This is a genomic window from Arthrobacter sp. TE12232 (assembly GCF_054062615.1).
This window is the reverse complement of record NZ_JBSSFK010000001.1, coordinates 2,516,117-2,573,787: the sequence shown is the minus strand read 5'-3', so window position 1 is coordinate 2,573,787 and position 57,671 is coordinate 2,516,117. Positions and strand designations below refer to the sequence as shown.

Sequence of the window (57,671 nt, the reverse complement as noted above, 5' to 3'; positions counted from 1 at the left end):
CCATGGCCACGTCCGATCCCAGGAAGGACAGGGTGACGACGGCGGTACTCGCCTTCGCATGAACCCCGACATTGGCCAGGCTCGCTTGTGCGGCGCGGAGCAGGGCGGTCTGCAGCGCTGCGGGAAGGTCCACAGGCGCACCCTCGACGTCGAGGCGGCAGGACAGGCCCGCGCCGCGGGCGGCGGCTTCCGCTTCAGTCTTTTCACACAGCCGAAGGAGACTGGCCACGAGGGAACCGTCCTCAAGATCGGGGGATTGGAGGGCCCGGACGAAGTTGCGGGCCTCTGCAAGGTTGGCAGCGGCCGTGTCCTGGACTATACGGAGCCTTTCCCGGGCCACGGCGGGTTCGCCGTCGTCCAGCGCCTTCTCGGCCGCGCGCCCCATCAGCACGATGCTCGACAGGCCCTGGGCGAGGGTGTCATGGATTTCGCGGGCGAGCCGGCCGCGCTCGGCGAGGGTGCCGGCATCGTGCTGGGTCCGGGCAAGTTCGGCGCGCGTGCGGCGGAGCTCCTCCGCCGCCTGCCGCTGGTTATCCGCCTCCAGAAACAGCGCCCGGTAGGCCAGGCCCGTGACCACAGCGAAGGCTGCGCCGAACGCCGGCCCGAGCACCATGGGCAGCTGCAGCGCCATGCCGGCCGGCTCCGCACCGGCCTGCTCCGAAGGTGCGATACCGCCGTTGTGGAACCAGAGCGCCGCAATGACCAGAAGGGTGCTTAGGGCGATCGCCGGCAGCGCCAGCCGCCGCCGGAGCACGTGCAGCTGCAGGAAGAACAGCGGAAAAGCCAGCCAGACGAAGTCGGCGCTGGTCCAGATCAGCAGAAGCCACAGGACGCTGACACCGCCCAGCCACCAGCCGGAATAGGGCCTCGGATCGAACCGGGCACGCCCGGCGGCATGCCGCTTCTCCAGGATGGTACCCACGAGATAGAAAGCGGCGAGCAACAGGGCCAGCAGCAGGGTGATCCAGCCCGGGCCCGTAATTCCGCCGGCCACCGGCCGGACCAGCGCCACCAGGAGCAGCACAGCGAAACCGACGTGAAGGCTCACCCGCAGAACGCGCAGAATGACGGCCGCCCCGGTGGACTCGGTCTGACCGCTGTGACGTGTGCCGTCGTGGACCGTGTTGCCGGCGTCGCCCTCCATGCTTCCAGCCTAGTGCCGGGCGGGCGGCCCGCCTGCGGAAATCGGCGCGGCGACGGCGGAATCAACCATTTGGTTGATCGCAGAGCCGTCCTCACGGTGTGGCCGGTCCAGCCGGGCGGCCGATGTCCGGGAGCCGGGCGAAGGGAAGGCTGGAAGAAACGCCTCCTTCGTCACGAAAAAAGGACAACCATGTATCTCGCCATCCGCGATATCCGCTTCGCCAAGGGGCGGTTTGCCCTCATGGGGGCGGTCGTCGCCCTCATCACGCTCCTGCTCGTCATGCTCTCCGGGCTCACCGCCGGACTCGGCAACCAGTCGACGTCGGCCCTCGCCGCTCTCCCGGCCGACCAGCTGGTCTTCGGCGCCCCGGCCGGGAGCGCGCCCAAGGCCTCGTTCACCGAATCCGAAGTCACGCGCGCCCAACAGGCCGAGTGGGCGGCACGCGACGGCGTCGCCCGCGCCGACGCCGTGGGAATCAGCCAAAGCCGATTCCAGGCGCTGGGCGCAGGAGGCGTACCGGCACGCACAGCCAGTGTCGCGGTCTTCGGCACCGAGCCGGGCACCGGCCTGGCGCCCGGCGAACTGACGGAGGGAAGTGTCGCCGTCGGAGCCGTCCTGGCGCAGGAACTGGACCTCAGCGTCGGCAGCCGCGCCTCGGTGGGCGGCACCGAGCTCGTCGTGACGGCCGTCGTTCCGGAGCAATGGTATTCGCACACCGGCGTCGTCTGGACCACGTTGGCCGACTGGCAGAAGCTCGCCCACGTCCCCGACCGGGGCGCCGCAACGGTGCTCGCCGTGACGTTTGGCCCAGGAAACTCCGCCGCCGGCGCCGGCGTGGATCTTGACGCCGCCAACGCGGCGGCGGGAACCGTCAGCACCACCGTGGACGGATCCTTCCAGGCCCTCGGCTCCTACAAGAGCGAGAACGGCTCGCTCCTGCTCATGCAGGCGTTCCTGTACGGCATCTCTGCCCTCGTGATTGTCGCCTTCCTGACGGTCTGGACGGTCCAGCGCACCCGGGATATCGCCGTCCTGAAAGCGCTGGGCGGGTCCGCCCGCTACATCCTCCGGGATGCCATGGCCCAGGCGGCTCTGGTACTGCTGGCCGGCGCCGCGGCGGGAGGCCTGGCCGGGATGGCCGGCGGGGTCCTCGCATCCCGGGCCGCCCCGTTCCTCCTCACGCCGTGGACAACGCTGCTGCCGATCGCCGGAATCGTGCTCCTGGGCCTGGCCGGGGCTGCCCTCGCCGTCCGCAGCGTTGCGCGTGTGGATCCGCTCATCGCCCTCGGCGGCAGCTGACCTGCCCACGCCCCGGCCCGTTATATTCCCAGAAAGGCATATCTGATGCATTCCACCCTGAACAACCCTGTCCGGAACAATACCGCCCTGAACCTTGTCAACGTCACACTGGAGTATCCGGACGGAGACGGCACCCTCAAGGCCCTGGATGATGTGAGCCTCAAGGTTCACGCGGGGGAGTTTGTCTCCTTGATTGGCCCGTCGGGGTCCGGCAAGTCGTCCCTGCTGGCCGTCGCCGCCACCCTGGTCCGGCCCTCCGCCGGCCTGGTGGTGATCGACGGACAGGATGCGGGCGGGCTCTCCGACGCCGGACGGACGGCACTGCGCCGGGACAAGATCGGCATCATCTTCCAGCAGCCCAATCTCCTGCCCTCCCTCACCGCGGTGGAACAACTGGTGATCACCCAGCGTCTCCGCGGAGGGGCCGCCCGCGCGGGGGCCGACCGCGCCGCGGGACTCCTGGAACGCGTCGGTCTCGGACAGGCCCTCGCGAAGCGGCCCCACCAGCTATCCGGCGGGCAGCGCCAGCGCGTCAACATTGCCCGGGCGCTCATGGGAAGCCCTGCGGTGTTGCTCGTAGACGAGCCGACGGCGGCCCTGGACCACGACCGCAGCGAGGCGATTGTCAGGCTGCTGCGGGAGGTTACGGACGAGTTCGGCGTGGCGACCGTCATGGTCACCCACGACACCGACTTCGTGCCGTTCACGGATGCCGTGGCAAGCATGCGCGACGGACGGCTTTCGGCCCCGCGCCCGGCGGCGGAAAACACGGCGACGAGTGGGGACGACGCCGCGGCCGTGGAGGTGCCGCACTTGGGATAGCGCCTCGTGTGGGCCGGGTTAACCGGGTTGGGGCTAGGGGACCCGGTGGCCGAGGTCCGGGACGCCTAGCCCGAACATGTCCTTCAGCGCATGGCTCGCCGCGTGGAAGCCGGGCATCCCTGTGACCCCGGGGCCCGGCGGGGTGGAAGACGAGCACAGGTACAGGCCGGGCAGCGGTGTCCGCCAGGGAACGCGGCTGAGCACGGGCCGGCGCAACATGCCGCGAAGGTCCATGCGGCCGGCACTGAAGTCCCCGCCGACGTAGTTCTCGTCATACGCTGCCAGCCCGGCGGCGGTCGTCACCTTGAACTGAATAACCAAGTCGCGGAATCCGGGCGCGAAGCGCTCCAGCTGCGCCATCACAGCCTCGCTCATGTCCACCGTGGAGCCCGACGGAACGTGGCAATAGGTCCAGAGGATGTGCCGGCCAGCCGGAGCGCGGCCGGCATCGAAGCGTGAGGGCTGGGAGACCAGCACGTACGGCCGGTCAGGATGCCGGCCGGACGCAACCTGGTTCTCCGCGTCGGCAGTCTCCGCCCGGGTGCCCCCCACATGGACCGTCCCGGCATCGGCAAGGCCGCCAGCCGCCCACGGAACCGGCCCGGAGAGAATGAAGTCCACCTTGCAGGCCGCGTTCCCGAAGCGGAAGGCCTTCAGGGCACGCCGGTAGCCCGCCGGGAACATGTCCCCGGCCAGGCCCAGCAGCGCGGGGGGCGCCACATCCAGCAGGGTGGCCCGGGCCGGGGGCAGCTCGGCGAGCGAACTGATCCGCTGCCCGGTCTCGATAACTCCGCCGTGGGCTTCGATGTCGGCGGTCAGCGCCCGGGCAATCGCGGCCGATCCGCCGTGCGGAACGGGCCAGCCGCCGACGTGCCCCAGGGCACCCAGCATCAGGCCGGCGCCGGCGGCGGTCACCGAGGGCAGCGGTGCCACGGCGTGCGCGGCGGCGCCGCTGAGCAGGGCCGGGGCCAGGTCCTCCCGGAACCTCGCATTCCACAGCCGCGACCCCTGTTCGAGCGTCCGGAAGCCGAATGCGGCGGCTGCCGCGGGGTGCCGCGGAATCCGCAGCAGCTGGTTCAGGGTCAGATCGGCCACTCCCTCCACCCCGCGCACGAGCGGGGCCATGAGGCGGCGGTAGGCGGCGCCGTCTCGGCCGAGTTCAGTAGCCGTGCGCTCCAGGGAGCGGTATGCCAGCGCCGCGCGGCCGCCGTCGAGCGGGGACCCGTAGGAGACGTCCGGTACCGCGAGGGTCACCCGCCGGGACAGCTCGAACCGGCGGAAGAACGGCGAGGCCAGGACCATCGGATGCACGGCCGAACAGACGTCATGGAAGTGGCCCGGTTCCATGAGTTCGGCGGTGCGCAGTCCGCCGCCGGGGGTGGGCGCGGCCTCGAACACCCGGACCTTGAGCCCGGCCCGCGCCATGGTCACCGCCGCTGCCAGCCCGTTAGGGCCGGCACCGACGACGGCGACGTCAGTCACCTGCTGCAGCCTTCTGCCACGGCAGCAGGGACGCCGCGGGTCGGCGGAGATCCAGCCGCAGCCAGTCCGGGGCGCCGTTGAAGGGGCCGCCGTGGGGATCATCCACGCGAAGCCGCCGGATGACATCCGAGGACGGATCCCAGATGTCCCAAGCGACACGAACCATCAGGTAGCCGGTGGCAAGCATGTGGGCAACCACCGCCAGGACGTAGTACGGCATATCGATGTTGTGCTGTGTGGAGCCGCCGCTGGTGGCCTGCCCGAGGTACATCCAGATGGCGCCCCAGTGCAGTGCTTCGATGGCCTGCCAGATCAGGAAGTCCCGCCAGCGGGGCCGTGCGAGGGCGATCAGCGGGATCAGCCACAAAACGAACTGGGGCGAGTAGACCTTATTCGTAAGGATGAAGGCCGCCACGATCAGGAATGCAAGTTGCGCGATCCGCGGCCGCCGCGGTGCTGTCAGGGCGAGTACCGCGATCAGGACGCAGGCCACGAGGAACAGGTCCAATGCGAGGGAGTTGATGGCTTCGGCCTGAAGCTGGTTCCAGCCCAGGCGGCCGGCCACCAGGTTGAAGGCAAACCACGGTGAGCTGTAGCCGGCCGGACGCTCCTGCGTGAATTGGTAGAAGTATTTCCAGCCGTCCGGATTCGCGGCGGCCACGGGAACGTTGACCACCAGCCAGGCTGCGATCGCGGCACCGGCAGTAATCACGAGCGCCCGGATGCGCCCGGTCCGCAGTGCAAGCAGCAGGACGGCGCCGAGAATCAACACCGGGTAGAGCTTGGTGGCCGTGCCCAGGCCGATGAAGACTCCGGCGAGGATCAGCTTGTTGCGGGAAAAGAAATACATGCCAAGGGCCAGCAGGCACACTGCCCACATGTCCCAGTTGATGACGCCCGCCAGGACTATGCCGGGGGCCAGGGCAACCATCGCCGCGTCCCAAGACCGCCGCCGGTTCGTCCGTGCCGTGGCCAGGACCGTGATGATCCAGACGGCGGCGATCAGGGTGGCGTTGACGTCGAAGTACCCCAGTACCCTCGGGTTCCCCGTACCGGCGCCGGGCACCAGGAGCGCCGTGGCGCCTGCGATGAGTCCCATCAGCACGGGGTACTCAAAGAGAGCCCCCTGGGTGATGAACGGGAAAGCGCCGTCGCCAAGGCCCCGATTGCGGAACAGCTCCGGAAAATCCGAGTAGCACGTGGCGTAGAACTGTCCGGGGGTTTCCCAGCCGTTGGTGCGGCAGTAGTTCTTGAGGACAATGCCGGTCATGGCGGCGATGACGGTGAGGATCACGAGCACGCGGTCCACCGTGAAGAATCCGGGCGAAACGATCCCGGGCGCCGAGCGGTGCCCCAACGGGCCGCCTACCAGTTCCGTGAAGTTTCGGAGAAAAGGGTCGCTGCGGCTCGGGATGACCAATCGGACCCGTTTGCGGTGTTCCGGCGCCTTTGTCTCCTGCATGACCTTGAGCTTACCGGGGGCCGTTGCCGCTCGCCGCGCTCCGGCCCGGCCGGCACGTCGGTTCACTGCCAGAGCCGCGCCGGAGGCGCCCGCGGAGGGGCTTAAATGAGGGAGCCCGTGCGTCGCCGCACGGGCTCCCCGGGGTTCGGTTCCGATGTCAGCCATCAGCTCCTCCTTCGCTGCAGACAGTCCTGCCGGTCCGTGATTTCATCCCGGCGATTTCATCCCTGTACGGGACCGCGGCGGAAGCGTCCGGTCTTCATCGGGGGGTCAGCGGAAGAGGCCGGCCTGGTGAATGGCGAGGAAGACGTCGTCGCGCTTCTGGTCAAGGAGTTGCCCGTTGAAGCGTGTTGACTCCTTGCGGGTCGGCTTCCTGGTCAGAAACAGGGCCTTGTAGAGCTTGGTCATCATGGTGGTCACCTCCTCTCGAGGCTTGATCGGTGCGGCCGCGCGGCGGGTGCGGCGGACTGGGGCGGTGGTTGCTGTGGTCACGGAGACCCTTCGGTCGGGGAACCGCCGGCCGGCCGGGGCGCAACGGAAATGGCCGGGCCAAACGGACGGGCGGCAGTTATTGGGCACAACAAATAAAGCCATATGTGCATTGAATTCGAATAGCACCGTCCGGACACAACAATTAAGCGTGAAATTCCGGAGCTTTAATTTGAGTCGGAATTCCCCGGGTGCGGAGAGATATTCGATGGAGAATGGCCCTGGACGCGGTGGTGCCGCAACCCCAACAAGAAGCTGGGTTCCGAACTATGGGGGCGCTGCGCAACCGCGTGGTTCCGCCTGTTCAGGCTGAGGTCAAAAGGCTTCCCCTCAGGGAAGCCCGCTGCCGCCGTCCCCAGGCTGCGTTACCGGGGAGGGATGGGCGGTTAGGAGACGGTCAGTCCAAAATTTGGGCGCGGTACAGCGAACGAGGCCGGGGTGGCGGTGGTGGAGTACATCCATCCGCTAGTCAAAGTAATCATCATTTCCCAACCTCCTTTTCTGTCCTGCCGTGGCTCCGGCTGACTGGCCGGGCGACGTGCGCCGTGACCCTGGCAAGTCGCTCTGGGGTCATGAATAAAAATACACTACGAATACGGCAGTTGCCTACCGAATTCATAAAGTTTTTTGAAGTTTATTTTGTTAAGTGAATTTAGAGGCCCCAGCGCACGATTGCCGGCGTCTTCTTATCCCATCCCAGCGTGCACACTTTGGCGGTCCCCAACACGAAATGCCGTCCCTCGTGGGGGTCCAGTCCGAGCCAGCGGGCGGTCAGGATGCGGGAGAAGTGTCCGTGCGCGACGATCAGCACGTTATCCAGGCCCGATTCCAGCACGCGGGCCACGATCTTGTCGGCGCGGGCGGCGACGTCGTCAAGCGCCTCTCCGTTGGGGACGCCGTGCGTCCAGATCAGGTAGTCGGGGTTGTCCTTGCGGATGAGGTCCGAGCTGATGCCCTCGTAGTCGCCGTAGTCCCATTCGACCGCCAGCGGCTCCAGCTGGGCGTCGGGGTAGCCGGCGAGTTCGGCGGTCCGGCGCGCCCGGCGCAGCGGCGAGGTAAGCACGAGGTCAAAGTCGACAGTCTCGAGCACCCTGCGCGCCTCCACGGCCTGCTGCTCGCCTTCCACCGTGAGGGGCATGTCGGTGAGCCCGGTGTACTGACCGCTTTTGGACCACTCGGTTTCCCCGTGCCGCAGGATCCACAGTTGGGGGCGGGGGCCGTTGGAAGGTGCAATCACTTAGGACTCCTCGGTGGTGGAAGGTTCGGCGCCGGCGGGCGCCGCCTCGGGCTGGGCCGCCCACCATTCCCGCAAGCGGGATTCGGCGACGGCGGGATTGAGCGGACCGTGCTCCATGCGTTCTTCCAGCAGGAATTTGTAGGCGCGTCCCACGACCGGGCCGGGCCTGAGCCCGAGCAGGGCCATGATCTGGCCGCCGTCCAGGTCCGGGCGGACGGCGTCGAGGGATTCCTGTTCCCGCAGCGCCGCAATCCGGTCCTCGAGGTCGTCGTAGGCGAAGGACAGCCGGTCCGCCTTGCGCTGGTTCCGGGTGGTGACGTCGGAGCGGGTGAGCCGGTGCAGGCGTTCCAGCAGGGGCCCGGCGTCGGTGACATAGCGGCGGACGGCGGAATCGCTCCAGCCGGCCTCGCCGTAGCCGTAGAAGCGCATGTGCAGCTCGACGAGCCTGGCGACGGCCTTGATGGTGTCGTTGTCGAAGCGGAGCGCCTTCATGCGCTTGGCGGTCAGCTTGGCGCCCACCATGTCGTGGTGGCGGAAGCTCACGGCGCCGCCCGGTTCAAAACGGCGCGTGGCCGGTTTTCCGACGTCGTGCATGAGAGCGGCGAACCGCAGCACAAAATCCGGGCCGGGAACCGGGCCGTCTGTCCCCGTCTCCAAGGCTGCGGCCTGTTCCAGCACCTGGAGCGAGTGCTGGTAGACGTCCTTGTGGCGGTGGTGTTCGTCCGATTCAAGGCGCAGGGCCGAGACTTCGGGCAGCACGAGGTCGGCGAGTCCGGTGTCCACCAGCAGGTCCACGCCGGCCCGCGGGTGTGCCGCGCAAATGAGCTTGGTCAGTTCATCACGCACACGCTCGGCCGAGATGATGCTGATCCGCTCCGCCATCCGGGCCATCGCCTCGCGGACGTCCGGGTGCACCGAGACTCCGAGCTGGGCCGCGAACCTGGCGGCGCGCATCATGCGCAAGGGGTCGTCGGAGAAGGACGTTTCCGGCGGTCCCGGTGTGTTGAGGACGGAGGCGTGCAGGTCGCGGACGCCGCCGAACGGATCCACGAGCTCCAGCATGGGCAGCCGCAGCGCCATGGCGTTGATCGTGAAGTCCCGCCGCAGCAGGTCATCCGTGAGCGACGTTCCGAAGGCCACCACGGGCTTCCGGGATTCAGGATCGTAGGCGTCGGCCCGGTAGGTGGTGATTTCAATCTGGAAATCGCCCTTGCGCATTCCGATGGTGCCGAAGGCGCGCCCGATCTCCCAGTAGTTGTCTGCCCATTTCTTGATCAGGGCGACGGTCTGGTCCGGCGTGGCGTCGGTAGTGAAGTCCAGGTCGGGGGAGATCCGGCCGAGAAACAGGTCACGGACGGGCCCTCCCACGAGCGACAGCTCGTGGCCGGCGTCGACGAAGCGCTGCCCAAGCTCCAGAACCACCGGACCCACCTGGAAGGCAACGGTGTGGGAGTCAGTCTTGTGATGTGCGTGCGCCATAGTTACTTAAGCTTGTCAGAAATCCGCGCCAGCACCACACCGGAGCCTTCCGGGATCCGCCTGGTTCGTCACGATTGCGGACGAACCACCGCAAGCCCAGTTTTCCAGCAGTCCATTTTCCGGCCATGTTTAGGTCATCAACAGCGGGCAAGAGTCGTTAGAGTGGACATCATGGCCCATCCCGTACCGAGCGCTCCCGGCAGGAGGACAAACGCACCGTTGCCGTCGGCAATAGGTGCCAATGTCGCGCCCGTCCAGCACTCGGGCCAGGCTTCCCTTCCCACCGTGGAGGAAATCTCCGCCGGCGGCGTCGTTGTGGACATGTCCGACGCCGAACTCCGGGTCGCGATTATCGCCCGCCTCAACCGCGGCGGCCGGCTCGAGTGGTGCCTGCCGAAAGGGCACCCGGAAGGCAAGGAAAGCAACGAGGAAGCTGCCGTCCGCGAGATCGCCGAGGAAACCGGGATCGAAGGGAAAATTCTGGCGCCGCTGGGTAGCATCGACTACTGGTTCACCGTGAGCGGGCACCGTGTCCACAAGACTGTGCACCACTACCTCCTGCGCGCCACGGGCGGGGAACTGACCATAGAAAACGATCCGGACAAGGAAGCGGTGGACGTCGCCTGGGTTCCCATCCAGGAACTGGCGCGCAAGCTGTCCTTCCCTAATGAGCGCCGCATCGCGGATCTGGCCAAGGAAGTCCTCCCGGCGGACCGCTGAGGTCCCGGAGCGGCCGGTCACGGCCCCGGATAGCGACTAATGCCCCGCGCGGGTGAGACGATGAAGACGATGTCATCAGCCAAACCCGCCCCCGTTCCCTCCGGCCCCGCCGATTCCAAAGCTGTCCAGTCCGGAGAAGCCCGTTCCAGCGCCATCATGGCCGCGGGAACGCTCGTTTCGCGTTTTCTGGGCTTCGCCAAGACGTGGATGCTGGCGGCCGCCCTGGGTCTGGGTTCCACCGTCAATGACACCTTCATCAACGCCAACAATCTCCCCAACCTGATCTTCCTGCTGGTGGCGGGCGGGGTCTTCAACGCTGTTCTGGTGCCGCAGATCATCAAGGCCAGCAAGGCGCCGGACAAGGGAGCGGACTATATCAGCCGGCTGCTGACCCTGGCGGTGCTGGTGCTGCTGGTCCTCACGCTGGCGATCACGCTGCTGGCGCCGTCGGTCATTCAACTGACCACCCAGGGCTACTCGCCGCAGCAGAAGGCCCTCGCGGTGTCATTCGCGTTCTGGTGCCTCCCGCAGATCTTCTTTTACGGCCTGTACGCCCTGCTCACCCAGGTCCTCAACGCGCACGGCGCCTTCGGGCCCGCGATGTGGGCGCCGATCGTTAACAACATCGTGGCGATCGCCGGGCTGGGCATGTTCATCGCCATCATGGGGGCGAACGCCGTCAACCCCCACACGGTCGACAACTGGGGGTCCTCCCAGACCTTGCTGGTAGCCGGGTTCTCCACTATCGGCGTCGTCGCGCAGACCGCCATCCTGCTCATTCCCGTGTTCCGGCTGCGCCTGGGCCTGCGGCCGCGCTTTGGCTGGCGCGGGGTCGGGCTGGGCCATGCCGCGAAGCTGAGCGTCTGGACCCTGGCGACGGCCGCCGTCGGGCAGTTGGCGTTCCTTTACGTCATGCGCATCGCAACGATTCCGGGCGGGGAACGGCTCCGCCTGGCACAGGCCGGGGACCCCGCGGCGGAAAGCATCCCGGGCAACGCCGTGCTGGAGGTGGCCAGCCAGCTGTATCTGCTGCCGCACTCCATCATTGCGCTGTCCCTTGCCACGGTGTTGTTCAACCGGATGACCCGGGCGTCGCAGGACGGCGACCGGGCTGCGCTGCGCAGCGCGCTCTCCCACGGGCTGCGGACCATGGCCGTGGCAACCGTCTTCGGCGCGCTGGCGCTCTTCGCGTTGGCCGGGCCGCTGGGCATGTTCTTCTCCGGCGGGGTGCGTCAGGACGGCGTCATGCTGGCCCAAACGCTCACCATACTGGCTCTCAGCACCCCCTTCATGAGCGCCAACTTCATGATGTCGCGGGTCTTCTACGCCAACGAGGACGCCCGGACACCCTTCTTCATCCAGCTGGTCCTGGCGCTGGTCAACGTGGTGGCCGCGTTCGTGATCCAGTTCCTGCCGTTTGATCAGATCATCTTCGCCATCGCCATCCTCTATACCGGCGGCAATATCCTCTCGGTGATCGTCAGCGCGATCTTCCTGCGCCGGCTCCTGGGCCATCTGGACGGCCCCCGCATCGCCAGCTCCTACATCCGCATGGGCTACGCGGCCCTGGGGTCCGCCCTGGCCGGAGCCGTGGCCCTGTGGCTGCTGGGCAGTTACAACCCGGACGGCTTCGCCTGGAGCGACCGGATCGCCGCTCTGGTGACGATCGTCGTCGTCGGCCCCGTCATGCTGGCCGTATACTTCCTGTTGCTGAAAATGTTCCGTGTGACCGAGCTCCAGGACCTCCTGCAGCCGCTCCTTGGACGGCTCCGGCGCCGGGCAGCCCCGGCAGAGCAGGGCACCGAGCCCCGCGCCCAAGGGGCGGCGGAGGTGCGGAGGGTGCCGGAGCGGGCCACCGTCTCGGTGGACACCGGCCTGATTCCGCGAATTTCCGGCGAGTTCGATGCCGCGTCCTTCCGGGCCGGTCCCGACATCCCGGATGAAGATACGTTCCCCTACAGCCGCCAAGCCGGTCCGGAAGGCGGCTACCTGCCGGCCGAAGACCTGCCCAGCACCGCGCAAGGCGGTTTGGGCCGGGGCGACGTTCCCCTGCCGGGGCGCCGGACCTATCAGGGACCGGCCGGTCACAACCCCTATTTCCCGTTCAACCGGAAAAAGAAAAAATGAGCCCGGCTCCGTTTCAAACCGCCGTGCTCACGCGGCCCGGACAGAGCATCGGCTAGGATCGAAGACTAACAAGGGGAGTTGCGGACCAGCGGTCAACCGGCTTGCCGGAGGGCACAGGGTCGCTCACAGAGTGACCACGTCGGCAGGTCCCGGACAGTCTAGGAGGAGCCCGTGTCCCACCCGATCGATGTCGGATCAGTACTCGGTGGCCGCTACAAGGTCACTGCCACTGTACTGACCTCACATGACCAGGATCTGGTGCTGGACGGTGTGGACCAGGTGCTCAACCGTCCCGTGAGCATCCTCGTCGCCGGGCCGGGCAACGCCGAGCAGGTGGCCCAGAGCGCCCGCGAAGTGGCCACGGGCGAACGGCCGGGCAGCGTTCAGATCCTTGACCTCGGCGTCAGCGATGCCACCACGTATCTGATCACCAACCACACCTCCGCGGCGGATCTGCTGGACCTTGTGGTGTCCTCCAACCCGCCGTACATCGAGCCCTTCTTCACCGATACCCTGGGCAGCGAGATCTTCGGGCAGGCACGCTCCCACGAACCCGAAACGTATGACGGACTCTACGACGACGAGGAAGTCGACGCCGGGTACATCAATTACGGGCACACCCAGCCGGTCGCAGGACACCAGCCGGCGCCCCCGGCCGCCCCGGCCGCCGGAATGCCGTCCCGCCCCGCGTCCGCACCCTCGTCCGGCGCTGCAGCAGCGGCAGCCGCCGGAGCCGCGGCCGCGGCCGCCAGGGCTCCCAAGGCCCCAAAGACTGCGCCGCAGGAGACTGCTGCACACCACGCCAAAGAAACAACGGCGCCCCAGCCCGTCCAGGAGAGCGCAGCTCCCCGCCCTGCCGAGCCGGCAGCGCCGCAGCCCCCAACTGCCGCGGCTCCCAAGGTCTCCTTGTGGTCCGACGACGACTACGCCGGTACCGATCAGCAGGGCAACGGAATTCAGCAAGGCGTCGAAGACCACCAAGACAGCGGTGACCACCGCGGCGCCGCCGCAGCCGCCTCCGCCGGACTGGCCGGAACCGGATTCAACAGCGCGGACCGCGCTCCTGGCAACTTCCCCGCCTCCGCCCGGTCCGCCGTGGACGAGGACGAGTACGTGGAGTACGACGACGAGCCCCGCCGGGAGCCTCGCTCCATGCGGTGGCTGGTTGGCGGCCTACTGGCTGTCGTCCTGGTGGTGGTCCTCATCTTTGCGGTCACCAATCTCGGCAGCCTTTTCAAGAGCAGCCCCCAGTCGAACGCCGGGTCCTCCTCCTCGTCGTCGACCAGCGCGCCGGAACAGTCAACGGGACAACCTTCGTCGACCGCCAGCGAGGCGCCCGCGGCCGGGCCGCCCGTCATTCAGGACGTGACGCGACTGGGCAACTTCGACTTCGCCGGCAACTACGACTCCGACCTCGTGAAAACCTTCGACGGGAACGGCGCGAGTTACTGGTCCGACATGGAATTCGCCACGGAGGACTGGGGTGGCCTTGCCTCCGAAGTTCCGCTCGTCGTCAAGCTGAAGGGCCCTTCCAAGGTCTCTTCCGTCACTCTGAGCCAGCTTGGTGCGTCCGGCGGCAACATCAGCGTCTACACCAACGACCGTCCTTCCCTGGATGGCGCGAAGCAGGTCGGCAGCAACAGCTTCACCTCGCCGGACCTGACGATGCCGCTGCCGGAACCGGTCACGGCGCAATACGTGATCGTGTCCATCAAGACGCTTCCCAAGCTCGCCGCTCCCAAGACCCGTTATGGCTACGGTCTCCGCCTGGCCGAGATCAAGGTGCAGTAACGGACACCGTGCACTAGCGGGTGCAGTGCGCTAGCGGACGCAGTGCACTAGGGGACACCGTTCGCTAGGGCACACCGTGCAGTAGCGGGCCTGTCATCCGGGCGCCTTCTCCGGCCTCGACCTCGCCAAACCGGTACCCTGAGTAGTGGCGTCGCTCCGTGACGCCCATGTCGGCCGGAATATTCAATGCCCGGCAATAGTTGTGCCATGTGGCCGGCCATCGAGGCGGGCGCATCGACAAAGGAAGAGGTTCACCGTTCAGTGAGCAACGCAGAAAACACTGCCTCCGAAGTACGTGATGTCATCATCGTCGGCTCCGGCCCGGCGGGCTACACCGCAGCGGTGTACACGGCGCGCGCGAACCTGAAGCCGCTGCTCCTGGCAGGCTCGGTCACCGCCGGCGGCGAACTGATGAACACCACGGACGTGGAGAACTACCCTGGATTCCCCGAAGGCATCATGGGTCCGGACCTCATGGAGAACTTCGAGAAGCAGGCTGCGCGCTTCGGCACGGAGATCCAGTTCGAGGACGTCACCGAGCTGGACCTCGATGGCGAGATCAAGACGGTGACCATCGGCACGGGGGAGACCTTCAAGGCCCGTTCCATCATCCTTTCCACCGGCTCCGCCTACCGCGAGCTCGGACTGCCGAACGAGAAGCGGCTGTCCGGCCACGGCGTTAGTTGGTGTGCAACCTGCGACGGTTTCTTCTTCAAGGATCAGGACATCGCGGTCATCGGCGGCGGCGACTCTGCCATGGAAGAGGCGCTGTTCCTCACCAAGTTCGCCAAGTCCGTCACTGTGGTGCACCGTCGCGACGCCCTCCGCGCTTCAAAGATCATGGCCGACCGTGCTCTGGCCCACGAGAAGATCAACTTCGTGTGGAATACCGCCGTCGAAGACGTCCTTGGACATGACAAAGTCACCGGATTGCGGTTGAAGAACCTGGTAGACGGCACGGAAACTGAACTGGCCGTGACAGGCGTGTTCGTGGCAATCGGCAATGACCCCCGAACGGACCTCGTCAAGGGCAAGCTCGAGTTGACCGCAGAGGGAACTATCGCCGTCGACGGCCGCACCTCGAAGACCAGCATCCAGGGTGTTTTCGCTGCCGGCGACGTCATTGACCCGACCTACCGCCAGGCCATCACCGCCTCGGGTTCCGGCTGTGTGGCGGCTCTCGACGTCGAGCACTACCTGGCAGATTTTCACGCCTAAGACGGCGCGCAGCAACCAACCGAAGAGAGAGACAAAGGTCATGAGCAACGCAAAAGACGTAACAGACGCCAGCTTCAGCACCGACGTACTGGCCTCCGACAAGCCGGTCATTGTGGACTTCTGGGCCGAATGGTGCGGCCCCTGCCGCAAGCTCGGCCCGATTCTCGACGAGATCTCTGTGGAGTACAGCGAAAAGGTTGATGTAGTCAAGGTAAACGTTGACGACAACCCGGCCATCGCCGCCGAGTACGGCATCACGTCAATCCCGGCTGTCTACCTGTTCCAGGGCGGCGAGGTCAAGAGCACCGTCATCGGCGCCCGACCCAAGCAGTTCTTCGAGAAGGAATTCGCGGACGTCCTGTCCTAATTCCGGCTCGGCTTCACCGGTAGTTTCGCAACTAGCTTCTTGAGGGACTTGCTGAGGCCCGAGCAGCTCGGGGCGTAGTGTCCGGTTGGCTCGTGGTGACCCCCGCTTCTGGCGGGGGTCACTTTTTTGCCCGGGTGCCGGTCACGGCTCTGGTCGCTTGCCATGGCTGCCGCTGGCCGAGGGGAGTGGGCTCGGAGGGACGAGTGGGTGCGCCCGGCCGATTGGGATGTTCTCGATTGAGAGAGGCGTCCTCGTTGAGGTGTCATCAGTCTTACTGAGTTGCCCAATCATTTGGTTTTTCAGGAAGCGGGCCCTCCTCACCAGCGTTCGGCAAACCGTGATCGAGCGGGGTCCGGTGGCGGAATTTCAGCCCATCACCGGCCACGCGAATTCTTGGAAACCGACATTTCGGGGAATGTCGACGGGCCTCCTGGGAATGCACCTGCGTTTCACGTGAAACATTGGCTGCTCGCGTGCCGGCGCGTGGCCATCGCATACTCCCTAGTGGCTCCGTCCGGAGCGTCCTATACATTCACCAATCGCAACAGGCGATTCTGCCAAAATTCCAGCCACTCGGGACCCGAAACGGAAGCTCGCCAGAAGCGCGGATGTTTCACGTGAAACGTCGAGTGCCCGCAAGAGGCTCGGAGATGATCATCGTGGCTGGATTATGCACACGGCCCGCATTCCACGAACGGCAATGTAGTGAATGTGGATGATGCCTTTGAACCTCGCCGAGGTTGGGCGATGTTCTCTGCTGAAATCAGATTCCCTCTGACAGCACCGGTTGAGCGTTATTTGCTCGTAGATGCGCCGCGGGGAAGGCGTACGGAACGGCAGTGCGCCCGCTTCGGCAGTAGGCCCACAACGTAGCCCTGACGGAGGCACAGCCCGCTCGTCAGGTGCTGCCCGCCCAAACCGTGGTGCTAGGTACGGCCGCCGGCGCCCCGCAGGCGAGTTCATCAGCCGTGACGACCCTCCTGCCCACCGCAAGCCCGCCGCCACCCCTTCAATCGGTGCTGCCCTATCAGCCGGCGCTGACAGTGTTTCACGTGAAACATCCGTGAGGAAGGATTCAGTCTCTAGACGCAGGCCGTCCCGCCGTTCTATTCAAAGGGCCGAACCCATCCGAGCGTATGGTCTGGACCGAATAGAGGCGCCAAGCTAAGAAGGGCAGGCGTCATGTTTCACGTGAAACAACTAAGAAGAACATCGACACCTATGCGTAAATGATTGTGCACTATTACTTAAACCCCCGGCTGCCCCTCCGTGCGCTGAAGTTCGCCGGGGCCGTGCTTGTCGTCGTCTGTCGTTCGCCGTCTGACACACTCATGAAAGCGTCGAGCATTCAGGCTCCCTGTCGGCCGGGCTCCGACGGGATGGGGGACAGGGGTCTCTGGAGCACCTGGGCTCCTCGCTGAATCCCGGTTGGCCCTCATCCAGCCCAAGCCTGATTGGCCCCGGTCCAAGATTCCACGCGAAGCCGTGACTACAAGTCACCCTGTTGGCGGCGCACTGGTCTTTCCACACTGTTCCCTAACGGCCCGGCAGCCTTGGCGTCGCCGTTTCACGTGAAACATTCTGCACACACCGCGCGACAGGCTGACTCAGGCCGGGCGGCAGCGCGCGCTGGCGCGCAACGTCGCGGCCTCGAATGTCGCGGTCTCAGACTTGCCGGCCACGCGAGGGAGGAACCAATCCCGGACAGAGGACAGCGGGGGAGCGATTCAGCTCCGAGACGGTACCTCAGCAACGCCTCCGCCTACGTCGCCCCAGCGGTGGCAGACGTACCCCCGAGCCGGCTCGCGAGACTCGTCGCGCACAATCCCCCGATTGGCTCCTCAGGAGCCGAAGGGACCGAGGACGTGAAGCCCGGTTCCCATGCCACGAAGAACGCCAGGGCAAAAAACCGATCCGCAGCAGGGCGTAAGCCACTTAGCCGCAAACTCCGATCGGGGCCCCAGTTGGCTCAGTCGCAAGGACTCGTCAACCCACCCTCGGTACTGGCCCGGGGCCGGATTCCTAAGTGGTTCTCGACGGCGCCAGCGAGTCCTCGCCTCCGGCCCGTTCCAGCGTGGAGCTCAGCCCGATGGTACTTCCTTCAGTTCAGGACAAGACTCTACGAGCAGGCACTGCGCAGTGCTTTACTCATCTCACGCCGCGTGCATCCCAGCGCCCTTCAAAGCCCCCTGGGCTCCCCGTAATCGGCACTCCACATGCTTGGCTAGCAACGATGACCGGCCTCGCGAGTCTGATGAGGAACCCGACGATGCGATAGCCCGTGCAGCGCGAGGTCCCCACGTGCCGTCCTCCGACCCACAGGGGAGGGTTCGCTCCATCCTGGATTCCGCACTACTGACTCGGCGAATTGGAGCCGGCTCGAATACATGTTGGAGATTTCCACGGCATCTCGAGGCGTCACGAATCCTCTGTCGACTTACGCCGTGAGACTCCATCAGTGTCACTTGGAGTGTGTCCGGGCGCCGTCAGTAATCCATCCAATAGCCTTCGGCGGGGTTGGTGACGGCCCGCACTGGTGCCACCAGTCAACGTCCACAGACCCTCCGCGGCTGGCTCGGACCGGCGACAAGCGGGAGCAGCGACTGCCCTCTTGTGGGATGACCGGTTCCTCCGGCCAGTGATCTGCTCTGTCTCATCGTCTGTCTCCACCAGGTTCTCCACAGAAGTTATTCACATGGTTATCCACAGGTGCTGAGAGATTATTCACACCGCATGATGCACACCACAGGGCCGTGTCGAAATGCGAACACGCAATGACGCCTGCGGCATCTCGGGCTCGATAATGGTCTTCGCGGAGCCGGACGGCTGGCTCTTGTCACAGTCAAGAAATGCCCACAAGAGATGGGCAAAATCCCTGGAAAATTAACCATTCCACTGCGAATAGATAGGTGCGGCGTGTTGCCTTAAGCAGCCCGACCATTGACGGAGATTATGTTTCACGTGAAACTCTTCTCCACGATCCTGGCCAAGCAGCGGCGCCGGACAGCCGCTGCCGCCTCACCTTCATCCACTCTGGCGGACGGGATTCCTCGCAGACTAATCCACAAAGTTATCCACAGTTATATCCACCGATGTATCCACTGTGGATTGGGAGTGTCTGCTGTCTCCGTGGGACCCCTTAGATCATCTGGGGAGTGCCCCACGTCGACAATCCATCCAGCTGGTGCCTCACGGCTGATTCGCCAGTAGCGCTATAGCTCCAGATCACAGCGTCGGTGAAATCACGATCCGCCGACGCCACTCCCCACCGGGTTGCGCCTCCGTGCGACACCGATGGCCAACCCCCCAAGAGGTGCGCCGCCTTGCATTTGGCCGCGCCATCGAAGAAGAAGCCGTGGAACCAACGTGAACGGCCACGGGCGGAATAGTTCGCCTGACGAGCTACGGATTCCTTCCCCGCTCCGTCTGTTGACGCCGTCCAATATTGTCGCTCGAAGCTCGCATGCCGGACAGGAACTCGTTCTCTGCCTCTCCGGTCTGTACCGGTCTTCGAGAGCGGCAGCCCTGCCAAGGGCTACCTTTGACCGCACACAACGGAGACAGAGCGGGTAGCGTCGGCGTGACCGCCAGGCCAGAGCCGAGGGCTGGCCAAAGGAAGAATTGGTGCAACGGGACTACTACCGCCAGCGGCGGGGGGAGTGCGATGGGCGTCAGCCTGGCGGGAAGGCGGCCAGGAGGGCGGACCGAGGGAGGAGTCAGGATGACCGGCAAGCCACTTCCATGGACCGAGGCAGCGGGAGCGATAGCGCGCGCCGTAGACCCCCGCTCGGACGGAGCCGGACGAGCACGGCCGCTGCCGGTCGGACACTTGGTGCGGGCACTGCGGAGGGCTTCCAGATCGGCACAGCCGCTGGACGCGAGGTCGGGGCATTCAAGCGGAATCACGTCCCGCTGTTGGGCCGTCGGAGTTCGCGCGGACCAGTTCATGGATCACAAATGTGGCCAGCCTTCCTAGCGCCGGGAGTCGGCATCGTTTCACGTGAAACATCCGCGCTCTTGCCAGATGGATCGACTTCGCGCCGCATTGTCCGCCGACGAACGCCTCGATCACGGGGTGAAGCTCTACCGTCCCTGTGGACGTCCCCGTGGACGTCCCTGCTCCTGCCGTGGGCCATAGACGTGACTTACGCGGCGCTGGTCCGCATCGGCATCGGCATCGGCATCGGCGAACAGTGCCAGCACCTGCACTAGGCGGCGACCATGCCGCTGGAGGGTAAGTCCGAGCCAACGCGATCGAGGGAACGCTTGCCACCCCTAACGGGGGAGAGCCGCTGCCGCCCTCTCGTACGACGCATAGGGGCTGCCTTGCGCACGGAGAAATACCAAAGACGGAGCTCGGACAAAAGGTAGCCAGGCGACCAGGCAAATGACCGGGAGAGCCGGGGAGCGCGATCGACCAGGGCAGTCACTCTACTGCTCCTACGCGGGGGATTCCGACTCAGCCGCGACGAAGACGGCCACATTGCTGGCGGTCGCCGTAAACGCAGCTAGGAGGTCCGGGCTTGTGGCCCCGCACCCACATACCCTCACCCACGCCCACAGACCCGAGCTCACGCCCACAGTGATGATGGCACACCCCCAGGCTTGGTCCGGGGCTCCCGCACCTCTCGCTTGGGCTAGTGCAGTCCATCGACGTCGTGACGGAGTACTTTCGCTGTAGCGGATTCCCATCGTGGTCGGGGAGTGCCGGCCTCTTGCCGCAAACCGGCGCCCCAGAGTGTGTCCTGTTCAAGAGTCTTCCGCCGTCTGGGCGGAGGTCCGGCTGGAGGGCAGTGAATCCAACGGCACGCGCTGGGCTATCCTGTGCGGGCAGCGGAGTGTGACCCAAAGGGTCGGCTGTGCCTTCCTCCTGGCAGCCCCATCCCCTCATGATCGGGGCGACATTCTCATCCGGCGAGTTCAGTCGGCCAGAGGCACCGAATGATGTCCAATGCTCCCTGTTTTTTGTCTTGCGAGGGGGACTTGCCTGCTCCCGGTCCTCCTTGCGAAGTCGAGGCGCCCTGCCGGCACTGGCCAGAATTCCGAGGTGCAGGCGACTCACCGGAACCCGTCGCCCTGCCGGCGCCCCATCGCCAGGGCCGAGTCGGATTCCCGAGATCCAGTTGCCGAGATCGAATTGCCGCACGGCAGGCACTACTGCCCGCGTCCGTCCTGTTTGGAGAACCCTTGTACCAGGCTTCCAGGCCTTGGTATGCACGCTCCGGCCTCGGATCGGCTGGCGCTGTTTCACGTGAAACAGGAGCCACGCGTTCCGGATGTCAAACGGTGCACGGGTACCGCGCACCGGGAGCCGGCGACGGGGCGTCATTTCTGCCCCCGGCTACTTGCGTTAGTCATGGATCTGGATCCAGGCGGTCATCACGTCACCGAGTCATTTCTGTCCAAACGGAATCCGGCCGAGGTCCCCAGGGGCCACCCGTGGCCCCCCATGAGTTCGCTGCGAACACAACCTCATGATCCGCACGCGCAGGCGAGCGGCGATCCGTCGTGGACGCAGTCAGCAACTGTAGAGCCGACCACCTGCTGTCCATCCGCGAGAGCCTCGCCGCCTGGAGGCGAACCAGTGCGTGTGATGTCACGTGCACGGACAACCACTAGTCCGGTACTCCATGTCATGACCATAAGCGGCGAATGGCGGAGACCCGGTGACCAAGGCACCTGCGTCCACCCTGGCTAGCCAAGTGAACACGGTGCTCCTCCGTCGCGCCGGTGAACCCTGATAAGGAGTCGTGTCCGGCGGTGCGAGTCCACACGAGGAGCAGGCCGGCATTGGGCTTTGGAGGGCGGCATCGGGATTTAGAGGAGAAGAGAACTGCGACCGCGGGAGCTTGCCTTGCGGTGTGGATCTGGGGGAACATCCATTGCGGGCTGCAGGATCTACCACCCAGTCGGAAGACGGAGCCACCCGCGGCCTGCTGCACTAATCTACGCATCGCGGGCAAGCAGCTTACGGCCAACACCCGGCCTTCAACCACGTTCAGGGCGGCACGGACGCACCTCACCAATTTCCCCAAGCGCCACGATGGACTACTGCCGGATGCGGCGGCGGCATCAGCCACGCAGGGTATAACTAATGCGCCGCTGGCAGTGAGACGATTCGGCCCCCACCCCTGCAGCGGCAAACGAGGGCATAAAGGCAAGGCATTAAAAGAAGGTGGGTCTGTTTCACGTGAAACAGACCCACCCCAAACGACTCGGCGACTTTAGCCGGAAGCCCCAGGAGTCAAGACGTCCATGATCCGGTTTAGGTCCTCGACGCTGGCGAACTCGATGCTGACACGACCCTTGCGGGCACCAAGCGAGATCTTGACGTTGGTATCCAGCCGGTCGGACAGCGACGACGCCAAGTAGTCGAGCCTTTCGTGGCGTGCTCCCGGACGTGGAATGTTGTTCTTGGCCGGTGTGGCGGGGCTCTGGTAGAGAGTCACTGCTTCCTCGGTCGCGCGGACCGACATGCCTTCTGAGACAATTTTCTGCGCCAGGCGTTCCATGGCCGCGGCGTCCGGGAGGGCCAGCAAGGCGCGGGCATGACCTGCCGAAATCACGTTGGCGGCCACACGCCGCTGAACCAGGGGCGGAAGCTTCAGCAGTCGGAGGGTGTTGGACACCTGAGGGCGCGAACGTCCGATCCTGTCCGCGAGCTGCTCATGGGTGGTTCCGAAGTCTTCAAGGAGTTGCTGGTAGGCCGCGGCCTCTTCGAGCGGATTCAGCTGACTGCGGTGCAGGTTCTCCAGCAGGGCATCGCGCAGGAGGTCGTCATCGGTCGTATCACGGACAATCGCCGGGATAGTTTCCAGGCCTGCGGCCTGCACTGCACGCCAGCGCCTTTCACCCATGACGAGTTCATAGGGTTCGCCACCTTCTTCGGTTGAAGTGCGGACCACAATTGGCTGGAGGACGCCGATTTCGCGCACGGAGTGCACCAGCTCCGCCATGTCGTCCTCGTCGAAGACAGACCGGGGCTGTTTGCGGTTGGGATGAATGTCCGTGACCGGGATTTCGGCAAACCTGACACCGGGTACGGCCACGAGTTCGACGCCGCCGTCGTCATCGTGCTCGGGAGTGGAATCAAAGGCCAACTGCTCCCCGGCGGCCGCCTCTTTGGCAGCGGTAGTTGAAACCTTCGGCGCGGGCGTCTTCCGGGCGGGTGCCCTCTTGGTCCCCGCCGCACCGGCCGTGACGCCAGCCCCCGCAGCAGCATCGACACCACCGGATGAAACCGAATCAGGAACAGAAGCCGGGACGTCGGCGGAGTCGTCCGACGTTGCGGCCGCAGCCGGTGACGCCTTGGTTTTCGGGGCGGGGACGTCCAGGAGAGTTTCCGTCGCGGACTCGGAAGTCTTCTTCCGGGCTTCGGGAAAGAAGAGGTCCACGGGCCGGGATGGAGCAGCGCCGTTTCCGGAGGCGTTAGCCGCGGCGGAACTTGGAATGAGTGCGCCAAGTCCACGGCCGAGGCCGCGTCGCTTATCGCTCATGGATAAATCCCTCCAGTGGAAGAGCCGGGACTCACCTGGCTCTGGCTAGTGCAATTTTTGAAAAGATTCTAACGTTCAGCGATTTCCGCTGCGGCTTCCAGGTAGGACAAGGCGCCGCTGGAAGAAGGATCATATGTCATGACAGTCTGCTGGTAACTCGGAGCCTCGGAAATACGGACGGACCTCGGCACCACAGCCCCCAGCACCTGTTGCGGGAAGTGCTCACGTACCTCCGCCGCAACCTGCGCCGCGAGGTTGGTGCGGCCGTCGTACATGGTCAGGAGAATCGTGGAGACAACCAGATCGGCGTTCAGGTGCTTCTGGATCATCTCGATGTTCTTCAGGAGCTGGCTCAGTCCCTCAAGGGCGTAGTACTCGCACTGGATCGGGATCAGGACTTCACCGGCCGCGCAGAAGGCATTCACCGTCAGGAGCCCCAAGCTCGGCGGGCAGTCGATGAAGATGTAGTCCAGCCGCTCCTCGCCGTTCTTGGCGCGCTCCTTGGAGTACACATCGATTGCACGGCGCAGCCGCTGCTCGCGGGCCACCAGGCTCACGAGTTCGATTTCCGCGCCGGCAAGGTGGATGGTGGCGGGAGCACAGATGAGGTTGTCAATGTCGGGGCACGGGGCCACAACGTCCTTCAGGGGGACGTCGTTGATCAGGACATCGTAGATGCTGTCGACGTCGGCGTGGTGCTCAATGCCCAGGGCCGTCGAAGCGTTGCCCTGCGGATCGATATCGATCACAAGCACGTTCAGGCCGGCGGCCGCCAGGGCAGCCGCGATGTTGACGGTGGTCGTCGTCTTGCCGACGCCGCCCTTCTGGTTGGACACGGTGAAGATGCGGGTCTTTTCCGGCTTGGGCAGTTGCCGTCCCAACAGCCGTTCGCGGCGCTTGTTCTCGTGCGCGAGCTCGCGGGCGATGGGGCTGGAATCATCGATGGAGTCCAGCACGTTGCCCGTGTGAGGAAGGGATGTTTCACGTGAAACACCGGCCATTCCCGTTGCCCTAGCAACCGAACCCGTGTGAGTTCCGGAGTAGTCATGAGCGACTGCGGGAGCCGTAAACGCACGTGCGGACCCCAGGGACATAAACGGCGGGATCCGCTGTGTGGAGGCTTCGCTACTGCTCACTATGACACGCTCACTCTCATTCGGCTCTTACTGCCGGTTACTAGCCTAACCTCTTCCCCTCAGACTCCCCGGGCACCGGGGCCGATGCTAGGCAATCTTTTGAGGCTTGTTTACTACGATTCGGACCACAGTGGTGGGTTCTTCGAGCAGGTCTTCTCCCACCACCACCACAGACGTCTCAATGCCACCCAGCTTGCGGATAACCTTGGCTGCCTTTTCAATTTCCTCGCCGGCGCTGCGGCCCTTGATGGCCACGACTTCGCCCTTGCCGGCCAGGAGCGGAATGGTCAGTCCCGCGAGATTGGAGAGCGCGGATACCGCGCGGGCCGTAACGACGTCGGCGTTCACGAGCCCGACGGCGAGCTCGGCGCGCGTGCGCATGATCGTGACGTTCTCGAGCCCGAGATCATCCACCACTTCCTGGAGCCAGATGACCCGGCGCTCCAGCGGCTCGATCAGGGTCAGTTCCAGGTCCGGCCGGGCAATGGCCAGGCACAGGCCGGGCAGGCCGGCGCCGCTGCCGACGTCGGCAACATGGCTTCCGTGAGCAATCTGGCTTTCGATGACGGCACAGTTGAGGACGTGCCGGCTCCACAGCCGCGGCACTTCCCGGGGGCCAATGAGGCCCCGTTCGGTCCCGGAGGTCGCCAGGTGCTCGACGTAGCGCTTAGCCAGGTCCAGGCGGTCGCCGAAGATCGACTGTGCTGCCTTGAGTTCGGGTGCGGTAATTTCAACCATCAAGCTAGTCAACGGTTCAGTCTGCAGAGACAACGATGTGCCGGTCGGCGCCTTCGCCTTCGGACTCGCTCACGAGCCCCAAATCGGCGACGGCGTCGTGCACGATCTTGCGCTCGTAGGCGCTCATCGGAGCCAGTGCAACGGCCTCGCCGGATTCCTTGACCGTGGCAACGGCGTCTTCAGCGATCTTCTGCAGGTCTCCGGCACGCTCGGCACGGTACCCGTTGATGTCCAGCACCAGGCGGGACCGGTTCTCCGTGGCGGACAGGACGGCCAGCCGGGTCAGTTCCTGGAGCGCCTCAAGGACTTCGCCGTCGCGGCCGACGAGGCTTTCCAGCCCCGCGGATTCTTCCTCGGCAACGATTGAGATGTAGGTGCGGCCGTTACGGACCTCGATGTCGATGTCGCCATCGATGTCGGCGATGTCCAGCAGTTCTTCGAGGTAATCAGCGGCCACGTCCCCCTCTTCTTCGAGGCGGCTTGCGGAAACACCCTTGACGGGGCTGGTTCCCGTGTCCTGTGACGCATCGTGGGATGCCTCCTGGGCATCGTCCCGCTCGTCGTCAAACTCGGCGGAAATAGCGTGTTCGGTGCTCTCGGCGGACATTACTTCCTCTTCCTGTTTTTACGTTGCGGCTGGACGCGCTGGGCCTTAGCCTCCACTGCGGCAGCGGCGGAAGCCTCGGCTGCCTCGGCGTCGGCCTTCTTGCCACCCAGAAGGGGCATGGCGGGCAGGCCCTTGGCTGCCCGGCGCTCGGCCAGAGCCTTGGCGGCCGGTGATCCGGGCGTAGGCATCCGGCGGATCACGAAGAACTGCTGTCCCATGGTCCAGAGGTTGGTGGTGGTCCAGTAGATGAGGACACCGATGGGGAAGTTGATGCCACCCACACCGAAGACGACCGGCAGGATGTAGAGCATCATCTTCTGCTGGCGCATGAACGGGCTGGCCAGGGCCTCTTCGGACATGTTCTTGGCCATGATCTGTTTCTGCGTGATGAACTGCGAGGCCGTCATGGCCAGGATCATCACGATGGAGAGGATCCACACGGCCGTCTGGTTGCCGCCGCCGCCATGGAGCAGGGACGCGGACAGCGGTGCGCCGAAAATGGTGGACTCATCGAACTGCTTGACCTGCTCGGCGCTCATGGCGCCGATGCCCTGGCCGCTGACTTTGGCGCTGCTGATGCCCGAGAGCACCTGGAAGAGCGCGAAGAAGAACGGCATCTGGATCAGCATGGGCAGGCAGGCCGAGAACGGGTTGGTGCCGTGCTTCTTGTACAGCGCCATCTGTTCCTGCGCCATGGCCTGGCGGGAGAGCTGGTCGGTCTTGCCCTTGTACTTGTCCTGCATCTTCTTCAGGTCCGGCTGCAGCAGCTGCATGCCGCGCTGGGCCTTGATCTGCTTGACGAAGACGGGAATCAGGGCCGCACGAATGACCAGCACGAGCCCGATGATGGACAGGGTCCACGTCCAGCCGTTGGCCGGCGACATGCCGATGGCGCTGAGGCCGTCATGGAAGCCCACCATGATGGCTGAGACCAGCCATTTAAATGGGGCCAGGATTGTTCCAAAGATGTCCATACGATTCCCTATTCGTCAGGCCGCAGGGCGGCCTTCTCCATCAGGCTGAGCAGCCAAGTACTTGTCCGGGTTGTTCAGCACAACAATTGTGGGGGTGTGGTCGGCCGGCCACTCCCGGTGCCCGGCGGGGACATGGTCCACACCGCCGGCATTCCATGGGTGGCAGCGCAACAGGCGCCGGGCAGCCAGCCAGCTTCCCTTCACGGCACCGTGTACCGTGATTGCCTCAAGGGCATAGGCCGAACAGCTGGGAAAAAAGCGGCACACCTGGCCGTACAGCGGCGAGACCACCTTGCGGTAGGCCATCAGCAGCAGGATGAGAATGTTGCGGGGCAGGTTCCAGACCACCTTGCCCAACCAGCGCAGTGCAGATCCGAGAGTCACAACGCTCAGACGGGGGACGACGGCGGCAGTTGAGTTACGCACGCGGGGGTCCCTTCCTGTGTTGTCTCGTAAGAACCTGATGAAGCAGCCTTGGGAAGGCGGTTGCCCAGCCGCTTCATGGTTGTTTCCAAAGCGGCGTCATAGTCTGCGAGCAGCTGGTCCCAGCTGGCCCCCGCCGCGGCGGGCAACGCCCGGACCACGATGGCAAACCCGCTGCCGTATTTCTGCAACGACAAGGCGCCGGCTTCTCTCAGTCTCCTCTTAACGAGGTTTCTGACAACAGCGTTCCCGACACTCTTGGAAACGATGAATCCGATCCGGCTTGGTTCATCGGCAGCGAGAGCTGCCGTATATAACACTACGTTCCGGCGTCCATTGCGGACACCGGAACGTACAGTTGTTGAAAAATCGGTTGATGTCCGCAGACGGTTCCTGGTGGCTAGCACCGTTAAACTCGCACAGGGATGTGGACCGACGAGTCAGTTATTTAGGCCGACAGTTCGGTGCGGCCCTTGCCACGACGGGCTGCCAGGATGGCACGGCCGGCACGGGTACGCATACGAAGGCGGAAGCCGTGCTTCTTGGCTCGACGGCGGTTATTCGGCTGAAAAGTCCGCTTGCTCACGTTAGTTACTCCAGTGGATCAAAGGTGCGCCCACCCGATCAAGGGGAAGAACTGGCCGACGCTAAGTTTTGTATGTGCCGCTTCCCTCGTAACTCGCACGGCGCAGGGCGTCGAGAAAGAATCAAATGAGGCGAAAAGCGTACACATGGGACTTCACAACGTTAGGGCTTGCCAGCCTCCGGAGTCAAACCGAGGGTCGGCTCGCTGCGTTTCCCCAGCTGTGGCTAACTGCCGTCGCAGCCTGTGGATGAAGTGCGTCACGCGCCCCGTTTGAGAACCACAACGGTGTAATTATCCACAGGACAGAACCCAGCTATCTTCTAGCGTTTTCATCCCCTACAGTGTCTCAGTAACCCCTTATCCACGGACTGTGCATAACCCTGTGGATTGAGCCGGGCCGGCGCACAGCTCCGGACCGCGTGGATGCACGTAATGCAGGCCAGCAAGTTTGAGGAACTGATTGATGACAGTAGACGAAGCCAACCAAGCCAACACTGTCGGAAGTTCCTGGCGGCGGGTTGTCAGCCTTCTGGAGAACGACCACCGTGTCTCTCCCCGGCAGCGCGGCTTCGTCATCCTGGCCCAGGCGCAGGGCCTGATCGGTTCCACCCTTCTGGTGGCTGTCCCCAACGAGCTCACCCGCGAAGTCCTGCAGACCCAGGTCAAGGAAGCCCTGGATGACGCCCTCCGGAGCGTCTTCTCCGACGAAATCCGCTGCGCGATCGACGTCGACACGGATCTGGTGCCGCTGCACACGGAACCCGAACCCGCCGTCGAGCTTTCCCTCGCCGCCGATCCGACTGTGGAGTTGAAGCCGCAGCCGATGCTGCCGAGCACCTCACACGAATTCGGCCGGCTCAACCCGAAGTATGTCTTTGACACCTTCGTCATCGGATCCTCCAACCGGTTCGCCCATGCGGCTGCCGTGGCTGTGGCGGAGGCGCCGGCGAAGGCCTACAACCCGCTGTTCATCTACGGCGACTCGGGACTGGGCAAGACCCACCTGCTCCATGCGATCGGCCACTACGCACGCCGGCTCTACAGCGGAATCCGGGTCCGGTACGTCAACTCCGAGGAATTCACCAACGACTTCATCAACTCCATCCGTGACGATGAAGGCACCAGCTTCAAGACCACGTACCGCAACGTGGATGTGCTGCTGATCGACGACATCCAGTTCCTCGCCGGCAAGGATCGGACGCTGGAGGAGTTCTTCCACACGTTCAACGCCCTGCACAACAACAACAAGCAGGTGGTCATCACCTCCGACCAGCCGCCAAAGCTGCTCGCCGGATTCGAAGACCGCATGAAGTCACGCTTCGAGTGGGGCCTGCTGACCGATATCCAGCCCCCGGAACTCGAAACCCGCATCGCGATCCTTCGGAAGAAGGCCCTCAGCGAAGGCCTCTCCGCCCCGGATGACGCCCTCGAATACATCGCGTCGAAGATTTCCAGCAACATCCGCGAACTTGAAGGCGCCCTCATCCGCGTGACGGCCTTCGCCAGCCTGAACCGGCAGCCGGTGGATGTGGCCCTGGCCGAGATGGTGCTCAAGGACCTCATCACCGACGACGGTGCGCAGGAAATCACTTCGGCCCAGATCCTCACCCAGACAGCCGACTACTTCAAGCTCAGCATGGAAGAGCTTTGCAGCAAGTCGCGCACCCGCACGCTGGTGACCGCACGGCAGATCGCAATGTACCTGTGCCGGGAGCTCACGGACATGTCCCTGCCCAAGATCGGCCAGGAGCTCGGCGGCCGCGACCACACCACCGTGATCCACGCCGACCGAAAGATCCGCGAACTGATGGCCGAGCGCCGGGTCATCTACAACCAGGTGACCGAGCTGACCAACCGGATCAAGCAGCAGCAGCGCAATTCCTGAGCCGACGGCCGGCGCACTCTTACCTTATTAACAGGGCCCTGTGGACAACCCTGTGGATACTTAAGGGGACAACCGCGGTTAATGGGCTTAAAACCCTTAAGGCGCCTGTGGATCGGCGATCCGGCCAAAAATCTTGTCCCCATCCACACCCTGTTTAAAACCTGCTCCACCCACAGCCCATGAACAGGGCTTAACCGCGGATTCGCACGGCAGGATCGAGTTATCCACAGTTTCCACAGCAGTTATTAACACTACTAATCCCAAGAAAATGAAATTCCCTCAAACAACAATCTCCTTCCGCCTCCCCGCAGCGCCCAGGCCCGTTCCGGACCGGCGCCGGACACCGGCCCCGCGAACCACACTCGTGTAAGCCGGGGATGGGAGAAACGCTCACCTTGGGGCTAAGCTGTCTGCAGTGCGTCCGTCCCGGACATCTTTTGTGGTTCCCACCGGGCCATGGAGCCGGGGAGGGCGGACGCTTCCCTTGTTGACGGAGTTCGGCAGTCCTGCCGGGGTCCGCGGCAGCTTGAGATGTTTTAGCGATTTTCAGCACTGACAGCAGCAATGAAAGGCGGCACCCTTCCGTGAAGTTCAGAGTCGAACGGGACGTCCTGGCAGAAGCCGTGACATGGACCGCCCGGTCGTTGTCTCCGCGGCCGCCCGTTCCCGTACTTTCAGGCCTGCTCCTGAAGGCTGAAGCCGGTACCGTCAGCCTCTCGAGCTTCGATTACGAGACCTCTGCCAGGCTCGAAATCCCTGCTGACATCAGCACCGAAGGCACCATCCTGGTATCCGGACGCCTGCTCGCGGACATCTGCCGCAGCCTGCCCTCCGCCCCCGTCGAAGTCGAAACCGACGGCAACAAGGTGACACTGACGTGCCGCCGAAGCAGCTTCCACTTGGCCACGATGCCCGAGGCCGAATACCCGCCCCTTCCGGCCCTGCCCACCATCAGCGGCACCGTTCCGGGCGATTCGTTTGCCCAGGCGGTATCCCAGGTGATCATCGCGGCAAGCAAAGACGACACCCTGCCGATCCTGACCGGTGTGCGGATGGAGATCGAGGACGATCTCATCACCCTCCTGGCCACCGACCGCTACCGCCTGGCCATGCGGGAAGTCCCGTGGAAGCCCGTGACTCCCGGCATCTCCACGAGCGCCCTGGTCAAGGCCAAGACACTGAACGAAGTGGCAAAAACGCTGGGCAGCAGCGGCGACATCAACATCGCCCTTGCCGACGACGACAGCCGGCTGATCGGTTTCGAGAGCGGCGGCAGGACCACCACCTCGCTCCTGGTGGATGGTGACTACCCCAAGATCCGTTCGCTCTTCCCGGAATCCACGCCCATCCACGCCACCGTGCAGACCCAGGAACTGGTCGAGGCCGTGCGCCGCGTCTCGCTGGTCGCCGAACGGAACACCCCTGTCCGCCTCGCCTTCACCCAGGGCCAGCTGCATCTGGATGCCGGCACCGGCGAAGACGCGCAGGCCTCGGAGGAACTCGAAGCCCAGCTGACCGGTGAGGACATCACGGTGGCCTTCAACCCGCACTACCTGATCGAAGGCCTGAGCGTCATCGAAACCAAATTCGTGCGCTTCTCCTTCACCACCGCGCCCAAACCGGCCATGATCACGGCCCAGCAGGACGCCGAGGGTGAAGACCAGGGCGATTACCGCTACCTCGTCATGCCCGTCAGGCTCCCCAACTAACTAACAGATCTGGCCGTTTTGACCCCTCAAAACGGCCACAACTGCCAGTCAGCTCGGTGACGTCACCAACGAAGCACCCCCAGCGCAGAAAAGAGTTCATCCCGTGCACATCGGACTAATCGGCCTTGGAAAAATGGGCTTCAACATGCGCGAACGCCTGCGCAACGGCGGCATCGAGGTCACCGGTCTTGACCGGAACCCGGACATTACCGACGTCGCCACCGTGGACGAGCTCATCGCCGCCGTTCCGGCTCCGCGCCTCATCTGGGTCATGGTCCCCTCGGGCGACATCACCGACGCCGTGATCACCGAACTGGGCAACAAGCTCGACGCCGGCGACCTCGTCATTGACGGCGGCAACTCGCGGTTCACTGAAGACCAGAAACACGGTGCCGCGCTGGCCGAAAAGGGCATCAGCTTTGCGGATTGTGGCGTCTCGGGCGGAGTATGGGGCCTCCAGAACGGCTACGGCCTCATGGCGGGCGGCGATGCTGCGGACATCGAGCGCGCCCTCCCCGTCTTCGATGCCCTCCGTCCTGCCGGCGAACGCGCCGACAGCTTCGTCCACGTGGGCGGCATCGGCGCCGGCCACTACGCCAAGATGGTCCACAACGGGATCGAATACGGCCTGATGCAGGCCTACGCGGAAGGGTACGAACTCCTGGCCGCGAAGGACATCGTCGCCGATCTTCCCGGGACCTTCCGGGCCTGGCAGAAGGGCACGGTTGTCCGCTCCTGGCTCCTGGACCTCATGGTCAAGGCCCTCGACGAGGACCCAGGACTGGAATCGATCTCCGACTACGTCGAGGATTCGGGCGAAGGCCGCTGGACTGTCGAGGAAGCGATCGCCAACGCCGTGCCTGCACCGGCCATCACGGCTGCGCTGTTCGCCAGGTTCTCCTCCCGCGAGGACAACTCGCCGGCCATGAAAATGGTGTCCGCGCTGCGCCACCAGTTCGGCGGCCACGCGACCCGGCCGGCCAAGTAATCCTGCCCGTGAGGTCCTGAATCCCGCGTGTACCTAGAAAAGCTCTCGCTCACAGATTTTCGCAGCTACGCCCAGGTTGATCTCAGCCTGGAGCCCGGAGTCACCGTCCTGGTGGGATCCAACGGCATCGGCAAGACCAACCTGATGGAAGCCATCGGGTATCTGGCCACGCTCAACTCGCACCGGGTCAGCACGGATGCGCCGCTGCTGCGGTTCGGCACCGAGCGGGCGATGATCAGGGCCAAGCTGGTCCGCGGCGAGCAGGCCACCTTCCTGGAACTGGAAATCAACGCCTCCCGGGCCAACCGCGGACGGATCAACCGCAGCAATCCGGTCCGCGCCCGGGATCTTCTCGGCATCTGCCAGACGGTGCTCTTCGCGCCGGAAGACCTGGCGCTGGTCAAGGGCGATCCGTCGAACCGCCGCCGGTTTCTGGACGAACTCCTGGTCAGCCTCATGCCGCGGCACGCCGCCACCAGAAGTGACTACGACCGGGTCCTGAAGCAGCGCAACGCCCTGCTCAAATCTGCACGGGCCGGAAAATTCACGGCCGGGCATGAGGCAACACTGGATGTCTGGGACCAGCACATGGCGCGGGCCGGGGCCGAACTCCTGCATGCCCGCCTTGAGCTTGTCGACCGCCTGCAGCCGCACCTGAATAACGCCTACGCGCAGCTCACCGACGGCTCAAAGGAAGCGTCCGCGGTGTACCGGTCCACGCTCCAGGACATCCTGGACGACGACGGCGCCGCATCGCGGCCCGCGGGAGACTCCGGAAACGGTGTCGAGGCCGGGGCCGCCGCGCCCGCGGAAGACCTGCGCCTGCTCGACGTCGGGCAGCTCACCGACCGCTACATCCAGGCCTTTGCCGCGTCCCGCCGCAGGGAACTGGAACGAGGTATCTCTTTGGTGGGACCGCACCGCGATGAGCTGGAGCTCGTGCTGGGATCGGCCCCGGCCAAGGGCTACGCCTCGCATGGTGAAACCTGGTCCATGTGCCTGTCGCTGCGCCTGGCCTCGTACTACGTCATGCTTGACGACGCCCGCACCGGCGGATCGCCTCCGATCCTGATCCTGGACGACGTTTTTGCCGAGCTTGACGTCCAGCGGCGGCGTAAACTGGCCGCAATAGTATCCGGCGCCGAGCAAGTGCTGGTCACTGCCGCCGTCGAGGACGATATCCCGGCGGAACTGACCGGACGGCGGGTGAAGGTCATCCCGGGAGGAATCGATGAGCAGGACAATCGATGAATAAGGATACCGACGGCGGCCTGCAGCCGGGCCGCGACCCCGACGACATCGATGCGGCCCAGGCAGCCCTGAACAGGATGCGCGACGCCGCCGCAGCCCGCGGCGAGATCCGGCGTGCGGTCCCGCGCTCCGGCACCGGAACCCAAAAACCTGCCCGCAGCGCGCGCGGAACCCGCGGGTTCACCCAATTCCACGGCACCGGCCGGGATCCGCTGGGCCTGGGCAAGGTCGTGGGACGCCTTGTGGCCGAACGCGGCTGGACCTCGCCGGTGGCCGTCGGATCCGTCATGGCACAGTGGGCCGTCCTGGTGGGGCCGGAAATCTCCGCCCACTGCACTCCCGAGAGTTTCACGGACACCACCTTGCATGTGCGGACCGATTCAACGGCGTGGGCAACCCAGCTGCGGCTGCTGAGCAGCAGCCTGCTGGAAAAATTCCGCACCGAGCTCGGCGACGGCGTCGTGACCAGCATTCAAGTGCTTGGACCGGCCGCACCAAGCTGGCGCAAGGGCCTCCGGACCGTCAACGGCCGAGGACCCCGTGACACGTACGGATAGCCCCGGAAGGCACGGCGCGCGCCGGATCTGAAGCACTTCTTGCAAAAACCCTTGAAAAATCCCCGAACGGCGTGTAGGGCGCTCGAACGCCCCCGAGTCGTATAGGCACCCTAGGGCTGGACCCCGAAAGCCTTGCAGGGGGAGCCAGCGGCCTCTCAGCGGCACTTTCCCGCCCGTTTGGCGCCCTGGAATGCGGGTTTGCGCCCTATAACACGATAGAATCGTTGAAGATAACTGGGCGCCGGTGAAACGTTGACTGAGTCCGTTTCCGACGCAATTTCAGCGTGCGGCGGACGGATTCCCAAGTCGGCGTAACCCCGGAGCCGTCAGTGACGTGCCTGTTGGCAGGAGCCCTTTCCACGCTAGAGGCAAGGGCCGGCCTTCAACGAACATAGAGGAGTCGAAAGCGCCTGTGGCTAACGACAATGCAGACATCCGGTCAGCGGAAGATGTAGTGGAAGACGTAGTGAAAGAGGCGGCGGTAGCGGGGTCGTCCGGGACCGCGACTTCGCACGAATACGGCGCCAGCGACATCACGGTGCTTGAAGGCCTGGAGGCAGTCCGGAAGCGTCCGGGCATGTACATCGGTTCCACCGGTCCCCGCGGCCTGCACCACCTGGTCTACGAAGTCGTCGACAACTCAGTTGATGAGGCATTGGCCGGCTACTGCACCCACATCGAAATCGTGCTGCAGGCCGACGGCGGCGTCAAAGTGGTGGACAACGGCCGTGGCATCCCGGTCGATATGCACCCGACCGAACACAAGCCCACTGTGGAAGTCGTCATGACCATCCTGCACGCCGGCGGCAAGTTCGGCGGGGGCGGCTACGCGGTCTCCGGCGGCCTGCATGGCGTCGGCATCTCGGTGGTCAACGCGCTCTCCAGCAGGGTCAACACCGAAGTCCGACGCCAGGGGCACGTCTGGCGGATGTCCTTCGCCGACGGCGGCAAGCCGCAGGGCGGCCTGGTTCAGGGCGAGGAAACCTCCGAGACCGGAACCACCCAGACGTTCTACCCGGACGCCGGCATCTTCGAGACCACGGAATTCGACTTCGAGACGCTCCGCGCACGTTTCCAGCAGATGGCGTTCCTGAACAAGGGGCTACGGATCACCCTGACTGACGAACGCCGCGCCCCGGAGGAGCCGTCCGATGACGCGGACCTCGATCTGGACGCCGTTGCCGTCGAGGGCGAAGTCCCCGCGGAGTTCCACACCGTCGTCTACCAGTACGACGACGGCCTGCTGGACTACGTCAAGCACCTGAACTCCGGTAAGAAGGTCGATGTGGTCCATGAGGACGTCATCGCCTTCGAGACCGAGGACACGGAACGGCACATCGCCCTGGAAATGGCGATGCAGTGGACCAACGCGTACTCCGAGAGCGTCCACACCTACGCCAACACCATCAACACGCATGAGGGCGGCACCCACGAAGAAGGCTTCCGTGCCGCGATGACGTCGCTCATCAACCGCTACGCGCGCGAGAAGAACATCATCAAGGAAAAGGATGACAACCTCACCGGTGACGACATCCGCGAAGGCCTGACGGCCGTCATTTCCGTGAAGCTCTCCGAGCCGCAGTTCGAAGGCCAGACCAAGACCAAGCTCGGCAACTCCGAGGTCAAGGGCTTTGTCCAGCGGGTTGTCACCGACGGGCTGGGCGACTGGCTCGAGCGCAACCCCGGCCCCGCCCGGGACGTCATCCGCAAAGCGATCTCGGCCGCCCAGGCGCGCATGGCGGCCCGGAAGGCCCGCGACAACGCCCGCCGCAAGAGCCCGCTGGAATCCTTCGGCATGCCCGGCAAGCTCTCCGACTGCTCCTCCAAGAACCCGGAGAAGTGCGAGGTCTACATCGTGGAGGGTGACTCGGCCGGTGGTTCGGCCAAACGCGGCCGCAACCCGGAGACCCAAGCCATCCTGCCGCTCCGCGGCAAGATCCTGAACGTGGAACGGGCCCGCCTGGACAAGGCACTCGGCAATGCCGAGGTCCAGTCCATGATCACGGCCTTCGGCACCGGCATTGGCGAGGACTTCGACCTTGCCAAGCTGCGGTACCACAAGATCGTGCTCATGGCCGATGCCGACGTCGACGGCCAGCACATCACGACGCTGCTGATGACCCTGCTGTTCCGCTACATGCGCCCGCTGATCGAAAACGGCTTCGTCTACCTCGCCCAGCCGCCGCTGTACCGGATCAAGTGGTCCAACGCACCGCACGATTACGTCTACAGCGACCGTGAACGGGACGCGAAACTGCTCTCCGGGCAGGCCGCCGGCCGCCGGATCCCCAAGGACAACGGCATCCAGCGCTACAAGGGCCTCGGCGAAATGGACTACACGGAGCTGTGGGACACCACCATGGACCCGGACCACCGGACCCTCTTGCAGGTGACGATGGACGACGCCCTGGCAGCGGACCAGATCTTCTCCGTCCTGATGGGCGAGGACGTGGAATCGCGCCGGAACTTCATTCAGCAGAACGCCAAGGACGTTCGGTTCCTGGATATCTAGCGGCGAAAACCCCCTAATATTCCAGAGCTGATATATACCCGAAACGGAAAATATAGACTATGAGTGACGAAACACCCGAGGTGCCGGTCGGTTCGACCGGCTCCGAGCCCGTCCTTGAAGGCGCCATCCTCGACGGCGACGTGCTGACCGACCGCGTCGAGCAGGTGGACCTGCAAACCGAAATGCAGCGCTCCTACCTCGACTACGCCATGGCCGTCATCGTGGGCCGGGCCCTGCCCGATGTCCGCGACGGCCTCAAACCGGTCCACCGCCGCGTGCTGTACGCGATGTTCGACGGCGGCTACCGCCCGGAGCGCTCGTTCAACAAATGCGCCCGTGTGGTGGGCGAGGTCATGGGCCAGTACCACCCGCACGGCGACACCGCGATCTACGACGCCCTGGTGCGCCTGATCCAGGACTGGACCATGCGCTACCCGCTGGCGCTGGGCCAGGGGAACTTCGGTTCGCCCGGCAACGACGGGGCCGCGGCCCCGCGGTACACGGAAACCAAGATGGCCCCGCTCGCCATGGAGATGGTCCGGGACATCGACGAGGAAACCGTCGACTTCCAGGACAACTACGACGGCAAGAACCAGGAACCGACCATTCTTCCGGCCCGGTTCCCGAACCTGCTGGTCAACGGCTCGTCGGGCATCGCCGTCGGCATGGCCACCAATATCCCGCCGCACAACCTCCGCGAGGTCGCCGACGGCGTCCAGTGGTACCTCCAGAACCCGACGGCCAGCCGCGAAGAGCTTCTCGAAGAGTTGATCCTGCGCATCAAGGGACCGGATTTCCCGACCGGTGCCACGATCCTCGGGCACAAGGGCATTGAGGACGCCTACCGCACGGGCCGCGGCTCCATCACCATGCGCGCCGTGGTCAACGTCGAGGAGCTCCAGGGCCGCACGTGCCTGGTGGTCACCGAACTGCCGTATCAGGCCAACCCGGACAACCTGGCCATCAAGATCGCCGAGCTGGTCAGGGACGGCAAGATCTCCGGCATCGCCGACCTCCGCGATGAGACCTCCGGCCGCACAGGCCAGCGCCTGGTGATCGTGCTCAAGCGCGACGCCGTGGCCAAGGTGGTGCTCAACAACCTCTACAAGCACACCCAGCTCCAGGACAACTTCGCGGCCAACATGCTCGCGATCGTTGACGGCGTGCCGCGCACGCTCAGCCTTGATGCGTTCATCCGCCACTGGGTTACCCACCAGATGGACGTCATCGCCCGCCGCACCCGGTACCGCCTGCGCAAGGCCGAGGAAGAGGCGCACATCCTGCGCGCCCTGCTCAAGGCGCTGGATGCGCTCGATGAGGTCATTGCCCTGATCCGCGCGTCCAACACCACCGAGGCCGCCCGCGACGGGCTCATGGAACTGCTGGACATCGATGAGCTGCAGGCCCGGGCCATCCTGGACATGCAGCTGCGCCGGCTTGCGGCCCTGGAACGCCAGAAGATCCAGGACCGCCATGCCGAACTCGAGGCCCTCATTGCCGAGTACAACTCGATCCTGGCCTCTGAGGAGCGCCAGCGCGAGATCATCAGCACCGAACTGGGCGAAATCGTAGCCAAGCACGGCGATGACCGCCGCACCAAGGTGCTCATGGGCTTCGATGGCGACATGTCCATGGAGGACCTGATCCCCGAAGAGGAAATGGTGGTCACCATTACCCGCGGCGGCTACGTCAAGCGCACCCGCAGCGACAACTACCGCTCCCAGCAGCGCGGCGGCAAGGGCATCAAGGGTGCCCAGCTGCGCGGGGATGACGTCGTGGAGCACTTCTTCGTCACCACCACGCACCACTGGCTGCTCTTCTTCACCAACCTGGGACGTGTCTACCGGGCCAAGGCCTACGAGCTCGCCGAAGCCGGACGCGATGCCAAGGGCCAGCACGTGGCCAACCTGCTGGCCTTCCAGCCGGATGAGCACATCGCCCAGGTCCTGGACCTGAAGGACTACCAGCACGCCCCGTACCTGGTGCTCGCCACCAAGCGCGGCTTGGTCAAGAAGACCCGCCTGGAGGACTACGACACCAACCGGTCCGCCGGCGTGATCGCCATCAACCTGCGCGACGGCGATGAGCTTGTCTCGGCCCAACTGGTGTCCGAAACCGATGACCTCATGCTCGTCTCCCGCAAGGGCCAGTCCATCCGCTTCACCGCGACGGACGAGGCGCTGCGCCCGATGGGCCGCGCCACCTCCGGCGTTACCGGCATGAAGTTCCGTGAGGACGACGAACTGCTCGCAGCCGACGTCGTGAAGGACGGCTCGTTCGTGTTCATCGTGACCGAAGGCGGCTTCGCCAAGCGGACCGCGGTAGAGGAATACCGGCTTCAGGGCCGCGGCGGCCTCGGCATCAAGGTCGGCAAATACCAGGAGGAGCGCGGTCACTTGGTGGGCGCCCTCATCGTCCAGGAAGAGGACGAGGTCCTGGTGGTCATGGAGGGCGGGAAGGTGGTCCGCTCCTCGGTCAGCGGTGTGCCGGCCAAGGGCCGGGACACGATGGGTGTGATCTTCGCCAAGCCGGACAAAAACGACCGCATCATCGCCGTTGCGCGCAACAGCGAACGCGGGCTGGAAGGCGACGAGCCTACCGACGGTGAAGATACCGGCGAAGAGGCCGGCGGCGACGCTCAAACTCGGGCTTCCTCGCCGGATGACGTAACGTTGGCTGAAGATGGCGGATTGCACGAGAGGTCCGCAGCGGCAGAATCAGTACCGGCCCCGGAGTCAGATGAGTCATCAGGCAATGCCGAGCTGGACGAAGACAACACCGGAGGTAACGAGTGAGTAATTCCGACTCATATCCCAAACCGAGCAGCGGCGTGCCGGGCGGAGTGCGGCAACCTGCCGCAGCACCGCGTGTGGGCGCTCCCTCGCGTCCGCAGCAGCGCCCCGGCGTGTCCGGCGCGGCCACGGCTGCAGGCCAGCGGCCGCCGGCCCCCGGCCAGCGCCCCGCCGTGCCCGGCCAGCGCCCCGCCGTGCCGGGACAGCGCCCCGCTCAGTCCGGCGGGCAGAACTCGGCCGGATTGATCAAGCCTGCCCCCAAGGCGAAGGTACGCCGGGCCAGACTGCTGATCAGCAAGGTGGACCCCTGGTCCGTGCTGAAAATGGCCTTCCTGCTCTCCGTAGCCTTGGGCATCGTCACTGTCGTGGCGGCAATCGTGCTTTGGACCGTCCTGGACCTGACCGGGATCTTCGACCAGGTGGACAGCCTGCTCGGGACCCTCGCGGGCTCCGAAGGCGGTGGCTTCGAACTGAAGAAGGTGGCATCCCTGGGGCAGGTGGCGTCGTTCGCCACCATTATCGCCGTGATCAACGTGGTGCTGCTGACGGCCCTGTCCATGCTTTCCGCGGTGCTGTACAACATCGCGGCGACGCTCGTGGGCGGCATCGGTGTGACCCTCACGGACGACTAAACCCGTATTTTTCCGCGGAATCCTGCGGAAAAGTTCCTCGATTTGAGATCGGGCCGGGATGTGCTGTACAGTCATATCTCGGCCCGATGAGGCATCGGGGCGTATAGCTCAGGCGGTTAGAGCGCTTCGCTGATAACGAAGAGGTCCCAGGTTCAAGTCCTGGTACGCCCACGGAACCTGTACTGGTTCTGATAGAGGTTAGTGAAGGTTCGTCGATGACTGGACCGGAACGGGGTGCGTGTGAAGAAGTTGCTGGTTATCGCAGCCACGGTCGCAGGCGTCTTCCTCTACCGGAAGGTGCAGGAATCCGAAGCCCGGAAAGTAGTTTGGAGCAACTCAACCGATACGGTTGATTAGCCCGGACCCAGGGATGGAAGCTGCATCAGCTCTCCGGAACTAGGGTATGATTGACGGGTTGCTTCTTATGGGGGCATGGCGCAATTGGTAGCGCACCTGCTTTGCAAGCAGGGGGTTCGGGGTTCGAGTCCCCGTGCCTCCACCATGAGAAAAGTCCCGGATCGCGGAAACGCGGTCCGGGACTTTTTGCATATCCGGGCAAGGGCGCCTGCCTGCAGACTCACTCCTTCGGCTTGGCGTAGTCCGACATCCCTTGCCAGTCGATGTACACATAGGGTTCGTCGCCGAGGACCCAAGCGTCGTGACCCGGCGGGATGACCCCGAAGTCGCCGGGACCGAATTCGATTTCTTCGCCGTCGTCCATGACGACTTTCAGGCGGCCCGAGACGGTGTAGCCCTTGTGGGCAACCATGCAGCTGTCCGTTTGGGCGATCGGCTTGACGTGCTGGGACCACTTCCAGCCCGGCAGGAAGGTCGCTCGCGCCACCGGTCCGGCGTCGAGGTTGACGAGGTCCACCTGACCCATGCCTTCGGCAACGGGGCGTGTTTCTTCCGGCTGGTCCAGGCTCTTGCGGATCATTGACGCCATGTTGGTCTCCTTCTTTGGTAATGGTGAGACCGGACTGTGAGACCGCGATTTAAGACTGGCACCGCGGTATGTACGGGTCAAGGAGTAGCGGACGGAAGGGCCGCCGCCGTCGGTCCCACTAGTGTGGGAGCGTGAACTTTTTACTTGCTGCCGTCGGGGTGCTTGGTGTGGCTTCGTCGGGGCCGCTCATTGCGGCCACGCTGGGTGCCACATCGGTCAGTGCCCTCGCCATCGCCTTCTGGCGCAACGCGATTGGGGCCGTCGTCATGGCTGGTCCCGTGCTGGTCCGCAACCCGCGCCAGTTCGGCAGAGTGACCGGAGCTGAGTTCCGCTGGTCGCTCGCCGCGGCGGTGGCTCTGGCGCTGCATTTTGCCTGCTTCATCACCTCGCTGCAGCTGACATCGGTTGCGGCGGCGACGGCGCTGGTGTGCCTGCAATCGGGCTGGATCGCAGTTTTCCAGATGTTCCGGGGCGTTCGGCACCCGTGGCCGGTCCTCGTGGGGCTGGGGATCGCGTTCGCCGGCGTCGTGACGATTACCGGCTTCGACATGGGCACTTCTCCGCAGGCGCTCCTGGGTGATCTCCTGGCGGTGGCCGGCGGCGCCCTGGCGGGCATGTACACGCTTGCCGGAGGCAAAGCCCGGCAGACCATGGGAACCGGCATCTATACGACGCTCTGCTATGGCATGTGCGCCGCGATTGTGGCGGGGATGGCGTTGTTGGCCGGACAGCCGCTGGCAGGGTTCGAGGCGGCTGGCTGGCTGGGGATCCTTGCCGTCACTGTGTGCGCCCAGCTCGTGGGGCACACAGCGTTCAACCACCTGCTGGCGACGATGAGCCCGCTGCTCGTATCAATGATCATCCTGCTGGAAATTCCGGGTGCGGCGCTCTTGGCTGCCGCGTTCCTTGGCGAGACGCTGCCGGCCGGGACCTATGCCGGACTGGCGATGATCCTGGTGGGGCTCGCCGTCGTCGTTCTGGGGCAGCGCAGGTCACGGCTGGCCCGGGGCGGCGCGGTGGTACCAGGCGGGGAGGGACCAGGCACTGAACGGCTGGCGGAGCTCGGCACGGACTAGACCGCGGCTATTGCTGGCGGTTCTTGGTAGCGCCTGTTGCTCGCGCCTATTGGCCACCGCGGCGGGCGGGCTGCGCGGTGTTGACGGTGTGAATGGCGCGGAGCAGCTTTGCCGGGAAGTAGACCGAGAAGAACACCACCATGGGCGCCTTCAGGGCCATCTTCTTGACGTTGTGGGCCTTGTAGGTGCGGTCAAAGCGCGTCACGTAGTAGCGGTAGTCGCGGGGTGAATCCTCGAGCCTCCGGGCGGACATGCCCGAGATCATCTGCGGCCAGTACTGGATCCGGAGATCGTGGTCCGCCAGGTGCAGCGAGAGGTCGATGTCCTCGTGCATTTCGTCCCGTTCGTCCCGGCAGGTGTCGGCCCGGATGGTTTCCCAGGCCGAACGGCGGAGGGCCATGTTGGAGCCGAAGAGGAAGTGATACTGGTGCTTGGCAAGCTTGAGCATCAGTTGTCGCATTTTGTCGTCGGCCTTGAGCCCGAAGCGGCGCATCGGCATGTCGTAGTAGACCACCGGACCCGTTGCGGCGTGCACCGAGTCGTCCGTGAAGGCATTCTGGACCTGCTCCACCCAGTCAGGCTCCAGCACGGAGTCGGCGTCGATCCTGCCGAGGATGTCGCCGGTAGCGTGGTCCAGACCGAAATTGCGTGTGGGAATGAGCCCCTGTGCGCTGTGCTGGCTGAGCAGGATGATGGGACTCTCCGGATACTCAAGCTGCATCTGGCGCACGATGTCCGCCGTGCGGTCTTTGGACAGATTGTCCACCACAATGATTTCGTGGGCAGGCACCGACTGGTAGACCGCGGCAATCAGACACTGCCGGATGACGCTTTCCTCGTTGTACGCCGGGATCACAATAGACACAGACGGCGGTGGAGCAGTAAGCAGGTCGTCCTGGGGTGATCTATGGGGTGACATCACCACAAATTTAGCATCTAGCCTGCAGGCTGAAGCCGGGCCGCGGCGCGGCCCGGCGCCGGACCGGGCGAAACAAAGGGAGGGATCCCGCCCCATGGCGGAATCCCTCCCTCGGTTCGGCTCAATGGCCTCGGCTCGGCCGGTGCTACTGGCCCGGCTTGTTCGAGCCGTTGTTCAGGTTGGACGCGATGTTGCGGACGGCGGTCTTGGCATCGGTGGCAACTTTGGTCGCAGCCGTTGTGGTGTCGTCGGCAACGTCCTTGGCCGCCTCCGTTGCATCGTCGGCCGCTGCAGCTGTCGCGTCGGCTGCCTCCGCAGAGGCATCAGCCGCGGCGTCGGCTGCCGCAACAGTGGCGGCGCCGGCCTTGTCGGCGGCGTCCTTGAGGGTCTCGTTGACGCTGCTGGCCGCGACAGGGGCCGGCGTTACCGGCGTCGGCACCTTCCAGGGGTCCTCCACCGGCTTGGAAGCCTTCCAGGCGGCAACACCGGCAGCAGCTGCGGCAGCGATGATGCCGAAGATCAGCAGCCCGCGGTGCTTGTGCTTGGGCTTCTGCGGCTTGGCGAGCTTCGCGCTGGCGGTCTTACCGGCCTCGGCGGCGGCGGCCTTGATGTTCTTTCCGGCAGCCTTGGCCTGCTTTTTGGTGACCTTGGCCTGCTCCTGGACGCTGCGGACGACGCCGGAGTCAACAAGCTTCTGCGCCACGGCGTCCACATGGGCCGGAGCATTCTCCAGCGTGCGGTGGACGGCCTCGGAAGCGTACCCGAGCTGGTCGGAAAGCTTGGGCAGGTACTCGACCACCACCCGGTCGCGTGCGCTGGCGATCACGGGGGACGCCTTGTCCACGGCTTCGTGCAGGCGCGGAGTCGCGCCCTCGGCGGCTTCGGTGATCTTCGGCGCAAGGTGGGCCAGGCTGTCCTGAAGGCGGGGGGTGACGGTGGCAACGCTGCCGGCCAGATTGTGGGCTGCCGACTTGAGCCCTTCCTGAATCTTGGGGGACGCGGTGTCCAGTCCATGCTGCAACCGGGGAACAGCCCAATTCACGGCCGCTTCAACCCGCGGTGCCGCCCAATCCTTGGCGTTGTCTACTCCGGTGCTGACTGACTGCTCAAGGTCACGGGCAATACGATCCGATTTCTTCACAACTACCTCCCGATTAATGTGACGGTTCTGCTGTTAGCCTACGTGTCTAGGAACGCACCGGCTATTCTTCAGGCCGATTTCCAGTGGATTTCACCCAGCGCGGAACTGACTGCGTGGCCCTATGCGCATGGACCCGTCATGGAAGAATAGGCCCCATGACTGCCAACGCAACCGCAAAAGCCACTATCCACACGAGCCTCGGCGACATCGTCGTCAACCTCTTTGGCAACCACGCGCCGAAGACCGTCGACAACTTCGTCGGACTGGCCACCGGTGAGAAGGCCTGGACCCACCCGGAAACGGGCGAGGACAAGACGGGCACGCCGCTCTACAACGGCACCATCTTCCACCGCATCATCAAGGACTTCATGATCCAGGCCGGCGATCCGCTGGGCCGCGGCACGGGTGGACCGGGCTACAAGTTCGACGACGAAATCCACCCGGAACTGACGTTCAACGAGCCGTACAAGCTGGCCATGGCCAACGCCGGCATCCAAATGGGCCGCGGCACCAACGGTTCGCAGTTCTTCATCACCACCATCCCCACGGGCTGGCTGCAGGGCAAGCACAGCATCTTCGGCGAGGTCGCCGATGACGAATCCAAGAAGGTCGTCGACGCGATCGAAGGCGTCCGCACCGGCATGGGCGACCGCCCCGTCGAGGACGTCACCATCAACAGCATTGATATCGAGAAGCTCTAACCCCACACCATGAGCTACGGAGTTCCGGCGGCAGAGCCGTCCGCGGAGATCCCGGTGTGCCCCAGGCACCCGGACCGGCCCGCCTATGTGCGCTGCCAGCGATGCGGGCGCCCTGCGTGCCCCGATTGCCAGCGGGCGGCCGCCGTCGGATTCCAATGCGTTGACTGCGTCAATGAAACCAAACGCACGACGCCGACCGTCAGGACCGTCTACGGCGGCGCCGCGACCATCGGCAAACCGGTAGTCACTTTCGTGATTATCGGGCTGTGCGCCCTTGTTTATGCCCTGCAGTGGATCGTCCCCAACGACGGGATCTACCAGCAGCTGGCATACGCCCCCGCCTTCACTGACAGCGAGCCGTGGCGGATGCTCACCTCGGCGTTCCTGCACTCCCAGGGATTCCTGCTCCACATCGTCCTGAACATGTACACGCTGTGGATTTTCGGCCAGATCCTTGAACCGCTGCTGGGCCATGTCCGCTTCCTGGCGATCTATCTGCTCTCCGCCGTCGGCGGCTCGGCCGGCTTCCTCCTGCTGACCCCGGTCTATCCCGTGAACGGCCCCGTTGGCCTCGTAGGAGCCTCCGGCGCCATCTTCGGCCTGTTCGGCGCCCTGCTGGTGGTCCAGCGGCAACGCGGCGGCGATATCCGCCAACTCCTGGTCCTGATCGCCATCAACGGCGTCATCGGATTCATGGTCCCCCAGATCGCGTGGCAGGCCCATCTTGGCGGCCTCGTCACCGGCGCCCTGAGCGCCGTCGTCATTGCCTACACTCCCCGCGGACCCCGGCAGACTCTGATCCAGGTGATCGGCCTCGCCGGCGTCCTGGCCCTGGTGATCGTCGTTTCAGCCGTCCGGATGGCCGGCGCCGCTTAAGTCGGGCCCGCCTCCACCACCTTTGCCGCCTACCCCGGCGGCGCCCTTTTGCCGTCCATCCCGTCTGCGCCCCGCCGTACTCGTGCCAATCCATCAGGGCGTGGTTCCGGGCAGTTTTGTCCGGGTGGCACTTCGACGTGAAAACGCCGCTCCCAGGCCGTCTATCGCCGTCTCCGGCCCGCAAAGTCGCCCCGGACGGCGCACCTCACCAGTCCTGCCGGCGCACCCTGACAGCCCTGCCGGCGCGACCCGGGTTCCCGTCTGCACCACCCGTCTGAACCCCCGGGGAAAACCCGTCCGATCTGCGGCGATGTCCCCGGCCGCGGGTGGAAGTTTTCCACAGGGGTTATCCACATTGTTAATAACTTACACGCGTGTAGTTCGTCCCGGGTTTCCCGATCTGAAGGCCACAGCTGGCGAATTTCCGGAAGCGTGGTGACGCCGTCCGATGGATCTCCACACCTGTGGATAACTTCTGTGGGTAGCCCTGTGAGTAAGTGGATAACTCTGTTTGTTCGCCGGGTCCGCTGCTTCGCCCTCCAACAATGCGTCCCCAGGAACTGCAGACGCGCTGGCGGCTTCCCGCCGGCCCGTCGCCCCGTGTCGCTGGATCGTGCGCCATCGCCGCAATGTGCAGCGGTGACGTCGTTTGATCCGGCCGCCCTTCAGGCCGCAAGCACCGCTGGCCGAGCCGAGGTCTTTCAACAGGGTTATTCACAGTGTTAATAACTTGATGCGCTTAGTAGCCACGCGAAGAAATCCGGCTCATGGCCCGCTAGCAAGGCATGCCGGTTCCCCGAGCCGGCGGTTATCCCCAGCTGTGGATAACTTGTGGGTAGAACACTGTTACTAAGTGGATAACTTATTCGTCGCACTCCGCCGGCCGGGACAGTCGCTTCTGGCGTGGCCTGGCACGGCCGCGGAGCACCGGACGGGACGGACGGCCGATCCACGGCACTTTTCCACAGGGAATCCACACTGTTAATAACTTACAGAGTTGTAATTCATGGCCCGGCGGAGATACCGCCGCCTCCGGGCTGGCCAGCTGCGGCCTTTTACCCGGGCTGGAAGGCGCGAATGAACGGAAACTTATGAACAATGTGGATAAGTTTCCCCAGACTTGTGCACAGCTGTGGATAAAGCCGGCTCGTGAAACCGGCGCTGCGCGGCACCGCGTCAGGCCGTCCCGCCGGACCGCGGCGTCAGTGCGGCCAGACGCCCGACGTTCCGCGCCGGTGGCTGTCCAGCAGGTGGGTATCCACCATGCCGATGGCTTCCATGAGCGCAAACATGGTGGTGGGTCCGACGAACGCGAAACCCTTCTTGCGCAGCGCCTTGGACAGCGCCACAGACTCGGCCGAGGTCGTGGGGACCTGATCCAGCGAATGCGGCCGGGGCGTGGTTGAGGGCTGAAAGGCCCAGACGAAGTCGACCAGGCCGCCGTCGTCCCGCAACGCCAGAGTGGCACTGGCGTTGGTGATCGTTGCCTGGATCTTGAGCCGGTTCCGGACAATGCCGGCATCGAGCATGAGCCGTTCCACATCGGCGTCGGTGAAGGACGCTACCGTCTCCGGGTGGAAGTTCTTGAATGCCGCACGGAAAGCGGGCCGCTTCCGCAGAATCGTCGCCCAGGACAGCCCGGCCTGGAACCCTTCGAGGCAGATTCGTTCGTAGAGACCTTGCTCATCCCGGACGGGCATTCCCCACTCGGTGTCGTAGTACTCACGCAGCATGGGATCCACGGCTGCCCACACAGGCCGCGCCAGTCCGTCGTCGCCAATAATTGAGCCGCTTACTGCCGGGGTCATCTGGAATCCTTCGCTGGGTTAATGCCGCTCCCAGCATTATCGGTCATAAGGACACGGCCGCCTGAAGCCTGGACAGCCGGGCGCTCGAGCGCCGGGATTAACGCTGATGGGCCGGTACACAGTGTGTACCGGCCCATCAGGGACATGCTCCGCGGAGGCGTGGTTCAGGAACGCCAGCGCGTGGTCATCAGGAAGCCGATGATCGCGATTCCGAACCCGACGACGATGTTCCACGAGGCCCAGGCCTGCACCGGGAAGGCGCCTTGAGTGATGTAGAACGTGATGATCCACAGCAGACCAACGATCATCAGGCCAAACATGACGGGCTTGAACCAGACCGGATTGGGCTTGTAGGCCGCAGCAGAAGTCTGCGGCGCCACACTGGTAGTCCTCTTACGCGGCTTCGAGACGGGCACTGATCCTCCTTGGCGGGCCGGAACAAGGGCGGCTTGGTATCGTGCAGGAGGTAAGCCCCCGGCGGCCAGCGCGCTCTTGGTCAAGTTTGAATTCTCGTTCGCAGTCAATTCTAGCTGTAGTTCAGGCCACACCGTTGACCCCCAATCGCCCACGAGGAGAACCCGTAGTGCTGCAGTTGAAGCAGGGATCCGGCCGGACCGGCTGCCGGCGGGGACTGTTCCGGCGCGGTGTCCGGATCGCAGGTGAACTGCTCATGACGGTCGGCGTCATTCTCCTGCTCTTCGTGGCGTGGCAGTTGTGGTGGACGAATGTAGCCTCCGACGCCCGGCAGCGCGACGTCGTTAGGGAATTCGCCCGTGGGACCGCAGTAGCCGCTCCCGCGGCGTTCGGCGTGCCGGAATCCGGCGGAGCCGCGCAGGACGTCGTGCCGGCGTCCGCCGCCGCTGAACCCGTCGTTGCCCCTGAACCAGAAGAGGGCGCGACGATCGGCATCATGTACGTTCCCCGGTTCGGTGCCGGATACACACGCCCCATCGTTCAGGGAACCACTCCGGCGCTGCTGGACACCCTTGGCATCGGGCACTACCAGGGCACCGCGATGCCGGGCGCGGCGGGAAACTTCGCGGTGGCCGGCCACCGGCAGACTCACGGCGCGGTCCTGGACAACATTGATGCCCTGGTGCCCGGGGACCGAATCTACGTCCAGACCCGCGAGGGCTACTATGTCTACGTGTTCCGGAACAGCCAGATAGTCCTGCCCTCGCGGACAGATGTACTGCTGCCGGTGCCGATGCAGCCGGGCGCAATAGCCACCGAGCGCTACCTGACTATGACGAGCTGCAATCCGCGCTTTGGCTCGCAGGAACGCTTTGTCGCCTACGCACTGCTGGAGCGGTGGCAACCTGTGTCGGCGGGTCCGCCGGCCGAAATCGCTCCCCAGGCGGCCCGCGCGGCCGGGGAAGGCTGAGGCATGTACAGCTGGCTATTCCGCCACCTTCCCGGGCCCTTGTGGCTCAGGATTGTGACGGCGCTGGTGCTTGCGGCCGGAGCACTGGTATTGATGGTTCAGTTCCTTTTTCCCTGGCTGGCGCAATTCACCCAGTTAACAGATTCAACGATTGGTTCAGCAAGGCACCCATGAGCACAACCAAGATCTTGGTCGTAGACAACTACGACAGCTTTGTCTACACCCTGGTGGGCTACCTCCAGGAGCTCGGCGCGGAGACCACGGTGGTCCGCAACGACGACGTCACGCTCGCCGAGGCGATCGAAATGGCCGAGGCACGCGACGGCGTGCTCATCTCCCCCGGCCCGGGGAATCCGGCCGAGGCCGGCGTCTGCATTGAGCTGATTAAATGGTGCGGCCGCCACGCAAAGCCCATGCTGGGCGTATGCCTGGGCCATCAGGCGCTGGCGGAGGCCTACGGGGGAATCGTGACGCACGCGCCCGAACTGATGCACGGTAAGACGTCCCTGGTCGAACACCACGGAACCAGTGTGTTTGCCGGGCTCCAGTCGCCCCTCACGGCCACCCGCTACCATTCACTGGCCGCTGTCCGCGAGAGCATCCCGGAGGTCCTGGAGATCACCGCGGAAACGGCCACCGGTGTTGTGATGGGTCTGCAGCACCGCACCGCCCCGCTGTGCGGTGTCCAGTTCCACCCGGAATCAGTCCTGACCGAAGGCGGCTACCAGATGCTCGGCAACTGGCTCGAGTCGCTGGGCATGGCTGGCGCCGCCGAACGGGCAGCGGACCTGAGCCCGCTCATCAAGCACTGACCCGTCAGGGACAACCTAGGTAGGAAACAGCCCGGGTTAGGGGAACAACCCGTTCAGGACGGCGTCCTCCTTGGACGCGGTCTTGGTGGGACTCGGCGTGGGCGTCGGTGTGGGAGCTGGCGCCGGAGCCGGCGCCTTCGCCACCGTCACCGTGATGGTCTTGCCCTGTTCCACGAGCGAATCCGCGGCATCAGCCTGCCCTGTCACCTTGCCCGGAGCCACCTGGGAATTCTCCACTTCGGTGGCATTGAGCTTCAAGCCCTGGGCCGTCAGGGCCGCCTCCGCGTCCGCCAGGGGCAGCCCGATCAGCTGCGGCACGGCAACCTTCCCGGTCGAGACGACGATTTCGACGGCGTCCCCCACGGCCACCACCTGGCCAGGGGCCGGGTTGGTGGTGATGACGATGCCGGCCGGGACCGTGGGGTTGTTGGATGTCTTGGTGGTGAGGGAACCGGTCAGTCCCTCTTGGTGCAGGAGGTCGCGGGCCGCCGCCTCCGTCCGGCCGGGCAGGTCCGTCGGAATGGCGATGGTGCTGGGGCCTTCGGAGATGTTCAGGATGATGTCCGAGTTGGCTTCCAGGGAACTTCCCGAGGACGGCACCGTACCAATTGCAGTCCCCTTCGGGATGGTGTCGTGCTGCAGCCGTTTGAGCTGCGGCTTGAATCCGGCGTTATAGAGCCTCTGCAGAGCCTCTGATTCCGTCAAGGACGTCACGGTGGGTATCAGGACCTTGGTCGCCTGTGGCGGGCTTTGGTTCATGAGGTTGTATAGCCACAGGCCGCCCCCGGCCAGCACCAGCATCGTGAGGACCACCAGGGTCGCGATCCAGGTGCGGCGGCGGGATTTCTGCCGCGGCGTGCGTTCGCGTTCGACCGGCAGCGCCAGGGGCAGGCTGCCGGTGTCCGCGGTGCCGTACAGTTCGGTGCCGGCAGGCTGCAGCATGTGATCGTCCAGGGGCGCTTCCTCGGCGGGCCGCAGCCGGCCGCCGGGGGACTCGTCCAGGAACTTGGCCCCGGTCAGCGAGAAGGCTGCCGTGGGCGCCAGCGGGTCTTGACGGGAAACGGCGTTGGTGGGGTCGGTTGGGGCCTCACTGGCCGCCGGCGCGGTTACCGCTACACCGTTGCGCGCGGCCCGCAGGGCCCGCCGGAAGGCAGCCGCGTCCTGGAAACGGTCCGCGCGGTTCTTCTGCAGCGCCTTCATCAGCACGCTGTCCAGCGCGTCGGAGACCTCAGGGTTGAGGCTGCTGGCCGGCTCAGGGATTTCACGGACATGCTGGTACGCCACAGAGACCGGGCTGTCCCCGATGAACGGCGGTCGGCCGGTCAGCATTTCATACAGGAGGCATCCGGCGGAGTAGAGATCGCTACGTGCGTCGACCGTTTCGCCGCGGGCCTGTTCCGGAGACAGGTACTGGGCCGTGCCCACCACAGCCTGCGTCTGCGTCATAGTTGCCGAGGAGTCCGCAATGGCGCGGGCGATCCCGAAGTCCATGACCTTCACGCTGTTCGATTCCGGGCAGAACATCACGTTGGCGGGTTTGATGTCGCGGTGCACGATTCCGGCCTTGTGGCTGTAATCGAGGGCGGACAGGACACCCAGGGTGAAGTCGATGGCCTGATCGATGGTGACTTCCTTGGCCCGGACCAGGTCACGAATGGTTTTGCCGGAGACGAATTCCATCACGATGTAGGGCACCCGGACGTTGTCTTCGCGGTCACCGGGGACCGCATGGTCCCCGGTGTCGAAGACAGCCACGATCGAGGGATGGTTGAGCGCGGCGACGGCCTGGGCCTCGCGCTTGAACCGGGCCTGGAACTGGGGATCCCGGGCCAGGTCCGGGCGCAGCAGTTTGACGGCGACAGTGCGTCCCAGCCGGGTATCGACACCGCGGAACACGTCCGCCATGCCGCCGCGGCCGATCAGCTCACCCAGCTCATAGCGTCCGCTGAGGACGCGCTGCGTGTTCACAGGGCGATCCTCCCTGTGCGACGGTGTGCGGGGTGTGTTGTTCATGATTTCTTAGGGTGCGGACTTGGTAGGTGAAGGCGTTGCGGCCGAGGCCTTGGCGAGGTGGTAGGTCACGACGCTCCCGGAGGCCACCTTGCTCCCGGACGCGGGGTCCGAGCTCACAAAGGTTCCCGGGTCTTCCTTCTTGTTCGTGGGGCTGACGTCGGCTCCCTTGGCCCAGCGCAGTCCGGCGTTCTGGATGGCCTGCTGGACTTCGGCCTCGCTGGCGCCTGCCGGAATGGACGGGACGGCGACCATTTCCGGCCCCTTGGAGTAGCTCACGGTGATGGTGGTCCCGGGCTGGACCGGACCGGAGGGGTCAATATTGGTGACGGTACCCGGCGTCGCGTCGTTGAAGACCTCGGCGCCGGTGACTTGGAGCCCCTTGCCGACCAGCTCGTTGCGGACGTCGGCGTAGGGGCGCCCCAGGTAGGCGTCCGGGATCAGGTTGATGGCTGCCGGGGTGGACTCGGTGGGCGTCGCGGAAGAGGGAGTGGGGGTGGGGGTCTCGGAGGGCGACGCGGACGACGGCGAGGGGCTGGCGCTGCTCGGCTTCACGCTGTTGGACGTGGGGGCACTTGTGACCGGCGCCTGTGAGGGAAAGAGGTTACCGGCCTGGCTGATGACCACACCGGCCAGGGCGAAAACCACCAGCAGGATCAGCGCAATCAGCGGCCAGGTCCACGGGCTGCGCTTGCGGCGCTGCGGTTCCTCGGCGTGTTCGTCTTCCTCGTCGTACTCTGCTTCGTCCTGCACCCAGTTGCGCTCGGCGGCCAGGGCGTCGGCGCGGTTGAGCGCGTTGCGTGCCCCGTAGCCGCTGGCTGCTGCCGCGCCGGCCGCAAGGCCTGCCGCCGCGCCGGCACCGGCGGCGCCGACGACGGGCAGCGCGGAGGTTGCCGACGTCGACCTGTCCTCCGCGGCGCTGGAGGCAATGACGCTGGTGGCTGCCGTGGGGAGATCGACCGGGGCCGTGATGGGCCCGGTTGCCGCGTCGAAGAGGAGCATGCCCGGAACAGCTGCGTGGGCCGCCGCGATGTCACCGTTGCGGATGGCCTCGGCCGCCTCGGACAGCTTGATGGCATCAGCAGGGCGGTTCTTCGGATCCTTGGCCAGCATGGACATCAGGAGCGCCCGGACGGGCCGGGGCAGTGTCTCCGGCAGCGGCGGCGGCGCATCATTGACCTGGGCCAGCGCGATGGCGATCTGGGACTCCCCGGAGAACGGCCGGTGGCCCGTGAGGCACTCGTAGCCGATCACGCCGAGGGAGTAGATATCCGAGGCTCCGGTGGCCGTCTGCCCCGTGGCCTGTTCCGGTGCCAGGTACTGGGCGGTGCCCATCACCTGACCGGTCTGAGTCAGCGGAACCTGGTCGGCCAGGCGGGCGATGCCGAAGTCGGTGACCTTGACGCGGCCGTCCGGGGTGATGAGCAGGTTTCCCGGCTTGATGTCGCGGTGCACGAGGCCCTGCGCATGGGCGACAGCGAGGGCACGCGCCGTCTGCGCCATCATCGAGAGGGTCCGGTCCGGGGAGAGGACCTGCTCGTGTTCGATGATGCTGCTCAACGGCTGGCCCGGTACCAGTTCCATGACGAGGTAGGCGGAGCCCTCTTCCTCGCCGTAATCGAAGACGTTGGCGATGCCCACGTGGTTCAGGAGCGCGGTATGGCGTGCCTCGGCGCGGAACCGCTGCAGGAACCCGGGATCACCCGTGTATTCCTCCTTGAGCACCTTGATGGCGACAATGCGGCCAAGGATCAGGTCTTTGGCTTTCCAGACTTCTCCCATGCCGCCGATCGCAATGCGTGTGGTCAGCTGGAATCTGCCGCCGAGGGTGATTCCTGAAGTAGGCCTCACTTATTCAACACCGCCTCAAAAATCTTCTTCGCGTTCGGACTGGTTAGGTTTGCGCCGGTGGTGATGTCTACGCCTTCCATGACGATGGTGACAGCCACCTGCGGGTCATTCGCCGGGGCAAACCCGGTGAACCATGAGTTGTTCAAGCCGTTGCCGAGTTCCGCGGTTCCGGTCTTGCCGGCCACCTGGACGCCGGGCACGGCCGCCCGCTTGGCGATGCCGTCGTCAACGACGCTGACCATCCACTCGTTGATCTGCCGCGCGATCTCCGGCGTGGTGGAGGTGCGCAGGGCCTGCGGCTTCGGCTCGCTGATAGTCCGCAGGTCCGGGGCGCGTACGGCCTTGATCAGGCTCGGCTGCATCTGCACGCCGTCGTTGGCGATCGCGGCCGTCATCGTGTTGATCTGGAGCGGGGTGGCCCGGACATCCCGCTGGCCGATCGAGGACTGCGCCAGTCCTGCGTCGTCCAGCGGATCGCTCGGGAAAAAGCTCGGCGCCGAGTCCAGCTTCAACTGGTCGCCGAAGTCCTGCCCGAAGCCGAACTTTGACGCCTGGTCCCCGATGGCCTGCTGGCCCAGGTCCAGCGCGATGCTGGCGAACGGGGTGTTGCAGGACTGCTGCAGGGCAAACGCGAACGACGCCGTGCTGCGGGTGTAGCAGTTGCCTCCCGCATAGTTGGGGAGCTTGTATTCGATGCCCGGGAACGACATCTCCGCCGGGTTAGGCAGGACACTGTCCTTGTTGTACTTGCCCGACTTCAGCGCCGCAGCGGTGTCGATGAGCTTGAACACCGATCCGGGCGCCAGCAATGCCCCGGTGGGGCCGCTGACGTTCTGGTTCAGGTTGATCCCGGGGATCTGGTTGAGCTCGTTGTAGTTGGACTGCTCGGCCACCGGATCCTGTGTGGCAATCAGGTTGGGGTCATAAGAGGGCTTGGAGACCATGGCCAGGATCGCGCCGGTCTTCGGGTTGGTGACCACGATGGAACCACGCTGGCCGTCCGGGATGAGGTCGTAGGCAAGCTTTTGGATCTTGGGGTCCAGTGTCAGCTCCACGGACGCGCCCTTGGGCTGGTTGCCGAGGAACAACTGGCCAACCCGGTCCAGGAACTGCTGGTCCGAGCTGCCGGCCAGCACGTCGTTCATCGACTTCTCAAGGCCAGTGAGGCCGTAGTTCTTGGAGAAGTATCCGGTGACTCCCGCGTAGAGCTCGGGCTGGGAGTAGGTCCGCTGGAATTTGCAGCTTTCCGTGGCAGGCACGGATTCTGCCACCGGGGTGCCGCCGACAATGATGGCGCCGCGGTCGTTGCAGTAGTTCTGCAGGATGGCGCGCCTGTTCCAGGCGTTGGCTTGGAGCTCGTCTGCGCCGACCACCTGCACGTAGCTGAGCGCGCCGAAGATCAGCACGAACATCGCGATGGCGGCGATCCATGAATTGCGGATGGCCTGGTTCATAGCTGTTTCACCGCCTCGGTGGGTGCGAAGGGACTGGCTTGGGGAGCGGGAGCGCTGGAAGGCTCCGCGGGGAGGTTCTTTCCGGCGCCTGGTTCCTGGCCGGGTGGCAGCGGCGTCGTATCGACCGGCCGGCGCGCGGTGTGCGAGATCATTAGCAGCAGGCCCACGATGATCCAGTTCGCCAGGAGGGAGGATCCGCCGGCGGCGAGGAACGGCGTCGTGAGTCCGGTCAGCGGGATCAGGCGCGTGACGCCGCCAATCACCACAAAGCACTGCAGCGCGATCGCGAAGGAAAGTCCGGTGGCCAGCAGCTTGCCGAAGGCGTCGCGCGTGCCCAGCGCGGCGCGGAAGCCCCGGGTGAACAGCAGCAGGTACATCAGGACGATCGCGAAGACGCCGATCAGCCCGAGTTCCTCACCGAATGAGGCGATGATCATGTCGCTGTTGGCGAACGGGACGAGGTTGGGGCGGCCCTGGCCGAGGCCGGTGCCGACCAGGCCGCCGTTGGCCATGCCAAACAGGCCTTCGACGATTTGGAGGCTGCCGCCGAACTCCCGGCCGTAGACCTCAGGGGTAAAGGCATTGAGCCAGCCGTCGATCCGCAGGGCGACGTGGGAGAACGCCTTGGCTGCCACGAAGCCGCCTACCACCATCAGGACGAGTCCGATGATGACCCAGCTGATGCGGCTCGTCGCGACGTAGATCATGACGAGGAACAGGCCGAAGAACAGGATCGAGGTGCCGAGGTCGCGCTGGAAGACGAGCACACCGATGCTTACGAGCCAGGCCGTGATCATCGGTCCCATGTCTTTGAACCGCGGGAACTGCACCGGGCCGATCTTGCGGCCGGCCAGCAGGATCAGGTCCCGGTTTGAGGAAAGGTACCCGGCAAAGAATATGGCGAGTGTGATCTTGGCGATTTCACCCGGCTGGAAGGTCATGGAACCGATCTTGATCCAGACGCTCGCGCCCAGGACTTCTCCGGCCGAGATGCCCGGAACCAGCGGCATGACGAGGAGCGCCGCACTGACGGCCAGCGAAATATAGGTGAAGCGGCGCAGGATCCGGTGGTCCTTGAGGAACCAAATGACGGCGATCGCGACCGCCATGGCCACCAGGGTCCAGCGGAGCTGGTTGTTGCCGGTGTCTTCGCCCACCCTGTCCAGCCGGTGGATCATGGCAAGGCCCAGCCCGTTGAGAGCGACCACGAGCGGAAGTATTACTGGATCGGCATATTTTGCGCGGATCCGCAGCACCACGTGGAAGGCCAATGCGGCTGCCGCCAGGAGGCCGGACTGGAACCAGAAGTCAGTGTCGAACGCTTTTTGCCGGTCCACGCCTACGAGGGCCTGGGCGCCGATCCCGACGGCGAGGGCCAGGACCAGAAGGACAAGCTCCACGTTCCGTCGCGGCTTGGGCACGGGGTCGATGGGTGTCATTTGGCCCCCTCACAGTTCGTTGTCGGAGCGGGGGACGCCGAAGGCTTGGCCGCTCCCGGCGCAGCTGTAGCCCCGGGTGTCGCGGTGGCGCCCGGCGAGGCCTTGGCTCCGGGGGTGGCACTGGCGCCGGCCGTCACGGAGGGGGACGGCGTGAGGCACTCATCGGCCGGGGCTGTGGTACCGGTGCGCTCAAGGTTCTTGACGATCCGCTGTGCGTCGTAGAGATCTCGGGCAGGCACCGTCTGGCGGACCCGCTGCTGCGAGAATTCCGGAAGGTCGGACATCTTAATATCGGTCACCGCTTCGAGAGTGGAAAGCTGGATGGGTCCCAGGCGCTGGGAGACCCCGTTGAAGATGGCCACATGCTGATCGTGCTCGCCGATGTAGTAACGCGTCTGGGTCCAGGCGTAGCCAAGCCAGAGCCCGATTGCCAGCAGCGCGACGATGGCGGCGGCAATGGACACCGTGAGCCAGCGGCGCGGCCGCCCGGCAGCCTTGAATTCTTCGGTGTCCTCGCGGGTCTGTTCCGACTTGTGCGTGAGGACCGTGGCCGCGCGCCGGGCCACGGTGCGTCCGGCGATCGACGGAATGGACCCTGATTCCGCCGCTGCGGCGGCGGCTCCAACAAGTTCGTGCGGACGGGTGGAGAGCTCTTCGCGCAGGACTTCGGCCGAGAGATGTTCGCCCAGATGCGGGTCCGTAGTGGTCTCGGGTTCTTTGTTGCCAGCCGTCTTGTCCGCTTCCTTGCCTTCGGACGCGGGGGCGGGGGCCTGCTTGCCCGTCGCGGCCGGGGACCCGCCAGCGGGTCCAGCGGCGCCGGCGTCGTTCTTCTTCACGGGCTCGCCGGGGGACTTCGCCGCACCGACGGCACTGCCGGCCAGTGCTCCGGGCAACGCGGCGGCTGAAGGCCCGGCGCCGGGGGCTGCCGGCGCGGGGACGACGTCGACGGCGGCGGTCCGGACGTCGTCGGGCGTCTGCTCGCCGATGTCCAGCACCACAACGGTCACGTTGTCCGGGGCGCCGGCTTCCAGGGTCAGTTCAATGAGCAGGTCGGCGCATTCGTTGAGGTCCTTGGTTTCCCGAACCGTGCGCTCCACGACATGGCCCGCCACGTAGTTCAAACCGTCCGAGCACAGCAGCCAGCGTTCCCCGGGCTGGACGGCGAGGGTATCAAGGTCCAGCTCAGGGCTGGCATCGACGTCGCCCAGGACCCGCATGAGGACATTCTTGTGCGGATGCGTTTCGGCTTCTTCGGGCCGCAGGCGGCCTTCGTCGATGAGGCGCTGGACAAAGGTGTGGTCGATGCTGACCTGTTCCCACTCGCCGTTGCG

The 57,671-nt window shown here is 65.0% G+C and carries 45 protein-coding genes and 2 tRNA genes (2 of these 47 running past the window's edge); 23 read left to right on the top strand and 24 right to left on the bottom strand.

What is annotated here, in order from left to right; genetic code table 11:
* Nucleotides 1-1,144, bottom strand: the 5' portion of a protein-coding gene (locus ACVWZ7_RS11420; protein ID WP_456507902.1) for a sensor histidine kinase. 227 nt of this gene lie to the left of the window's left edge; the window shows 1,144 of its 1,371 coding nt (coding positions 1-1,144); it begins with the start codon at nucleotides 1,142-1,144; its stop codon lies off the left edge, out of view.
* A 189-nt stretch (nucleotides 1,145-1,333) separates the two neighbouring features.
* Here ACVWZ7_RS11420 and ACVWZ7_RS11415 point away from each other — a divergent pair, with 189 nt between their 5' ends.
* Together ACVWZ7_RS11415 and ACVWZ7_RS11410 are read left to right on the top strand one after the other, a co-directional pair.
* Entirely contained in the window at nucleotides 1,334-2,443 is a 1,110-nt protein-coding gene (locus ACVWZ7_RS11415; RefSeq protein WP_456507901.1) for an FtsX-like permease family protein, read from the top strand.
* Nucleotides 2,444-2,488: 45 nt separating this feature from the next.
* Complete coding sequence (locus ACVWZ7_RS11410) at nucleotides 2,489-3,265, top strand: ABC transporter ATP-binding protein (RefSeq protein WP_456507900.1); 777 nt, start codon at nucleotides 2,489-2,491, stop codon at nucleotides 3,263-3,265.
* Nucleotides 3,266-3,298: 33 nt separating this feature from the next.
* Here the strand turns inward: ACVWZ7_RS11410 and ACVWZ7_RS11405 are convergent, their stop codons facing one another.
* The 5 genes from ACVWZ7_RS11405 to ACVWZ7_RS11385 all read right to left on the bottom strand — a co-directional run bounded on the left by ACVWZ7_RS11405 (nucleotide 3,299) and on the right by ACVWZ7_RS11385 (nucleotide 9,414).
* Nucleotides 3,299-4,747, bottom strand: coding sequence for a phytoene desaturase family protein (locus ACVWZ7_RS11405; protein ID WP_344364944.1), 1,449 nt, complete (start codon nucleotides 4,745-4,747; stop codon nucleotides 3,299-3,301).
* Nucleotides 4,740-6,209, bottom strand: a complete 1,470-nt coding sequence (locus ACVWZ7_RS11400) for a glycosyltransferase family 87 protein (protein ID WP_456507899.1) — start codon at nucleotides 6,207-6,209, stop codon at nucleotides 4,740-4,742. The genes ACVWZ7_RS11405 and ACVWZ7_RS11400 overlap by 8 nt, the downstream gene beginning before the upstream one ends.
* A 270-nt stretch (nucleotides 6,210-6,479) precedes the next feature.
* On the bottom strand, nucleotides 6,480-6,701 hold the full coding sequence (locus tag ACVWZ7_RS11395) for a hypothetical protein (RefSeq protein WP_344364948.1): 222 nt from the start codon (nucleotides 6,699-6,701) through the stop codon (nucleotides 6,480-6,482).
* Nucleotides 6,702-7,350: 649 nt separating this feature from the next.
* Nucleotides 7,351-7,935 carry a histidine phosphatase family protein gene (locus ACVWZ7_RS11390; RefSeq protein ID WP_175460367.1) on the bottom strand — a complete coding sequence of 195 codons (585 nt, stop codon included), beginning with the start codon at nucleotides 7,933-7,935 and terminating at the stop codon, nucleotides 7,351-7,353.
* Complete coding sequence (locus tag ACVWZ7_RS11385; protein ID WP_456507898.1) at nucleotides 7,936-9,414, bottom strand: CCA tRNA nucleotidyltransferase; 1,479 nt, start codon at nucleotides 9,412-9,414, stop codon at nucleotides 7,936-7,938. It abuts the gene before it with no gap.
* 171 nt (nucleotides 9,415-9,585) lie between these two features.
* On the opposite strand from ACVWZ7_RS11385, the gene ACVWZ7_RS11380 reads away from it, so the two are divergent.
* The 5 genes from ACVWZ7_RS11380 (at nucleotide 9,586) to trxA (ending at nucleotide 15,637) form a co-directional block, all read left to right on the top strand.
* Nucleotides 9,586-10,134 carry an NUDIX hydrolase gene (locus ACVWZ7_RS11380; protein ID WP_456507897.1) on the top strand — a complete coding sequence of 183 codons (549 nt, stop codon included), beginning with the start codon at nucleotides 9,586-9,588 and terminating at the stop codon, nucleotides 10,132-10,134.
* Nucleotides 10,135-10,194: 60 nt separating this feature from the next.
* A complete protein-coding gene (murJ, locus tag ACVWZ7_RS11375) occupies nucleotides 10,195-12,261 on the top strand; it encodes a murein biosynthesis integral membrane protein MurJ (RefSeq protein ID WP_116766467.1) in 2,067 nt (688 codons plus the stop codon).
* Between the two features lie 171 nt (nucleotides 12,262-12,432).
* Nucleotides 12,433-14,052 carry an ABC transporter substrate-binding protein gene (locus ACVWZ7_RS11370; RefSeq protein WP_456507896.1) on the top strand — a complete coding sequence of 540 codons (1,620 nt, stop codon included), beginning with the start codon at nucleotides 12,433-12,435 and terminating at the stop codon, nucleotides 14,050-14,052.
* Between the two features lie 261 nt (nucleotides 14,053-14,313).
* Nucleotides 14,314-15,270 carry a thioredoxin-disulfide reductase gene (gene trxB / locus ACVWZ7_RS11365; protein WP_456507895.1) on the top strand — a complete coding sequence of 319 codons (957 nt, stop codon included), beginning with the start codon at nucleotides 14,314-14,316 and terminating at the stop codon, nucleotides 15,268-15,270.
* Nucleotides 15,271-15,310: 40 nt separating this feature from the next.
* Nucleotides 15,311-15,637: a thioredoxin gene (trxA, locus tag ACVWZ7_RS11360; protein WP_091248528.1), complete on the top strand. Its 327-nt coding sequence runs from the start codon at nucleotides 15,311-15,313 to the stop codon at nucleotides 15,635-15,637.
* A gap of 6,224 nt (nucleotides 15,638-21,861) precedes the next feature.
* Here the strand turns inward: trxA and ACVWZ7_RS11355 are convergent.
* From ACVWZ7_RS11355 to rpmH, 8 genes are all read right to left on the bottom strand, one after another.
* On the bottom strand, nucleotides 21,862-23,133 hold the full coding sequence (locus ACVWZ7_RS11355) for a ParB/RepB/Spo0J family partition protein (protein WP_456507894.1): 1,272 nt from the start codon (nucleotides 23,131-23,133) through the stop codon (nucleotides 21,862-21,864).
* Nucleotides 23,134-23,201: 68 nt separating this feature from the next.
* Nucleotides 23,202-24,269, bottom strand: coding sequence for a ParA family protein (locus ACVWZ7_RS11350; RefSeq protein ID WP_272914142.1), 1,068 nt, complete (start codon nucleotides 24,267-24,269; stop codon nucleotides 23,202-23,204).
* An 87-nt stretch (nucleotides 24,270-24,356) separates the two neighbouring features.
* Complete coding sequence (gene rsmG / locus ACVWZ7_RS11345) at nucleotides 24,357-25,007, bottom strand: 16S rRNA (guanine(527)-N(7))-methyltransferase RsmG (RefSeq protein ID WP_116766328.1); 651 nt, start codon at nucleotides 25,005-25,007, stop codon at nucleotides 24,357-24,359.
* A gap of 16 nt (nucleotides 25,008-25,023) precedes the next feature.
* Nucleotides 25,024-25,614 (bottom strand): Jag family protein, encoded by a 591-nt coding sequence (locus tag ACVWZ7_RS11340; protein ID WP_116766329.1) that lies wholly within the window; start codon nucleotides 25,612-25,614, stop codon nucleotides 25,024-25,026.
* Nucleotides 25,614-26,588, bottom strand: a complete 975-nt coding sequence (gene yidC / locus ACVWZ7_RS11335; protein WP_344364968.1) for a membrane protein insertase YidC — start codon at nucleotides 26,586-26,588, stop codon at nucleotides 25,614-25,616. Before yidC ends, ACVWZ7_RS11340 begins: the two co-directional genes overlap by 1 nt.
* Before the next feature lie 15 nt (nucleotides 26,589-26,603).
* Complete coding sequence (gene yidD / locus ACVWZ7_RS11330; RefSeq protein ID WP_425547167.1) at nucleotides 26,604-27,014, bottom strand: membrane protein insertion efficiency factor YidD; 411 nt, start codon at nucleotides 27,012-27,014, stop codon at nucleotides 26,604-26,606.
* A complete protein-coding gene (gene rnpA, locus ACVWZ7_RS11325) occupies nucleotides 26,978-27,418 on the bottom strand; it encodes a ribonuclease P protein component (protein WP_116766331.1) in 441 nt (146 codons plus the stop codon). The genes yidD and rnpA overlap by 37 nt, the downstream gene beginning before the upstream one ends.
* A 41-nt stretch (nucleotides 27,419-27,459) precedes the next feature.
* Nucleotides 27,460-27,597, bottom strand: a complete 138-nt coding sequence (rpmH, locus tag ACVWZ7_RS11320) for a 50S ribosomal protein L34 (protein ID WP_003800212.1) — start codon at nucleotides 27,595-27,597, stop codon at nucleotides 27,460-27,462.
* Nucleotides 27,598-28,060: 463 nt separating this feature from the next.
* Between rpmH and dnaA the strand changes: the two genes are divergently transcribed.
* The 11 genes from dnaA to ACVWZ7_RS11265 all read left to right on the top strand — a co-directional run bounded on the left by dnaA (nucleotide 28,061) and on the right by ACVWZ7_RS11265 (nucleotide 40,425).
* Entirely contained in the window at nucleotides 28,061-29,482 is a 1,422-nt protein-coding gene (gene dnaA, locus ACVWZ7_RS11315; protein ID WP_018775671.1) for a chromosomal replication initiator protein DnaA, read from the top strand.
* A 584-nt stretch (nucleotides 29,483-30,066) separates the two neighbouring features.
* A complete protein-coding gene (gene dnaN, locus ACVWZ7_RS11310) occupies nucleotides 30,067-31,191 on the top strand; it encodes a DNA polymerase III subunit beta (RefSeq protein WP_091248545.1) in 1,125 nt (374 codons plus the stop codon).
* A gap of 103 nt (nucleotides 31,192-31,294) precedes the next feature.
* A complete protein-coding gene (gene gnd / locus ACVWZ7_RS11305) occupies nucleotides 31,295-32,179 on the top strand; it encodes a phosphogluconate dehydrogenase (NAD(+)-dependent, decarboxylating) (RefSeq protein ID WP_116766332.1) in 885 nt (294 codons plus the stop codon).
* Nucleotides 32,180-32,206: 27 nt separating this feature from the next.
* A complete protein-coding gene (gene recF, locus ACVWZ7_RS11300; RefSeq protein WP_456507893.1) occupies nucleotides 32,207-33,430 on the top strand; it encodes a DNA replication/repair protein RecF in 1,224 nt (407 codons plus the stop codon).
* Nucleotides 33,427-33,987, top strand: coding sequence for a DUF721 domain-containing protein (locus tag ACVWZ7_RS11295; RefSeq protein ID WP_116766334.1), 561 nt, complete (start codon nucleotides 33,427-33,429; stop codon nucleotides 33,985-33,987). Before recF ends, ACVWZ7_RS11295 begins: the two co-directional genes overlap by 4 nt.
* A 454-nt stretch (nucleotides 33,988-34,441) precedes the next feature.
* Complete coding sequence (gene gyrB / locus ACVWZ7_RS11290; protein WP_116766335.1) at nucleotides 34,442-36,499, top strand: DNA topoisomerase (ATP-hydrolyzing) subunit B; 2,058 nt, start codon at nucleotides 34,442-34,444, stop codon at nucleotides 36,497-36,499.
* Nucleotides 36,500-36,558: 59 nt separating this feature from the next.
* Nucleotides 36,559-39,294 carry a DNA gyrase subunit A gene (gyrA, locus tag ACVWZ7_RS11285; protein ID WP_456507892.1) on the top strand — a complete coding sequence of 912 codons (2,736 nt, stop codon included), beginning with the start codon at nucleotides 36,559-36,561 and terminating at the stop codon, nucleotides 39,292-39,294.
* Nucleotides 39,291-39,923 carry a DUF3566 domain-containing protein gene (locus tag ACVWZ7_RS11280; RefSeq protein WP_116766337.1) on the top strand — a complete coding sequence of 211 codons (633 nt, stop codon included), beginning with the start codon at nucleotides 39,291-39,293 and terminating at the stop codon, nucleotides 39,921-39,923. Before gyrA ends, ACVWZ7_RS11280 begins: the two co-directional genes overlap by 4 nt.
* Before the next feature lie 97 nt (nucleotides 39,924-40,020).
* Nucleotides 40,021-40,094: transfer RNA gene (locus ACVWZ7_RS11275), tRNA-Ile, on the top strand.
* 63 nt (nucleotides 40,095-40,157) lie between these two features.
* Nucleotides 40,158-40,280 carry a DLW-39 family protein gene (locus tag ACVWZ7_RS11270; protein ID WP_456507891.1) on the top strand — a complete coding sequence of 41 codons (123 nt, stop codon included), beginning with the start codon at nucleotides 40,158-40,160 and terminating at the stop codon, nucleotides 40,278-40,280.
* Nucleotides 40,281-40,349: 69 nt separating this feature from the next.
* Nucleotides 40,350-40,425: transfer RNA gene (locus ACVWZ7_RS11265), tRNA-Ala, on the top strand.
* 75 nt (nucleotides 40,426-40,500) lie between these two features.
* Here the strand turns inward: ACVWZ7_RS11265 and ACVWZ7_RS11260 are convergent.
* Nucleotides 40,501-40,869: a cupin domain-containing protein gene (locus tag ACVWZ7_RS11260; RefSeq protein ID WP_091248561.1), complete on the bottom strand. Its 369-nt coding sequence runs from the start codon at nucleotides 40,867-40,869 to the stop codon at nucleotides 40,501-40,503.
* 131 nt (nucleotides 40,870-41,000) lie between these two features.
* Here ACVWZ7_RS11260 and ACVWZ7_RS11255 point away from each other — a divergent pair, with 131 nt between their 5' ends.
* Complete coding sequence (locus ACVWZ7_RS11255; protein ID WP_456507890.1) at nucleotides 41,001-41,945, top strand: DMT family transporter; 945 nt, start codon at nucleotides 41,001-41,003, stop codon at nucleotides 41,943-41,945.
* Nucleotides 41,946-41,991: 46 nt separating this feature from the next.
* On the opposite strand, the gene ACVWZ7_RS11250 is transcribed toward ACVWZ7_RS11255, so the two are convergent.
* Nucleotides 41,992-42,864, bottom strand: coding sequence for a glycosyltransferase (locus ACVWZ7_RS11250; protein WP_116766340.1), 873 nt, complete (start codon nucleotides 42,862-42,864; stop codon nucleotides 41,992-41,994).
* A 145-nt stretch (nucleotides 42,865-43,009) separates the two neighbouring features.
* Nucleotides 43,010-44,005, bottom strand: coding sequence for a hypothetical protein (locus tag ACVWZ7_RS11245; protein WP_456507889.1), 996 nt, complete (start codon nucleotides 44,003-44,005; stop codon nucleotides 43,010-43,012).
* Nucleotides 44,006-44,160: 155 nt separating this feature from the next.
* Between ACVWZ7_RS11245 and ACVWZ7_RS11240 the strand changes: the two genes are divergently transcribed.
* Nucleotides 44,161-44,706, top strand: coding sequence for a peptidylprolyl isomerase (locus ACVWZ7_RS11240; RefSeq protein WP_116766342.1), 546 nt, complete (start codon nucleotides 44,161-44,163; stop codon nucleotides 44,704-44,706).
* Nucleotides 44,707-44,715: 9 nt separating this feature from the next.
* Entirely contained in the window at nucleotides 44,716-45,582 is an 867-nt protein-coding gene (locus ACVWZ7_RS11235; protein WP_116766343.1) for a rhomboid family intramembrane serine protease, read from the top strand.
* A gap of 1,202 nt (nucleotides 45,583-46,784) precedes the next feature.
* Here ACVWZ7_RS11235 and ACVWZ7_RS11230 read toward each other — a convergent pair.
* Together ACVWZ7_RS11230 and ACVWZ7_RS11225 are read right to left on the bottom strand one after the other, a co-directional pair.
* Nucleotides 46,785-47,390 (bottom strand): DNA-3-methyladenine glycosylase I, encoded by a 606-nt coding sequence (locus tag ACVWZ7_RS11230; RefSeq protein ID WP_116766344.1) that lies wholly within the window; start codon nucleotides 47,388-47,390, stop codon nucleotides 46,785-46,787.
* Between the two features lie 164 nt (nucleotides 47,391-47,554).
* Nucleotides 47,555-47,806 carry a cell division protein CrgA gene (locus tag ACVWZ7_RS11225; protein WP_116766345.1) on the bottom strand — a complete coding sequence of 84 codons (252 nt, stop codon included), beginning with the start codon at nucleotides 47,804-47,806 and terminating at the stop codon, nucleotides 47,555-47,557.
* Nucleotides 47,807-47,973: 167 nt separating this feature from the next.
* On the opposite strand from ACVWZ7_RS11225, the gene ACVWZ7_RS11220 reads away from it, so the two are divergent.
* Together ACVWZ7_RS11220 and ACVWZ7_RS11215 are read left to right on the top strand one after the other, a co-directional pair.
* Entirely contained in the window at nucleotides 47,974-48,774 is an 801-nt protein-coding gene (locus ACVWZ7_RS11220; protein WP_456507888.1) for a class E sortase, read from the top strand.
* A gap of 170 nt (nucleotides 48,775-48,944) precedes the next feature.
* The gene (locus ACVWZ7_RS11215) at nucleotides 48,945-49,586 is read left to right on the top strand and encodes an anthranilate synthase component II (RefSeq protein ID WP_116766346.1); all 642 of its coding nucleotides are present in this window, start codon (nucleotides 48,945-48,947) and stop codon (nucleotides 49,584-49,586) included.
* A gap of 36 nt (nucleotides 49,587-49,622) precedes the next feature.
* On the opposite strand, the gene pknB is transcribed toward ACVWZ7_RS11215, so the two are convergent.
* The 5 genes in view from pknB to ACVWZ7_RS11190 are tightly spaced (at most 6 nt apart) and all read right to left on the bottom strand, a layout consistent with a single transcriptional unit that may run on beyond the window.
* Entirely contained in the window at nucleotides 49,623-51,599 is a 1,977-nt protein-coding gene (gene pknB / locus ACVWZ7_RS11210) for a Stk1 family PASTA domain-containing Ser/Thr kinase (protein ID WP_456507887.1), read from the bottom strand.
* 6 nt (nucleotides 51,600-51,605) lie between these two features.
* Nucleotides 51,606-53,447 (bottom strand): protein kinase domain-containing protein, encoded by a 1,842-nt coding sequence (locus ACVWZ7_RS11205; RefSeq protein ID WP_456507886.1) that lies wholly within the window; start codon nucleotides 53,445-53,447, stop codon nucleotides 51,606-51,608.
* Nucleotides 53,444-54,901, bottom strand: coding sequence for a peptidoglycan D,D-transpeptidase FtsI family protein (locus tag ACVWZ7_RS11200; protein ID WP_456507885.1), 1,458 nt, complete (start codon nucleotides 54,899-54,901; stop codon nucleotides 53,444-53,446). The genes ACVWZ7_RS11205 and ACVWZ7_RS11200 overlap by 4 nt, the downstream gene beginning before the upstream one ends.
* Nucleotides 54,898-56,340 (bottom strand): FtsW/RodA/SpoVE family cell cycle protein, encoded by a 1,443-nt coding sequence (locus tag ACVWZ7_RS11195; protein ID WP_456507884.1) that lies wholly within the window; start codon nucleotides 56,338-56,340, stop codon nucleotides 54,898-54,900. Before ACVWZ7_RS11195 ends, ACVWZ7_RS11200 begins: the two co-directional genes overlap by 4 nt.
* Nucleotides 56,337-57,671, bottom strand: partial view of a PP2C family protein-serine/threonine phosphatase gene (locus tag ACVWZ7_RS11190; protein ID WP_456507883.1) — the 3' portion only. It continues 420 nt past the right edge of the window; only the last 1,335 of its 1,755 coding nucleotides appear in the window; its start codon lies off the right edge, out of view; its stop codon occupies nucleotides 56,337-56,339. Before ACVWZ7_RS11190 ends, ACVWZ7_RS11195 begins: the two co-directional genes overlap by 4 nt.

Coding starts and splice junctions, on each gene's coding strand:
- ACVWZ7_RS11215 (WP_116766346.1), top strand. CDS start 48,945: ATGAGCACAACCAAGATCTTGGTCGTAGACAACTACGACAGCTTTGTC.
- murJ (WP_116766467.1), top strand. CDS start 10,195: ATGAAGACGATGTCATCAGCCAAACCCGCCCCCGTTCCCTCCGGCCCC.
- ACVWZ7_RS11295 (WP_116766334.1), top strand. CDS start 33,427: ATGAATAAGGATACCGACGGCGGCCTGCAGCCGGGCCGCGACCCCGAC.
- yidC (WP_344364968.1), bottom strand. CDS start 26,588: ATGGACATCTTTGGAACAATCCTGGCCCCATTTAAATGGCTGGTCTCA.
- dnaA (WP_018775671.1), top strand. CDS start 28,061: ATGACAGTAGACGAAGCCAACCAAGCCAACACTGTCGGAAGTTCCTGG.
- ACVWZ7_RS11380 (WP_456507897.1), top strand. CDS start 9,586: ATGGCCCATCCCGTACCGAGCGCTCCCGGCAGGAGGACAAACGCACCG.
- gyrA (WP_456507892.1), top strand. CDS start 36,559: ATGAGTGACGAAACACCCGAGGTGCCGGTCGGTTCGACCGGCTCCGAG.
- ACVWZ7_RS11415 (WP_456507901.1), top strand. CDS start 1,334: ATGTATCTCGCCATCCGCGATATCCGCTTCGCCAAGGGGCGGTTTGCC.
- ACVWZ7_RS11410 (WP_456507900.1), top strand. CDS start 2,489: ATGCATTCCACCCTGAACAACCCTGTCCGGAACAATACCGCCCTGAAC.
- ACVWZ7_RS11355 (WP_456507894.1), bottom strand. CDS start 23,133: ATGAGCGATAAGCGACGCGGCCTCGGCCGTGGACTTGGCGCACTCATT.
- ACVWZ7_RS11260 (WP_091248561.1), bottom strand. CDS start 40,869: ATGGCGTCAATGATCCGCAAGAGCCTGGACCAGCCGGAAGAAACACGC.
- ACVWZ7_RS11240 (WP_116766342.1), top strand. CDS start 44,161: ATGACTGCCAACGCAACCGCAAAAGCCACTATCCACACGAGCCTCGGC.
- ACVWZ7_RS11250 (WP_116766340.1), bottom strand. CDS start 42,864: ATGTCACCCCATAGATCACCCCAGGACGACCTGCTTACTGCTCCACCG.
- ACVWZ7_RS11385 (WP_456507898.1), bottom strand. CDS start 9,414: ATGGCGCACGCACATCACAAGACTGACTCCCACACCGTTGCCTTCCAG.
- ACVWZ7_RS11230 (WP_116766344.1), bottom strand. CDS start 47,390: ATGACCCCGGCAGTAAGCGGCTCAATTATTGGCGACGACGGACTGGCG.
- trxA (WP_091248528.1), top strand. CDS start 15,311: ATGAGCAACGCAAAAGACGTAACAGACGCCAGCTTCAGCACCGACGTA.
- ACVWZ7_RS11400 (WP_456507899.1), bottom strand. CDS start 6,209: ATGCAGGAGACAAAGGCGCCGGAACACCGCAAACGGGTCCGATTGGTC.
- rsmG (WP_116766328.1), bottom strand. CDS start 25,007: ATGGTTGAAATTACCGCACCCGAACTCAAGGCAGCACAGTCGATCTTC.
- pknB (WP_456507887.1), bottom strand. CDS start 51,599: ATGAACAACACACCCCGCACACCGTCGCACAGGGAGGATCGCCCTGTG.
- ACVWZ7_RS11340 (WP_116766329.1), bottom strand. CDS start 25,614: ATGTCCGCCGAGAGCACCGAACACGCTATTTCCGCCGAGTTTGACGAC.
- ACVWZ7_RS11195 (WP_456507884.1), bottom strand. CDS start 56,340: ATGACACCCATCGACCCCGTGCCCAAGCCGCGACGGAACGTGGAGCTT.
- ACVWZ7_RS11200 (WP_456507885.1), bottom strand. CDS start 54,901: ATGAACCAGGCCATCCGCAATTCATGGATCGCCGCCATCGCGATGTTC.
- ACVWZ7_RS11235 (WP_116766343.1), top strand. CDS start 44,716: ATGAGCTACGGAGTTCCGGCGGCAGAGCCGTCCGCGGAGATCCCGGTG.